Below are 56,889 nucleotides of genomic sequence, written 5' to 3'. Positions count from 1 at the left end.
GAGGCCGGAGGTGCGGCCGGTGCCCCGTTCGATCACGGCAACACCACCGGTCCTTCGGTGTCGGGACCGGTCGGGTCGGTCAGCATCGACGTGGGGCCGCCGGGCAGCATGTTCAAAGGGTTGGCGAGGGCTCGTTGCACGTCCACCACTCGGGCGGCGGTGAAGGCGTCGCTGTCGGCGTAGTGGGTGGCGACCTGGTCGGCGGCGGCGGCCAGGTGGCCGGTGGCGCCTCGGACGGCGTACACCATGTCGGCGGTGGCCTGCTGCGTCTCGTGGTGCGCGTGCAGGAAGGTGACCAGCTCGATGAAGGCGTCGCAGGGGTTGGGCACCTTCGCTGACATGTCTTCGGCGATGTACGACAGGTGCGGCGCGTAGTTGCTCTCAACCTCAGCGGCGAGCCGGTCGGCGAACTCTCTGAGCTGGCTGATGTCGGCTTCGATGCCGCCGTAACCGCGTAGCCAGGGTGCTGGCCGGTCCTCTTCGGGGATCATGGATCCTCCCTACCCGTAGCGGCACCGTTTCCCTGAGTGAGGTTAACGGCTCAACGCCACCCTGACAGCCCCCGTACGTGGTGGGTGTCGGGTCAGCGGGGCAGGCCGGCGGCGCGCCAGCCGCGGGAGTTGCCCGGTCGACTGCTGCGCGCCCATGCGGACGCGGTCACCGGCGCGGGGGTGGCGGCCGGTCGGGTTCGGACGATGATCGCCCCCACCAGAGCGGCCAACTCCTCGGCGGTGGGCACGCCGCGGACGACCCGGAACAGCGGCTCTTCGGCAGACATGCCGCCAGGGTACGCGGCCGAAAGTTACGGGGACCGCACAGTGGCGTGCCGGCGGTGTGAGCGTCAGCGGGTCCGGGTACCGTCTCACCGATGTCGAACGCGCTTCCCCAACTCGTCGCTGACCGATACCGGCTCCTGTCGCCGCTCGGCCAGGGCGGCATGGGCCGAGTGTGGAAGGCGCGCGACGAGGTGCTGCACCGGGACGTCGCCATCAAGGAGTTGGTGCCGCCGCCCGGTCTCACCGACGAGGAGCGCCGCGAGATGCGCGAGCGTTCGTTGCGGGAGGCGCGGGCCATCGCCCGGCTCAACCACGCCAACGTCGTCCGCATCTTCGACGTGCTGCGCACCGACGGCGATCCGTGGATCGTCATGGAGTACGTGGCGTCGAGGTCGTTGCAGGACACTCTCGCCGAGGACGGCCCGGTGTCGGTGGCCCGCACTGTGGAGATCGGCCTGGGCGTGCTGGGTGCGCTCAGCGCCGCGCACAAGGCGGGTGTCATGCACCGCGACGTGAAGCCCGGCAACGTGCTGCTCGGCGACGACGGCCGGGTGGTGCTGACCGATTTCGGTCTCGCCACGATCCCCGGCGACCCCAACGTGACCCGCACCGGCATGGTGCTCGGCTCGCCGGCGTACATCTCGCCGGAGCGGGCCCGGGACGGCACCGCCGGTCCGGAGGCCGACCTGTGGTCGCTGGGCGCGACGCTCTACGCGGCTGTCGAGGGCAAGTCGCCGTACGCCCGACCGTCGGCGATCGGCACCCTGGCCGCGTTGGCCACCGAGCCGATTCCGCCACCGAAGAACGCCGGTCCGCTGAAGGCCGTCCTCAACGGGCTGCTGCGCAAGGACCCGAACGAGCGGATCACCGCCGAGGTGGCGGAGCGCTTGCTGCGTCGCGCCGGGGGCAAGCGGTCGCGCGGGATCTCACTGCTCGATGGCGTACGCCGGCCCGGGCCGAACGGTCCGCGCGAGCCGCGCCTGCCGGTGGTGCCGGCCCCGCGACCGGCCGAGAGTGTCGACCGGCCGGTGTCGCCGCCACCGGCCGCCGCCGCGACCACCTCAGCTGCCACCTCAGCTGCCACCTCTGCTGCCGCCGCGACCCCAGCCGCCGATGCCACGCCGACGGCCGTCGTTTCCTCCGGTGCGGCCGCCGACCCGACCGCCCTGGTGTCGGGCGAGTCGACCGCGGCGGCGCCGGCCGAGCCGACCGCCACGATCGACCGTCCGTCCGCTGCCGACCCGACCGCGAAGGTCACGGCAGCGCCCGACACGAGCGGCGCGCCCGACACGAGCGGCGCGCCCGACACGAGCGGCGACGGTACGACGAACGTCGACGACGAGCCGACTGTTGTCGACGGCCCGCCAGTGGCTCCGGAGCAGCGCAAGCCGACCACGCCGACGTCGCTGATGCCGCCGCTGAGCCCGGCCGGCCGAGCGCCGGTGCCGCCCTCGGACGGCACGAAGCCGGACAACACCAGACGCAACCTGCTGATCGGTGCCGTGGTCGCCCTGCTGCTGATCGGCCTCGTGGTGGTCGTGCCGATGCTCACCAAGGACGACCCCAAGACCCCGCAGGCCAACCCGACCGGTGCTGCCGCGACCTCGGGGGCCGCGCCGACCTCCGCTTCCGCGCCAGCGTCGCCCACTACCGGTGCCCCCAGCCCGTCGACCTCGGCCACCCCCTCGGCCGACCCGAACGCGCTGCCGGCGGGCTGGAAGCTGCACAAGGACCCCGAAGGCTTCTCCCTGCCGATTCCCGATGGTTGGGTGCGCCGCGACGCTGGTCGGAACACTGTCGTCTTCGACGAGTCCAACGGGCCGGGGGAGCTGCTCGTCCAGTGGACCCCCACGCCGAAGAAGGACGCATACGCCGACTGGAAGAGCATCGAGGGCGGCCGCAAGAACGAAGTCACCAACTATCAGTACCTAGACATCGTGCGCTGCAACTTCTGGAAGACCTGTGCGGACTGGGAGTGGCTGGAGACCCGGGACGGGCAGCGGATCCACGTCCGCAACCGGGGGTTCGTGACGGCCAGCAACCGGGGCTACGCGCTGCGGTGGGAGATCGCGGAGAAGGACTGGCAGGCCAACCTGCCGAACTTCGACCGGATCGCCAAGGGTTTCGTGCCCGACCGCCAGGACTGAAACTGATTCGCATGACCTTGCGTCGTCGTGGGTAATTGACCTTTGACGACGGAAGGAGGCACGACATGGGTTACCGACGGAGGGACGCTCGGCCCCGGCTGGCACTGTGGATGCTCGTGGCGCTCGGCGACGCGATCCTGTTGCTGGTCAGCGCGGGGGTTTCGGTGCTCGTCGCACTGCTCGGCGTCGTGATCGTTGCCGGTTTTGGCGTTGCCGCCTGGCGGATGCCCCGCCGGGGTGCCCTGGCTCGTGAGGACGCTGTGGTGCCGGCCCTGAGCCGGCGGCGGGCCTGACCCGTGACCGGTGGTGTGGCGGCAGCCGGACCGATTGTCGACCGTGTGGTGACAGTCGATCCCGCTGCCGCCAACGGCCCGGTCAGGTGTTGTTGGCCAACGCGATCAGGCGGCTCCGGTCACCGTTCCAGTAGTTGCGGTCCACGTTGCCGCTGATCCCGGAGACCGCGCCGGTGCTCGTGTACTGCCAGAAGCTCCACACCGGCGCGCCGGCCGGCAGGGCGCCGGGGGTGCTCGACCAGCGGGCCAGCCAGAGCGGGTGGTTCGCCCACGGGCCGGTCCAGCTGCCGGTGCACTGGTTCCACCAGCTCGTGGTGGTGTAGATGACCGCGTACCGGCCGGTGCGGGAGCGGTAGGTGTTCAGGAAGTCCTGCACCCAGTTGCGCATCCCGGTCGTGCTGAGCCCGTAGCAGTAGCCGCCGGCGTACGGGTTGCCCTCGATGTCCAGCGCGGCCGGCAGGGTGCGGCTGTCGGCGGACCAGGCCCCGCCGTTGGAGGCCAGGTAGTTGGCCTGGGTGGAGCCGGCGGAGATGTTCGGGCGGGCGAAGTGGTACGCCCCGCGGATCACCCCGGCGTTGTACGCGTTGACGTAGTTGGCGTTGAAGTTCGGGTCCTTGTAGCTGGTGCCCTCGGTCGCCTTGATGAAGGCGAACTGGATGCCCGCGTTGCGGACACTGGTCCAGTTGATGCTGCCCTGGTAGCGGGACACGTCGACACCGGGTGTGGTGGCTGCGGCCGCCGGTCCGGCGGTCGCTACCAGGGCCGCCGCCGCGGTGGCGAGGACGGTGAGGCTGGCCGCGAGCGCGCGGCGCAGCGTTGATGAGGTACGGGCCATGAGTTCCTCCAAGGACGTCGCTCTATCGACACCCATCTTTGGAGATAAGTGCCCTAGATCACAAGTGCGACTGAAGAAAGCTTCATCGACGGCCATTGGTCGTCCCGGCCTCGATGCTGTTTGCCAGCTGGCGCGACACCCGCTGGTGCCGTCGGCTCGGTGCAGGGCTGACCAGCAGGCTGCCGACGAGCAGTTCGATCCGGTCGGACGTCTCGCCCAGGGCGAAGTAGTCGGCCTCGGTCCACAGGCCGACGTGCGACTCCAGGGGGCTGCGCTCACCTGCGTCCGCCTCCCGCTTCACTCGCCACCCGATACTTTCACCGGATAGGAGCCGGTGCCTCGGGAGCGACACGGAACGCCGCCGGTAGGCTCGCGCCCCATGATGTCGATCGACGGTCTGGGCGACCTGTGGGACACGCTGTTCGGCGCGCAGCCGGACCCGCCAGCGCTACTGGTGCTGATCACCGGGGCCGTAGCACTGGTGGTGGTCTCCACTCGGCTGCCGTGGCGGATCGCCCGTAACGCCATCACCATCGCGCACGAGGGCGGGCACGCCCTGGTCGCCCTGCTCACCGGCCGCAAGTTGCGCGGCATCCGGTTGCATTCGGACACGTCCGGGCTGACGCTCTCCGCCGGCCGTCCCACCGGGCCGGGCATGATCCTCACCCTGCTCGCCGGATACGTCGCGCCGCCGCTGGTCGGGCTGGCCGGCGCCTGGCTTCTCGGCGGCAACCGGATCACCCTGCTGCTCTGGGTGGCCGTGGCGCTGCTGTTGGCCATGCTCGTCATGATCCGCAACGTCTTCGGCGTGGTGTCGCTGCTGGTCACCGGCGCGCTGGTGTTCGCCGTCTCGTGGTACGCGACGCCGCAGGTCCAGGCCGCTTTCGCGTACACCGGGGTGTGGTTTCTGCTGCTCGGTGGGGTGCGGCCGGTGGTCGAGCTGCAACGGCTGCGTTCGCGGGGCCGGATGCCCGCCTCGGACGCCGACCAACTCGCCGGCCTCACCCCGTTCCCGGCGTTCTTCTGGGTGAGTGTCTTCGCCCTGGTCAACCTGGCGGCCCTGATCGCCGGCGCGCTCCTGCTCGCCGGCCCGTTCCTCCCCAACCCCTGACAGTCCCGCCCGCCGCCCGGGTCGATCATGGAGTTGCGGTGGGCCACAAAAACCGCGATCAGTCCTCATTCGGGCACCACAACTCCATGATCGACGGCGTGGGGCGTGGGGCGTGGGGCGTGGGCGGGGCAGGGTGGGGAGGGGAGGATTTGGGCATGCGATACGTGATCATCGGGGCGGGTGCGGTCGGCGGGACCATCGGCGTACGGCTGGCCCAGGCCGACCGGGACGTGACAGTGGTGGCCCGGGGCGCCCACCTGGACGCGATCCGCGCGCGGGGTCTGAGATTGCGGCAGCCCGACGGTGAGGTCACCGCCCGGCTCGCCGCGGTGGACCGGCCCAGTGACCAGCCGCTGCCGGCGGACACAGTGCTGATCCTCACCGTGAAGTCGCAGGACACGGCCGGCGCGTTGGCTGCCTGGGTGGACGCGCCGGTGGTCGGCGGCGGCACGGCGGGCGAACGTCTGCCGCTGGTGACCGCACAGAACGGGGTGGCCAACGAGCGGGCCGCGCTGCGCCTCTTCGCCGACGTGCACCCGGTCTGCGTCTGGCTGCCGGCCACCCACCTGGACCCGGGCGTGGTGGTCGCCAACGGGTACCCGCATCCCGGGATGCTCCACATCGGGCGGTACCCGGGGGGCGTCGACGACACCGACCGGGGGATCGCCACGGACCTGACCGCCGCCGGGTTCGTCGCCCCGGTCCGCGCCGACGTGCTGCGCTGGAAGTACGGCAAGCTGCTCAGCAACCTCGGTAACGGCCTCCAGGCGTTGCTCGGCCGGGACATCCCGGACACGCTGGTCGAGCGGGTACGCGCCGAGGGCGTCGCCGCGCTCGCCGCCGCCGGCATCGCGCACACCTCGCCGGAGGAGGAGAAGGCCGAACGCGGCGATCTGGTCGGGCAGCGCCCTGTCGACGGCGAGGCCCGTTCCGGTGGCTCCACCTGGCAGAGTCTGGCCCGGGGCACCGGCTCGACCGAGGTCGACCACCTCAACGGGGAGATCGCGCTGCTCGGCCGGTTGCACGGCGTACCGACGCCGGTCAACGTCGCCGTGCAGCGGGCCGTACGCCGGGCGGTCCGGGAGCGGATCGGGGCCGGCGCGTTCCCACTCAGCGAGCTGGAAAAGTCGATCGCCTGACCGGGCAACCAACGGCCCTTGCCGGTGCGTGTTCCCAGCGACCGACACGGGGAGGTAGCGGGTGCCGGACGTCGACGGGTTCGACGAGTTCTACCGGGGGAGTCGGCAACGACTCCTCGGGTTCGTCTACGCCCTAACCGGCGATCGGGGTGAGGCGCAGGACGCCGTGCAGGAGGCGTACGTCCGGGCGTGGCAGCGCTGGTCGACAATCAGCGCGTACGACGACCCGGAGGCGTGGGTGCGGGTGGTGGCCAGCCGGATCGCCGTGAGCCGGTGGCGCAGCCTGCGTAGCCGCGCCCGCGCCTACCTGCGACACGGGGCCACCGAGACCGTTCCCGGGCCGGGCACCGACACGGTCGCCGTGGTCGCCGCCCTGCGTCGACTGCCTGAGGAGCAACGCGTCGCCATCGCCCTGTACTACCTGGTTGGCATGCCGGTCGCCGAGGTCGCGCGGGAGACCGCGGCCCCGGTGGGCACCGTCAAGGCCCGTCTCTCCCGGGGGCGTACCGCGCTCGCCGGCCTGCTCGCCGTCTCTGATCTGGAGGAGGCTACCGATGCGTGACGACCCGACGTTCGTCGAACAGATCCAGCGGGACCTGCAGGACGTGCGGTGGCTCGGCCCGGAGGAGATCCGCTCCCGGGCCCGCCGCCGCGGCCAGCGCAAGATCGTGGTGGCCACCGTCGTGCTGGCCCTCGCCGGGGTTTCCGCGGTGGCGGTCGCCGCCCCGAGGAAGTCTGCGCCGCCGGTTCATCCGGCCGCCGCGCCCTCCGCCGCGCCGACCCGGCACGAGATCGCCACCGAGGCCCTGTTGCAACCGGCTGACCTGCCGCAGCAGGTCGACGTGCAGCTCAGCCAGTCGGGCCTGGGCGAGCCGGTCCTGCTGGACCGCATGCTCGGTGCCTGCCGGACCAGTCAGGGGCGATCGGACGGCTTGCAGTATTCGATCCTGTCCCGCTCGCAGACCCTGGTGCCGAAGCGCGCCGCGGCAGTCCTCACCCAGTCCGATGGTCTGGTCACGCAGGATCTCTACCGGCTGACTCCGGACGCCTCCATTCAGCTTCTCGCCACCATGGACGACCTGGTCGCACCGTGTGCCGAATGGACCAGCGTCGGCGAATACAAGGCGCAGGGCGCAACAGGCACCGCGTCGGCGACGCACCGCTGGGCGGTGACCCAGCGGGACTTCGCCGGTGACGGGGCTGCGCTGCTGCGGCACACCGGTTCGCAGCCCGTCGACCGGAAGACGGGCAAGCCCATCGCCGCGCCACCTCGGCCGACCATTACCGCGGTGGTCCGGGTGGGCGACCTGATCACCGTGCTTAGCCTCCGACAGACGGGCACCGAGCTGGACCTGCGCCGATTGGCGGAGGTCGCCGCCCGCCGGATGTGCGTCGCCGCCAACCCAGCCTGCTGACCACTGTCGATCCGCGCAACCTCGGGGTTGTTGCCCGCCGCCCGGAGGCAGCTTCTCGTGAAGTTGCGCGGATCGACCAGCCTCAGAGCGGGATGTTGCCGTGCTTCTTGGGCGGCAGGGTTTCCCGCTTGGTCCGCAGGACGCGCAGCGCCCGGACGATCTGGGTGCGCGTCTCGTGCGGAGCGATCACCGAATCGATGTACCCGCGCTCGGCGGCCACGTACGGGTTGGCAAGGGTGTCCTCGTACTCGGCGATCTTCTCGGCCCGGACCGCCGCCGGGTCCTCGGCCCCGGCCAGCTCGGAGCGGTAGAGGATGTTCACAGCGCCCTGCGCGCCCATCACGGCGATCTGCGCTGTCGGCCAGGCGAAGTTCAGGTCCGCGCCGAGGTGCTTGGAGCCCATCACGTCGTACGCCCCGCCGTACGCCTTGCGGGTGATCACGGTGACCTTGGGGACGGTCGCCTCGGCGTACGCGTAGATGAGCTTCGCGCCCCGGCGGATGATGCCGTCCCACTCCTGACCCGTGCCGGGCAGGAAGCCGGGCACGTCCACGAAGGTCAGCACCGGGATGTTGAACGCGTCGCAGGTGCGGACGAACCGGGCGGCCTTCTCCGAGGCGGCGATGTCCAGGGTGCCGGCGAAGTGCATCGGCTGGTTGGCCACCACACCGACAGGTCGCCCCTCGACCCGGCCGTAGCCGACCACGATGTTCTGCGCGTAGAGCGGCTGGACCTCCAGGAACTCCCCGTCGTCGACGACGTGCTCGATGACGGTGTGGATGTCGTACGGCTGGTTGGCCGAGTCCGGGATCAGGGTGTCCAGCTCCCGGTCCTCGTCGGTGACCTCAAGCGAAGCGGGGGCCTCGACGACGACCGGCTCGTCGAGGTTGTTCGACGGCAGGTACGACAGCAGTGCCTTGACGTAGTCGACAGCGTCCTCCTCGTCACTGGCGAGGTAGTGCGCGTTGCCGCTGCGGGAGTTGTGCGTACGGGCGCCGCCCAGCTCCTCCATGCCGACGTCCTCGCCCGTCACCGTCTTGATCACGTCGGGGCCGGTGATGAACATGTGCGAGGTCTGGTCGACCATCACTGTGAAGTCGGTGACCGCCGGGGAGTAGACGGCGCCGCCGGCACAGGGCCCCATCACCAGCGAGATCTGCGGGATGACGCCGGACGCCCGTACGTTGCGGAAGAAGATCTCGCCGTAGAGGCCGAGCGAGACGACACCCTCCTGGATGCGCGCGCCGCCGGAGTCGTTGATGCCGACCACCGGGCAGCCGATCTTCATGGCCAGGTCCATCACCTTGACGATCTTCTCGCCGAAGACCTCGCCGAGCGAGCCACCGAAGACCGTGAAGTCCTGCGCGAAGACGCACACCTGCCGGCCGTCCACCGTGCCGTAGCCGGTGACCACACCGTCGCCGTACGGGCGGTTCCGCTCCAGCCCGAAGGCAGTGGACCGGTGCCGGGCCAGCTCGTCGAGTTCGACGAAGGAGCCCTCGTCGAGCAGCATCTCGATCCGCTCCCGGGCGGTCTTCTTGCCGCGCGCGTGCTGCTTCTCCACGGCGCGGGCCGACCCGGCGTGCACCGCCTCGTCGACCCGGCGCTCCAGGTCCGCCAGCTTGCCCGCGGTGCTGTGCATGTTGGTCCCGGTCTCGGTAGTCACCCAGGGAATATAACGATGGTTCAGGTGGGTGCCGCTGTGCAGTACGCCTCAGTGTCGACCGGAGCACCGCCGTAGGCTGGCGGAATGTCGGGCTCCCCGTACACGAATCTGGACCGTCCGCCGCTGTCGGCGGCCCGGCTGCGCCGCGCGTTGACCGCACCGAACGGGCCGTGGGCCCGGCTGGAGCTGCGTGCCGAGACCGGCTCCACGAACGCCGACGTGGCCGAGGCCGCCCGGTCCGATGAGCCCGAGGGCCTGGTCGTGGTCGCCGAGCGGCAGACCGAGGGGCGCGGCCGGCGCGGTCGGGTCTGGCAGTCGCCGGCGCGGGCCGGCATCGCGACGAGCGTCCTGCTGCGGCCCGGCGAGGCAGTGCCGGATCGCGGCTGGCTGCCGGCGGCACCCACCGGGTACGGGTGGCTGCCGTTGCTGGCCGGCGTCGCGCTGGTCGAGGCGGTGGCCCGGCTGGCCGAGCTGGAAGCCACCCTCAAGTGGCCGAACGACCTGCTGATCGACGACGCGAAGTGCGCGGGCGTGCTGGCCGAGGCGGTGCCCGGACGGGCGCCGGACCAACCGCCGGCGATCGTGCTGGGCATCGGGCTCAACGTGACGTTGCGCGCCGACGAGCTGCCGGTGAATCCGACCGGGCTGCCGGCCACCTCGCTCCAGCTGGCCGGCGCGGTGGCCACCGATCGGGATCCGCTGCTGCGGGCGCTGCTGCGGGCGGTCGCCGACTGGTACGACCGTTGGCGTTCGGCGGGCGGCGACGCGGTGGCCAGCGGCCTGCGCGACGCCTACCTGGCGGCCTGCGCGACGATCGGCCGCGAGGTACGCGTTCTGCTCCCCAACGGCGATTCCCTGACCGGCACCGCCACCGGAGTGGACCCGGACGGCCAACTGATGGTCACCACGTCAACCGGCGCCCGAACCCTGGCCGCCGGCGACGTCCTCCACCTCCGCTAACCCGCCCCGCCCCACCCCGCCCCCGGCGATCTTGCGGTTTCTGTCGAGGTGGATCGGGGTGAAAGCCGCGTAACGGCGACCGAAAGTGCAAGATCGCGGGCAGGTGGGGACGGGCCCGCGCGGCGGATGTTGTGGTGGGGCCTGGGGGGTTTACCGTCTGCGCGTCTAGAAAATCGCGTTGGAGGTTCCCGTGGCGTTTCCTGAAGACGTGCTCACCGAGGACGAGCATGTCGTGCTGCACCTGCATCCGCACTGGAAGGCGTTGATCCGGCCGATCGCGGTGCTGGTGCTGGCCATCGCCGCGGTGGTGGTCGGCGTGCTCCTGTTGCCCGAGAGTGGCGGCGGTTCGATAGCGCTGGCCGTGATCGGGGCGATCGCCCTGGTCGCGGTGCTCTGGCTCGGCCTGTGGCCGTTCCTGGTCTGGCGCACCACCCACTACCTGTTCACGAACGAGCGAGTCCTGCTTCAGCAGGGTGTGTTCTCCCGGGACCGGCGGGACCTCCCGCTCGCCCGGGTCAACGACCACTCGATGAACCAGCGTTTCGTCGAGCGCCTGCTCGGCTGCGGGACGCTCACCATCGAGTCGGCAGGTGAGCGCGGCCAGTCGGTGCTCGCCGACGTGCCGGACGTCGGAAAGGTGCAGACCACCCTGTACGAGCTGGTGGAGGCACAGCACGACAAGCACTCGCTCGGCGATGGCGAGATGCGCGACATGCTCGCCGACATGCAGGACGGCAAGCCGCTGCGCGACACCACTACCTGAACCGGACGGTCGTGACCCGCCCCTGCCGTACGGTCGGGGCGGGTCAGTCGGGTCGTTGGGCCTGGGGTGAGCCGCCGCTCTCCGTCGGGTCGCCGTCGGAGGTCCCGACGGTGGACGGATCCGCTGCGGGAGGGCCGCTGTCGGGCTGGTCAACCCCGCGCTGGTCAATCCCGGGCCGGTCCGCATCTGGCTGGTCAGGGGCGGCTTCGGCGGCTTCGGTTTCGGCGGGGTCGGCCTCGACCGGTCGCACGGCGAACCAGCCGCGGAAGCGGGTCCGCAGCACCTCCTGCTCGGGCCGGTCGTCCGGGCCGAGGCGCAGCATGGTGCCGGTGAGGCTGACGGTGCCGAGCCCGGGCCGGGCGGTCGACGGTCGGGCGCCCATCACGTCGACCCGGACCGCGAGCCGGTCGCCGGCCCGCACCGGGGCGAGCCAACGCAGCTCCTCCAGGCCGGGGGACGCGTCTGCGGCGGCCCGGGACAGCAGGTGGTCGACGTACGCGCGCATGAACAGGCTGACGGTGTAGAAGCCGCTGGCGATCAGACCACCGTGCCGGCTCGCGGCGGCCAGGTCCGGGTCGACGTGGTACCACTGCGGGTCGAAACGGCGGGCGAAGGCGACCATCTCGTCGGCGTCCACGGTGACCACGCCGAGGTCGACGGTGAGCCCCGGGACGAGATCCTCGAAGAACAGCTCGGCCGGCCGCCCCGTGCCGGAGCGGGCGTCGGGGGTCGTCACCGGCGGGGCGCGCGGCGGGTGCTGACGTGCAGCTCCGCGGCGAGTTCCGCGTCCAGGTCGACGGCGGGGCTGACGCTCAGCCGCGGGGGCCGGCCCTGAGCCGGTGCGCCGGCCGGGGGGTCGAGGCGTTGCGCGGACTCCGCCTCCTCCAGCTCGGACACCGATTCCGCCAACTCGGCGACCGGGTCCATCTCCGCCATGGTGTCCCACTCGTCGCGCGGAATGTCGTGCCAGGTGGAGTCGGGCTTCGCTGCCTCGTCCTCGGCCGGTGCGACGGGTTGGAAGACGAAGGTGCGGTAGGACCAGAACCGGAACAACGTGGCCAGCAAGACGCCGACGGTCTTGGCCAGATTCAGCGCCAGCAGACCGTGTACGCCGAGTCCGTACTTGGCCGCCGCCACGGCCCCCAGTTCAATGAGCAGGCCAGCGCCGTTGAACAGGAAGAAAAGGAGATATTCCCTGCGAAGCGCCGATTTCGGGCGATCGCGGTACGTCCAGTGCCGATTCATGAGGTACGACGTGATGGTGGCGACGATCGTCGCGATCACTGTCGCCTTCAACTGACCATTGACGAAAACGGTCAGTGCAAGGGCATTGAACACCGCGTAATTGATGACGGTGTTGATGCCGCCGACGATGCCGAACTTGAGCGCCTCGTGGATGAACTTCTGCCAGCGCTCAGGCAGCAGGCGGACAAGACGCATGCGAAACACCTTAGGGCAGTCGGTGCGGCCGGCGATCACCGGCCGAACGAGGTGGGCGGCAGGTCACGCCCCGTGGTCTCGATCGGGATTCACCTGCGGAAGGGTCGGGGTTCCCGCTTCGACGAAGACGAACCGCCGGTACGACCAGAATCGAAACAGCGTGGCGAACCCCGTGCCGACGATGTAGCTGGCGAGATTGTCCGCCAGGCGCGTCTGGAACACCGCCGGCCAGATGGCTCCGAGCCCGTAGCGGCTGAGCGCGAGGCAGGCCACCGTGATGCCGAGACCGACAGCGTTGAAGAAGAAGAAGAGCGCGTACTCGCGAGCCGCGTTGTTGCGCTGGCGGTGCCGCCAGGTCCAGAACCGGTTGCCAACGAAGGCGACGGAGGCCGCGATCACTGTGGAGATCGTCTTCGCCGTCAGCTCTTCGACGCCGTGCTTGCTCGTCAGGTAGTTGAAGAGCGCGAAGTCGACGAGGAAGGCGAAACCACCAACAGTGGCGAACTTGCCCATCTCGCGGATGAGGTGACCGAAGCGGTCGAGGAGTAAGCCGACGAGACCCCGTCGGGTCTGCCGGGGACCCGGTTGTTCCCCGGTCATCGTGGCGGCCACGGAGGGAGCCTACCGGCTGCCGGCCAGTCAGAGGGGCAGCAACGGCAAGCGGGCGTGGCCTCCCGGAGGGGCCCAGCGCCGCGTACGTGACCACTGCACAGAGCGTAGCCAATTGGGAGGACTGAGCCGCCGCGGAACGGGAATCACCGCATCGGTCGGCGGGGCAGGTCCACGGCCCGACCGCAACAAGCGTCCGCCGGGGTGCACAACAAGATTTGCGTGAAACTGCGCGGGAAAGCGGGTATCAGCTCGTGATGCCGCAGCGAGGCCGTAGCTTGTGCAGTTCTTCACAACCTGTCCCACTGACTCGGAAGGCTGCCCGGTTTACGCTGAGGCCAATCCCAGGTTTCCACGAAGGCGACGCATCGCGCCGCTGAGTCTCGTGCATCCCATAGATCGGTCAGCGTCGACCACAAGGAGATGTGTCATGGTTGCTCCGGCTGTTGTGCGGGGTATCGATCAGGCCCCGACGTCCCATCCGAAACTGCTCGCCTGGGTCCGTGAGGTCGCGGAACTGACCACCCCCGACCGTGTCGTCTGGGTGGACGGGTCCGACGAGGAGTGGCGCCGCCTCACCGATGAGCTGGTAGAGGCCGGCACCCTGATCCGGCTCAACCCGGAGAAGAAGCCCAACTCGTTCTACGCGCGCACCGACCCGACGGACGTCGCCCGGGTCGAGGAGCGCACCTACATCTGTTCCGTCGACGAGGCGGACGCCGGCCCCACCAACAACTGGATGGCGCCGGCCGAGATGAAGCGGACGATGACGGACCTGTACCGGGGTTCCATGCGCGGTCGCACCATGTACGTCATCCCGTTCGTCATGGGGCCGGTCGAGGCCGAGTCCCCGATGTTCGGTGTCGAGATCACCGACAGCCCGTACGTGGTCGCCTCGATGCGCATCATGACGCGGATGGGCACCCGGGTCCTCGAGGCCATGGGCGACGACGCGGACTTCGTGCACGCGCTGCACTCGATCGGCGCCCCGCTCGCCCCCGGTCAGCAGGATGTCGCCTGGCCGTGCAACGACACCAAGTACATCTCGCACTTCCCGGAGAGCCGGGAGATCTGGTCGTACGGCTCGGGTTACGGCGGCAACTCGCTGCTCGGCAAGAAGTGCTACTCGCTGCGGATCGCCAGCGTGATGGGCCGGGACGAGGGCTGGCTCGCCGAGCACATGCTGATCCTCAAGATCACTTCGCCGGAGGGCAAGACCTACCACATCGCCGGCGCATTCCCGTCTGCCTGCGGCAAGACCAACCTGGCAATGGTCGAGCCGACCATCCCGGGTTGGAAGGTCGAGACCATCGGCGACGACATCGCCTGGATGCGGTTCGGCCCGGACGGCCGCCTCTACGCGGTCAACCCCGAGTACGGCCTGTTCGGCGTCGCGCCCGGCACCGACTGGAAGACCAACGCCAACGCCATGCGCACCCTGGACCGGGGCAACTCCGTCTTCACCAACGTCGGCCTGACCGACGACGGCGACGTCTGGTGGGAGGGCATGGGCGAGCCGCCGGCACACCTGATCGACTGGAAGGGCAACGACTGGACGCCGGAGAGCGACAGCCTGTCCTCCCACGCGAACAGCCGGTTCTGCACCCCGATCACCCAGTGCCCGATCCTCGCCGACGAGTACTTCGACCCGAACGGCGTGCCGATCGACGCGATCCTCTTCGGCGGACGCCGCAAGGACACCGTCCCGCTGGTGACCGAGGCCCGCGACTGGGTGCACGGCGTCTACATGGGCGCGACGCTCTCCTCGGAGACCACCGCCGCCGCGTCCGGCGCCGTCGGCGTGGTCCGGCGGGACCCGATGGCGATGCTGCCGTTCATCGGCTACCACGCCGGGGACTACTTCCGGCACTGGATCGAGATGGGCAAGGGCGCCGACGGCGACGAGGCGAAGCTGCCGAAGATCTACTACGTCAACTGGTTCCGCAAGGACCCGGACGGCTCGTTCCTCTGGCCGGGCTTCGGGGAGAACTCCCGGGTGCTCAAGTGGGTCGTCGAGCGGATCGAGGGCACTGCCGCCGCTGTCGAGACGCCGGTCGGCATGGTCCCCGCGCCGGACGCCCTGGACGTCGAGGGCCTGGACATGACCCCTGAGGATGTTCGGATCGCGTTGAAGGTCGACCCGGACGAGTGGCGTAACGAGCTGCCGATGATCACCGAGTGGTTCGAGAAGTTCGGTGACAAGCTGCCCGGCGTGCTCTGGGCCGAGTTGGACGCGCTGCGCGCCCGCCTGGACGCCACACAGCCACAGCGGTAGGTGTGAACGAGACAGTTCGCGGGCACCATCGGATTTCATGAGGACGGCCGCCGAGACCCAGGTCCGGCGGCCGTCCGCCGTCCGGGTGCTCACCACCCTGCTGGCGACGACTGCGGCGGCCACCGTCGTGGTCGAGCTGCTCAACTGGTGGTACGCCCCGGAGCAGGGATTCGGGCTGGCCGTACGGACCGGCTGGGCCATGCTGCGCTCGTTCGGCTTCCTGCTGCTGATCGGGCACGTGCGACGGGGTCGTACGGTGGCCCGCCCGTTCGGGCTGATCCTCGCGGTCACCACGATCTTCGCGGTCGGCCGGCTCATCGTGCCCCGGCAGGGGGTGCCGCCGCTGCCCGGCCTGCTCGGCTTCGCCATTCTCGCGGCGCTCTGTGTCGCGGTGGTCTGGTTGCTCTACCGCTCGTCGGCGTTGGCCGGGCACCTGGTCCGGCACCGTCCACGCCTCGTCATCGATCGGGACGGCATCTCCTGGCGGGAGACCCCTCCCCGCCGACCACAGGCCAGTGCCTGGTTGTTGACCAGCAGGGTGGCGGCCTTCACCTACAGCCCGCTGATGCTGGTGCCGGCACTGGTGGCCGGGGGCTCCATCCTGGATGGTCGACTGACCGCGGTGCCGGCCGTGCTGTTCTGGTTCGGCGCGGGCATCACGGCCAGCTACGCGGTGCTGTTCTGCACCGCGTTCCTGATGCGGGGCAAGGACTGGGCACGGGGTCTGCTGGTCGTCGTCACGGTGGCCGTACTCGCGGTTGATCTGCCGTTGTGCTGGTGGCTGCTGGGCGTGGACGGCCTGATCCGCGACGGCGCCCCTCTGCTGGCCGCCGCCGCACTGACCCTCTACGGCCTACACCGAGCCACCCGCACCCCAGCCTGACCCCCAACCCCACCCCACCCCGCCCCCGCACCCCGCGCCCCGCCCCCCGCGCCGTCGATCTTGCACTTTGTGTGGCGACAAAAGGTGTATTCCTCGCAGAACGTCGACACAAACTGCAAGATCGCGTGGCGGTGGGCGGCGGCAACGCCGGGCACGGCGAGCGGTACCCGAGGGGTGGGTGGGGGAGGATGGGGATGGCGGCGGTCACCACGGTCGGCGCCGGTGCGGCGTGGGTGGTTGTCGTCGGCGCGGGACCATGTCGCGCCACGTCGGGCTGACGGGAGGCGCGCGGTGGGCGACGAGTTCGACGTGGTGGTGGTGGGGGCGGGGCCGGCCGGGGCGGCAGCCGCGCTGACGGCGCGCCGGGCCGGTGCCAGCGTGCTGCTGCTGGACCGGGCCGATTTTCCCCGGGACAAGGCGTGTGGAGACGGAATCGCCGCGCACTCGGTGGACGTGCTCGCCGAGCTGGGGGTGACCGAGGCGGTGGCGGGTTACGCGCCGCTGCCGGCGTTACGCATGATCTCGCCCGGTGGGAGTGCGGTGGCTCGGGCGTTGCCCCGACCCGCGTACACGGTGCCCCGGGAGGTTTTCGACGCGCGGCTGGTGGCGGCCGCGGTGGCCGCCGGCGCGCAGCTTCGCCGGCACACGGTGCGCCAGGTCGAGCCGCGCGCGGACCGGGTGGTGCTCGACGGGCAGGTGTCCGGCCGGGTGGTGATCGGCGCGGACGGCGCCGGCTCGGTGGTACGTCGGGCGCTCGGCCATCCGCAGAACCCCGACCGGCACCTCGCGCTGGCCATCCGGGGGTACGCCCCGGCTCTGCCCGGCCCGTCCGAGCAGCTCATCGTCACGTCGAAGGCGCGTTGGCCGGCGTACGCCTGGTCGTTTCCGATCGGTGACGGACGGGCGAACGTCGGGTACGGGGAGGTCCTGCGCGGTGAGCCGCTGAGCCGCGGGTACCTGCTGGACCGGCTTGCCGCGCTGCTGCCCGGCACCGATCTGGCGACAGTGACCGCGTTGCGCGCGCATCACCTGCCGCTCTCCACTCACCGGCCGTCGCCGGGGCGTGGGCGCACCCTGCTAGCCGGGGACGCCCTGTCACTGATCAATCCGTTCACCGGGGAGGGGATCTTCTACGCGTTGCTCTCCGGCGCGCTCGCCGGGTCGGCGGCGGCCCGGTCGCCCGAGGGCGCTGCTGGCCGCTACGCCGACGGGTTGCGCCGCCGCCTCGGCACCCACCTGCGGCACAGTTCGGTGGCGGCCTGGTTGGCCCGGCGACGCCGGGTGGTGGACGCGGCGGTCCGGGCCGCCCGTCGGGACGACAGGGTGTTCTACGACGTGGTCGAGTTGGGACTGGGTGACGGACGCCTCACCGCTCGTACGCTCGCACTGATCGGCGCCGGTCTGGGCGGCGGGGATGGGGCTCCGAGGCAGTGAACTGGCCGAAGGGTCGCTACGCTGCTAGGTGATGACGCTGCGGAACCTTATCTACTCCGTGTACGAGCGCCGGCTCACGGCGAAGCTCGCGGGTAAGCCGGTGCCCCGGCACGTCGGGGTGATGTGCGACGGCAACCGCCGATGGGCCAGGGAGATGGGCTTCGTCGACCCGAACGACGGGCACCGGGTCGGCGCGGCGAAGATCAAGCATGTCCTCGGCTGGTGTGACCAGGCCGGCGTCGGGCACGTGACCCTCTACCTGCTGGCCACCGACAACCTGCGCCGTCCGGCCGCCGAGCTGGACCCGCTCCTCAAGATCATTGAGGACCTGGTGGTGGAGCTCTCCGAGGAGGGCAACCCCTGGCGACTGCGCATCGTCGGAGCGCTCGACCTGCTGCCGGCGCAGACCGCTGCGGCACTCAAGGGCGCCGAGGAACGCACCCGCGAGCGCACCGGCGGCGCGGAGGTCAACATCGCGGTGGGCTACGGCGGCCGCCGGGAGATCACCGACGCGGTCCGTTCGCTGCTGCTGGAGCACGCCGCCACCGGGGGCACGATCGAGGAGTTGGCCGAGGTGCTGGACGTCGAGCACATCGCGGAGCACCTCTACACGCGGGGCCAGCCCGACCCGGACCTGGTCATCCGCACCAGCGGCGAGCAGCGGTTGTCCGGTTTCATGCTGTGGCAGTCCGCGCACTCGGAGTTCTACTTCTGCGAGCTCAACTGGCCGGATTTCCGGCACATCGACTTCCTGCGAGCCCTGCGCTCGTACGCCACCAGACAACGCCGCTACGGCGCCTGACCCGGGCGGCGGCGCCGTCGGAGTCAGGTCAGGTGGGTCAGCGCCTGGGTGAGGAAGTCACCCAGGGCGGCTGGCGACTCGATGGTCAGGTCGGCGGCGTTTGCCACCTCGTGGCCGGTCTCCGGGTTGGCCACCGCCACGCAGACGCCGAGGAAGTCCGGGTCGGCGGCGGCGCGAGCGCGCAGCGCCGCGAAGGCCTTGATGTCGGAGACATCGTCGCCGAAGTACCACGCGCCGGTGGCACCCTTGATCGCCTCGCCGATCACCATGCCCTTGTCCCGGTCGACAGGTGGCTTGAGCTCCAGCACCATCCGCCCGGCCTGCGAGCGCAACCCCAGACGGTCGGCCTGCGCCTGCCCCCACTGCTGCACCGTCGCGCCGAGTTGCGGGGCGGTACGCCAGTGCAGCGCTACCGAGAGCCGCTTGTACTCCACGAGCGTGCCGGGCGGCAGTTCCGCCCGAGCCAGGTCGGCCAGCTCCGCCATCGTCGGCACCCAGGGCAGCGCGGCCGGCTCGGTGACTGTCTCGCCGCCGGAGTGGCTGTGCTCCAGCCCGTAGAGGCCGTAGAGGTCCACGCCGGCGAGCCCGCCGAGCTGATCCCGAAGGAACTCGACGGGTCGGGCGGAGACGATCGCGACCCGCTGCACGACCGGGGCGAGCGCCTCGATCGCTGCCAACGCCTTGGGCGCCGGGCGTACCGCTGTCGGATCGTCGTCGACGGGCGCGAGCGTGCCGTCGAAGTCGAAGAAGAGCACGGTCCCGGCCGCCCGGCTGGCGGTTGTCTGCCAGGCCTGGTCGGCGTTCAACGGGGTCCTCGGCTGCTGATTGCCCAGATTCAACGGCGGCACGCGCGTCAGCGTACCCCGGCGATCCAGGCTCATTCCTGGCCGAGCGAACCCATTGAGCGGTACGCGATCAGCGTTCGGCGGCTCCTCGTCCGCGCCGGCCGAACGGCACCACCGCCGCCTCCTGACCGTGGCTCAACAGGTAGCCCTCCACGAACCCGGTGTTGCGATCGCCGGTGTGGTTGTCGATCTCGTTGAGCCGTGCCACCAGGAACTCGGTGAGCGCGGTGATTCGGTTGTTCAGACGCTCGTGCAGCTCGGCGACGACGGCCAGGACGACCGCGGTGCCGGCGGTGATGAGCGCAAAGAGGTTGACGAGCAGCGGCAGCTGCCCGCCGTCGACCGCGAGGGTCACCGTGTTGCCGGTCGCCCACAGTGTCACCGACACCGTTGCGACCACGACTGCCAACCACTTCAGGGTCATGGACAGACCCCTCCTTCTGTCCCGCAGGGCTGGGTTCGGCCTTGTCCCGTCCCCCCGCCGATGACGAGCCCAAGCAGTACGAATAGGGACGCTAGCGTGCCCGTTCCAACCCCGGAGGTAAACGAATGAACCTGACCAGGCGTTCTTTCGCTATCTGAGGAACTAGCCTGCCTGATTGCCCCTTTTTCGGACATCGACCGGCAACGTTGGGCGGTATGCGAGGTATCTGATGGTTTCCCGGATGTGGAACTTCTCCGCGTCCGACACCTGCGGATCGACCAGACGGCGCAGCAGGGCCTCCACGTCGGGGTCCATCGGAGGGGCGGCCTGGCCGGGGCGGGGGCCGGAGGCGGCGCGGTCCCAGCCGAGTGCGGCGAAGGCCGCGGCCGGGTTCAACCCCAGGCCCTCGCAGAAGGCGACCACCCGCTCGGCCTCCGGGTCGCTGGCCCAGTCGCCCCGGACCCAGCGGTTGATGGTCTGCCGGGAGACGCCGGTGCGTCGGGACACCTCGGTGCCGCTCCAGGCTCGGGTCGCCCGTGCCTCGTCCAGGGCCCGCCGGACGAAGGTGGCGAAGGCGATCTTCCGCGCATTGGCCGTCTCGGTCACTCCGTGACGGTACGGCCAGCCAGTTGCGGGTGCGCGCCCCGGCTCGCCACTGTCACGCAGACGTGACGAAGGGTTCGGATTTCCGGTAAACGAGTCAGTGCCACTGTTGAGGGGTGTCACGCGGGCAGAATAGATGAACGTAGTGGCAAACGTAAGCGGACGAAAAGCTGATACTGTCACGCCCATGGGACAATCTACGGTGTGTCACGTGCATGAGACGATTGGTGCTCACATGCGTCACGCCCCCGGTGCCAGGGGGTCGTGGTGACCGAGCTCGCCACCCGCGCCCAGGCCTTCGGGCTGATCGCCGAGGGGGTCGCCGCAGGGCTGACCGCCCCCTGGCGCCTCTACCTGGCCCGAGGCTGCCGCTACCTGTCGCTGAGCGTCGGTGATCGTGCCGAGTGGAACGCCTGGCGTACCCATCTCGGCTGCCCGGAGCTGAGCGTCCGGGTCTACGACGCCGGGGGCGAGATCCGCCGGTCCTCGGTGGCCGAAGTCGTGCTGGACGGCTGCCGGATCAGCGTCGAGCTGGTCGAGGAGGTCAGCACCGACGACCTGGACCGGCTGCTCGTCGCCGACCCCACCACGATCGAGCCGGAGGAGCGATGACCTGGCGTCCCGGCTGGGCCGGAGCTGCCCGATGAGCCCGTTCCTCGCGGTGTTCCTCGTCCTGGTGCTCGGTGCCACCAGTTACGCGGCCGGCCGGCTGCACGGGCAGCTCAGCTACCGCATCGGCTACCGCTTCGGGTACCGGCAGGGCTACTTCGACGGTGACCGGGGCGCCTGGAACCGGCGTCGTCGGGACGCCCAGGCTGCGATCGCCTCGGCCCTGTCGGTGTCGCCAGCGGGCGTGGTCCGGTCCGCCGGCGCTGTCGAACGCCCCGGCACCACGTACACCGGCTCGTCGTTCAGCGCGCCGGCCGCCCCGATCACCGGGCGGCACCCGACCGGCACGCTCGTTCGACGTACCGGGTGAGGTCGGCCGGCGGGGCTGCCCCGCCGACCGACGCCACGAGCGCGGTGCGTCGTCCGCGGCGGACACGCACCGTCGGGGTCACGTCAGACCGGTGACGGTGGCCCCACCGGCCGGGGTGCGCGCAGGGGGCATGCATCCCGGCCGGTTCCGCCGCGTTCACGACAGCGCGTTTCGGCTGGTGCGGGCGTCGACGGAGCGCTGTTCACGAGCGCGTCTTGGGAGATCCACGTTCGGCCCCTAGCCGGGAAGGTCCGGCGGGGCTAGCGTCTAGGCATGGCACGGGGTTCTCCCGAGCCAGCCGGTCCGCCCGGATCTGCGACCTCGCGCATGGGGTTCCGCATCCGACCCCGTGTCCCCGGGCACCGGAGGAGGCGGAACACGGGTGGCGGGTGCCCATCCGTCGGAGCAGGCCTGTGACGACTCGCCGTACCATCGCCGGTGCCGACCAGACCCCGGCCGCGACTGCCACGCCCCGCCGAGCCACCAGGAGCCGCCGTTCGGCGGCCGCCGCGCCGGCCGACCCCAAGGAGCCACGACCAGCCGGCCAGGCCTTTGTCCTGGACACGTCGGTTCTGCTCTCCGATCCGGCGGCGTTCCACCGGTTCGCGGAGCACGAGGTGGTGCTACCTCTGGTGGTCATCACCGAGTTGGAAGGCAAGCGACACCATCCGGAGCTGGGCTGGTTCGCCCGGCAGTCGCTGCGGATGCTCGACGACCTGCGGGTGCGGCACGGCCGACTCGACCGCCCGGTGCCCGCCAACGACGTCGGCGGCACCCTGCGGGTGGAGCTCAACCACACCGACGACGGTGTCCTGCCGCCCGGTTTCCGCACCGAGAGCAATGACGCCCGGATCCTCTCCGTCGCGCTCAACCTCGCCGCCGAGGGCCGGGAGGTGACACTGGTCAGCAAGGACATGCCGTTGCGGGTCAAGGCGGCTTCGGTGGGTCTGCGTGCCGACGAGTACCGCCACGGCCAGGCCAGCGACCCGACCTGGACCGGCATGTCCGAGATGGAGTTGAGCGAGGAGCAGATCGGCCAGCTGTACGCCGGCGAGACGCTCGACCTCGACGAGGCGGCCGGGCTGCCCTGCCACACCGGTCTGGTGCTGCACTCGGGGCGTGGCTCCGCGCTCGGTCGGGTGCTGCCGGACAAGTCGGTGCGTCTGGTCCGGGGCGACCGGGAGGCGTTCGGGCTGCACGGCCGCTCGGCCGAGCAGCGGATCGCTCTCGACCTGCTGTTGGATGAGTCGATCGGGATCGTCTCGCTGGGTGGCCGGGCCGGCACCGGCAAGTCGGCGCTGGCGCTCTGCGCCGGGCTGGAGGCGGTGATGGAGCGTCGCCGACACAAGAAGGTGATCGTGTTCCGCCCGCTGTACGCCGTCGGTGGCCAGGAGTTGGGCTACCTGCCGGGTTCGGAGTCGGAGAAGATGTCGCCGTGGGCCCAGGCGGTCTTCGACACGCTCGGCGCGGTGGTGCACGAGAACGTGCTGGAGGAGGTCACCTCGCGGGGCATCCTGGAGGTGCTGCCGCTGACCCACATCCGTGGGCGCAGCCTGCACGACGCATACGTGATCGTGGACGAGGCCCAGTCGCTGGAGCGCGGGGTGCTGCTGACCGTGCTGTCCCGGATCGGGCAGGGCTCCCGGGTGGTGCTCACCCACGACGTGGCCCAGCGGGACAATCTGCGGGTCGGCCGGCACGACGGGGTGACGGCTGTCATCGAAGCGCTCAAGGGGCATCCGCTCTTCGCGCACGTGACCCTCAGCCGTTCGGAGCGTTCGCCGATCGCCGCAATGGTCACGGACCTCCTGGAGGACATCCCGATCTAATGGGTGTTATGCGGGCTTTTGTCCGCATTTTTGGTGTGGCACAGATCACAAACGGTCTGGTTGGTTTCCCATCAGCCTCACTGTGCGCAATCGTGTCCCACGAGCGTCCATGCACCACCGGAATCGTTGGCGATCGTTCGTCACGAGACGGACGACATCGGCGAAGGTCGGTGCGTCGGCGCGGCCGGCAACCGGTCGGGGCGCTCGTGGCACGGCTGAGGGCCCACCTGTGGTCTGCGCCGCGCCACGTCCTTGCTCCCGACGAAGGGACCACTTCGTGAGTCGGCTGTGGAGCCGGTTGGGCGCCCGTACGGCTGCTGTAGCCCTGCTCTCCGTGGGCGTTGCCGGTGGCTTCTACCTGGGCGAAGACCGCGAAACCCAGCAACAGGGTCTGACCGAGCAGGTCAGTCTCGAGGTCGACCGGGCCGACCTCGCGTACCAGCGCGAGCGGCAGGCCGCCCACCAGGTGCAGTTCTCCAAGCAGCGGGCCGCCGAGTACCAGGCCAAGCTGCGGGCGGCGCAGGCCGCCAAGGAAGCCGCCGAACGTGCTCGCCGTGCCGAGGCCGCCGCAGCGTCCCGTAAGCGCGAGCGCGCAGCCGCCAACGCCGAGGCCAAGCCGTACAACGGGCCGATCCCGGCGTCCTGCGCCGAGTACAGCGGCAACCGCAAGACCGGCTGCGCCCTGATGATCGACGCCGGTTTCGGCATCGCCGAATTCCCCTGCCTGGAGAAGCTCTGGACCAAGGAGAGCGGCTGGAACCACAAGGCCCGCAACTCCTCGTCCGGCGCGTACGGCATCCCCCAGGCGTACCCGGGCAGCAAGATGAGCTCCGTCGCGTCCGACTGGCAGACCAACCCGGCCACGCAGATCAAGTGGGGGTTGGGCTACGTCAAGGGCAAGTACAAGACGCCCTGCGGCGCCTGGACCTACTTCCAGAACAACAACCACTACTGACGGCCCGCGAAGGCGGGGCAGGTGGCTCTCCACTCGCCCCGCCTTCGCGCGTACTCCGGACGGGACGTGAGTGGCGGTCGGCCGCTTTTGCTGATAGCAGTTGTGGAGTGACCCTGCACCCGTCAAGCGGCGACCCCTACCAGTTCGGCACCGAGGCGTTCTACGCCGCGCTCGGCCGGGCGTTCGTCGCCATGTGCGCGGTGGTCCCGTTCCTCTTTCTCATCGAGGCCGTCGACCAGGGGCTCGCGTTCGGCCTGGACGCCACCGCCGGCATCATCCCGCAGCGCATCGACGGGCTGGACGGGGTCTTCTTCTCCCCGTTCCTGCACCACGGCTTCGATCACCTCTACAGCAACAGCATCCCGCTGATCCTGCTGGGCACCTTCGTCCTCGCCGCCGGCGCCCGCCGGTTCCTCTGGTCGACCCTGGTCATCATCCTGGTCAGCGGGCTCGGCGTGTGGTTCACCGGTTCACCCAACTCGGTGGTGGTCGGCGCCAGCGGTGTCATCTTCGGTTACCTGGGCATCCTGCTCACCCGGGGCATCGTCGAGCGCAGCTGGTGGAACTTCGCGGTCTTCCTCCTGGTCGGTCTGCTCTACGGCTGGCAGCTGGTCGGCATCCTCCCCACCGACGAGCGGATCTCCTGGCAGGGGCACCTCTTCGGCCTGCTCGGTGGGGTGGTGGCGGCGATCCTGTTCCGTCGGCGGCGACCCGCAGTGGGCGGCTCGGACTACTCCGGCTCCACGCTCAGCCTGCCCTGAGGCGGCTCTCCGGCGTGGCTCTGGGACGAGCTTGCCCGGCCGTCGGCACCCGCTTACGGTCGAGATCAGCACGCGTTGATCCGTGAGCGGAAAGCGACGGTACGCCATGCGCGAGGTCGATGTCGCCGTGATCGGGGCCGGTCCGGCCGGCCTCTTCGCCGCGTACTACGCCGGGTTCCGGGGGCTGTCGGTGGCGGTGATCGACGCGTTGCCCGAGCCGGGCGGCCAGGTCACCGCCATGTACCCGGAGAAGCTGATCCTCGACGTCGCAGGCTTTCCCGCAGTCAAGGGCCGCGACCTGGTGGCCAACCTGTTGGCCCAGGCAGCCCCGTTCGATCCGCGGTACCTGCTCGGCACCCAGGTGGAGAAGCTCGCGTACGCCGACGGTCGCCCGGTGCTCGGCCTGGCCGGTGGCGAGCAGCTTGAGTGCGGCGCGATCGTGGTCACCGGCGGGCTCGGCAGCTTCAGCCCTCGGCCGTTGCCGTGCGCCGACGGCGCCCCCGGCTCGGGGATCGTCCACTTCGTGACCGAGCCGACCGAGCTGACCGATCGGGACGTGCTGATCGTCGGTGGCGGCGACTCCGCCTTCGACTGGGCGCTGACGCTACAACCGCTGGCCCGGTCGGTCACCCTGGTGCACCGCCGGGAGAAGTTCCGGGCCCACGCCTCGACGGTCGCCCGGGTGCTTTCCCTGCCGGTGCGGGTGGTGGTCAACGCCGAGGTCACCAGGCTGCTCGGGGACGTCGCGGTGACCGGTGCCGAGGTGACGGTGCGCGGCGGCGCGACCGAGACGCTGCCGGTGGACATCGTGGTGGCCGCGCTCGGCTTCACCGCCGACCAGGGCCCGCTCGCCGAGTGGGGGCTACGCCTGGACCGGCGGCGCATCCTGGTCGACAGCGCGATGGCCACCAACCTGCCCCGCGTCTACGCGGCGGGTGACATCACCGAGTACCCGGGCAAGGTCCGGCTGATCGCCACCGGCTTCGGTGAGGCGGCGACGGCGGTCAACAGCGCGGCCATGGCCATCGACCCGAGCGCACGCCCCTTCCCCGGGCACACCTCCGACGCCGGCTGACAGTCGTCCCGGCCGGGTCCGCGGTGCGAGAGCCGACGTCGTCGTACTCAGCGGCGGGCGGGTGGCGCCAGCGCGGCGATCAGCACCGCCACCATTGTCAACGCCGCCCCGAGCAGGGTGTTCACACCCGGGTGCGAGGCCGCCGTGGGGAGGATCAGGTCCAGCAGGACGGCGCCCACGATCTGCCCGGCGATGGTGGCCAGGCCGAGTAGCAGCACACCGGTGAAGCGGACGATCGCGGCGGCGATCGCGATGAACACGATGCCGATCGGGCCGCCCAGGTAGAGCCACGGCTCACTCGGCAGGTGACCGCCGGGCCAGCCGCGTACGGCGATGTCGATCGCGAACGCGACGAGCAGGGTGACAGTGCCGACGGCGAAGTTGACAAGCGTGGCGGTCAACGCGCTGTCGGCCGCCGCTCGGACCCGGCCGTTGACGGCCTGCTGCCAGGCGATACCCACCCCGGCGAGCAGCGGCAGCAGGGCCAGCGCCAGCGCGCCCGGGTCGCCGAGACGGTCGCCGACCGCCAGGCCGACCGCCAGCACGGTGAGCACCGCGCCGGCCAGCCGCTGCCGGGTGACCGGCTGCCGGCCGGTCGGGCCGATCCCGGCCCGGTCCACGGCGAGGCTGCTGCCGGTCTGGCCGGCGACCACAGCCACCGTGAAGACCGCCACGCCCAACGTGCCGATGGTGAGGCCCTGGGTGGCCACCAGGAAGGCCCCGCACATCCCGCCGAGGCACTGCCAAGGTCGCAGCGTGCCGGTCCGCAGGGCCCGCCGCGTCGCGGTCAGCCCCCGCCGGCCACCGGGGGTGGCGGGCACCAGCACCAGCAGTACCAGCAGGCCGACGCCGAACGAGACGACAGCGGCGGCGAAGCCGTCGTCGAGGCGTACCCCCAACTCGCCGTTGATGCGCGACTGCACCGCCACCGCGACCCCGGAGGCCGACGCCAGCGCGACGCCGGTGATCCGGCGGGCGGCCGACAGGGTCTGCGGGGTCGCCGTGTCGGTGGCTGTCACTCCTGCTCGGCCAGCGGACGACCATCAAAGTCGACAGCGGAGTAGAGGGCCAGTTTCTCCAGCCGGTGGTACGAGTCGATCACCCGGATGGTGCCGCTCTTCGAGCGCATCACTATCGACTGGGTGTACGCGCCACCCGCCCGGTAACGCACCCCGCGCAGCAGGTCGCCCGAGGTGACCCCGGTCGCCACGAAGAAGCAGTTGTCGCCGGTGACCAGATCGTCGGTGCCCAGCACCCGGTCCAGGTCGTGCCCGGCGGCGATCGCCTTCTCCCGCTCCTGATCGTCGCGCGGCCACAGCTTGGCCTGCATCGCACCGCCCATGCACTTCAGCGCGCACGCGGAGATGATGCCCTCCGGGGTGCCGCCGATGCCCATCAGGACGTCGACGTCCGACTCGCCCCGGGCCGCCGCGATGGAGCCCGCGATGTCGCCGTCGGAGATGAACCGGATCCCCGCCCCGGTCCGGCGGATCTGCGCGACCAGGTCGTCGTGCCGGCTCCGGTCCAGCACGCAGACTGTCACCTCGGAGACGTCGGTGCCCTTGACCTTGGCGATCCGGCGCAGGTTCTCCGCGACACCGGCGTTGATGTCGATCACGTCGGCGTACGCCGGCCCGACGGCGAGCTTCTCCATGTAGAACACGGCGCTGGGGTCGAACATCGCGCCACGCTCGGAGACGGCGAGCACCGCCACCGCGTTCGGCATGCCCTTGCTCATCAGGGTGGTGCCGTCCACCGGGTCGACGGCGACGTCCACCTCCGGGCCCGTGCCGTCGCCGACGTGTTCGCCGTTGAAAAGCATCGGGGCGTTGTCCTTCTCGCCCTCGCCGATCACCACCACGCCGCGCATCTGGATCGAGTTGATCAGCTTGCGCATCGCGTCGACAGCGGCCCCGTCGCCGCCCTCCTTGTCGCCCCGACCGACCCACCGACCGGCGGCCATCGCCGCGGCCTCGGTGACCCGGACCAGGTCGAGGGCAAGGTTTCGGTCGAGATCCTGTGGGATCCGCGTCCTGGTGTTCGTCATGACGGCTACTCCTCCTCGCGACGGTGCGGGGACGACCGGCGGCGGGGAGGCCCCCACTGCCGGCTTTGTCGCTGATCCTCACACGATGGCCGACCGGGCATCGGCGCGGGGCGGTGATGGCCCGGATACCGCCGGTCGGGCGGCTGCGAAGATGGACGGGTGGAACCCGCACAGCCAGCCGACCGCGTACCCGCCGACCGCACGCCGCCCGACGGTCAGCCGCCGCCCGACGGTCAGCCGCCGCCCGACGGTCAGCCGCCGGCCGACGTCCCCGCCGGGCGCGGTGGTGAGCCCGCCGCGACCGACCCGACCCCACCGCCGCCGGCGGTGTCCGGCAAGTCCGAGCGGTCGCCGAAGGACATGGCGATCTCGCTGCTGGTGCTGCTCGTCCCGATCGCGCTGCTGCTGGCGTTCTACCGGGGATTCCTCGGCGGCGACCAGGCCACCACCGTCGATCCGGCGCCCGCCATCGAGCAGGCACGTTCGGCGAACGTCTTTCCGGTGAGTCAGCCGCAGGGGCTCGGTGCCGACTGGAAGACGGTCACCGCCCGCTACCAGACCGTCGAGGGCGGTGCGAACCTGCGACTCGGCTACCTCACGCCGGAGGGGCGGGGCGTCCAACTGCTGCAGAGCAGCGTCCCGGCGGACCGTCTGCTCCCCGCCGAGCTGACCAGTCAGGCCCAGCCGCAGGGCCCCACCGAGCTGGCCGGGCGCGCCTGGCAGCTCTACACGGCCCGGGGGAACCAGCAGGCGCTGGTCCTGCTGGAGCCGACCCGCACGGTGATCGTCGTCGGCGACGCCCGGGACAACGAACTCCGCGAACTGGCCGGCTCGCTGCGCTGACCGGACCCGGTGGGATGGCCCGCTGGCGCCGAATCTGGGCAACAGGCCCGAAGGGTGATTGTCCGACGCGTCGACAGGGAACAAGGAGGGAGTGACCCGGGCGCGCTGCTCGGTCCGGGTCGCGCGACGCAGCCGACGGTGCTGCTGCGTCGCCCGGAGTTTCCGGCGCCGTCCAGGTCGTCGGGTGACCCCCTTGGGAGACACGTATGACTGTTCGACGACTCGGCGCCGGCCTGGTAGCCGCCGCTCTGATCACGCCCGCACTGGCTGCCTGCGCCAGCGGAACAGGCACGACCGGATCGACGCCGTCCCCGACGGTGAGTGCGTCCGGCACGGCGAGCGCGTCCGGTGCCCCGGTGGCGGGCGACGCCAAGCAGGCCCTGCTCGACTCCACCAAGGAGATCAGCAACGGGAACTTCCGGTTCAGCCTGGCCGGTGCCGGCTCGACGGCGGAAGGGCTGGTGCACCAGCCGAGCCAGAGCGCGGCGATGAAGATCGCGATCGGTGGCCCCTCGTCCGACCTGGCGATGAAGCTCGACGTGGTCCACTTCAAGCCGGACAGCTGGGTCAAGCTGGAGCTGACCGGCCCCACCGCCGACAGCCTGCCCGCGATCAAGCAGCTCAACCTCGGCAAGTACCAGCACCTGGACCAGAACCGGATCAAGGGCAACCGCAACCTCGGCTTCGATTTCGAGAAGGTCGACCCGGCCGGTAGCGCGGTGCTCACCCAGGGCATCACCGAGGTCCGCAGCACCGGCACCGGCGCGTACGCCGGCACCATCGACGTCACAAAGGCCGCCGAGGCGGGCTCGTTGAACGCCGCCACGATCGCCGCGCTGGGCACCCAGGCGAAGACCGTCCCGTTCACCGCGAAGGTGGACCCGCAGGGTCGGCTCAGCGAGTTGGTGCTGCAGTTGCCGGCCGCCGGACAGACCGCCGCCCAGGAGATCAAGATGACCTACTCCGACTACGGTGCGGCCACCGCCGCGCAGAAGCCGCCGGCGGACCAGGTCGTCGAGGCGCCGGCCGAGCTGTACAGCTTGTTCAACTGACGTACCGCTGTGGGGCGGCTCCGGCCGCCCCACCGGCGGTCGGTCAGGAAGCGGGCTCCTGCCGGGCGGCGTCGATCCGCGCCCGCGCACCATCCAGCCAGCGTTGACAGATCACCGCCAGCGCCTCGCCGCGCTCCCAGAGCGCCAGCGACTCCTCCAGGGACGTGCCGCCGGCCTCCAGCCGCTCCACCACCGAGGCCAGCTCGGCGCGGGCCTGCTCGTAACTGAGCCGCTCGTCCGGCCCGGCCTTCGTGTCATCAGTCATCGCGTTCATCTCAGCACATCACTCCCCACCGCGCCGCGTCGCCACTCAGCCATCGACGGTGGCGGCCAGCTCGCCGTCGGCCAGTCGTACCCGCAGGGGGTCGCCCTTGCCGACCTCCGCCGCCGCGCGGACCACGTGGCCGTCCGCGCGCTGCACGATCGCGTACCCCCGGTCGAGGGTGGCAGCGGGGGAGAGGGCGCGCAGCCGCGCCAGGGTGTGCCGCAGGTCATCCTCCGCGGCCCCGAGCCGGTGCTCCAGGCAGCGGCCCGCCCGCTGACGCAACGCGGTCAGCTCGGTCGCCCGATGCTCCACCATCACCTGCGGCCGGGCCAGCACCGGCCGGGAACGCAGCCCGTCGAGCCGGTGCGTCTCCCTGTCGACCAGGTTGCGCACCGCCCGTTCGAGGCGGTGCCGGGCCTGGCCGATGAGACGTACCTCCTCGGTGAGGTCGGGGACGACCCGCTTCGCCGCGTCGGTCGGGGTGGAGGCGCGGACGTCGGCGACGTAATCGATCAAGGGCGCGTCCGTCTCGTGACCGATCGCGCTGACCACCGGCGTACGACAGCCGAACACCGCCCGGCAGAGCGCCTCGTCGGAGAAGGGCAGCAGATCCTCGATGCCGCCGCCACCCCGGGCGATGATGATCACCTCGATGCTCGGGTCGGCGTCCAGCACCTTGAGCGCGTCGACGATCTGCGGCACCGCGGACGGGCCCTGCACGGCCACGTTGACGGTCCGGAACTCCACCGCCGGCCAGCGCCGTCGGGCATTTGTCAGCACGTCCCGCTCCGCCGCCGAGGCGCGGCCGGTGATGAGCCCGATCCGGCCGGGCAGGAACGGCAGTCGACGCTTGCGGGCGCGGTCGAAGAGCCCTTCGGCCGCGAGAAGCTTCTTGAGCTTCTCCAGTCGGGCCAGCAGCTCCCCGAGCCCCACCTGACGGATTTCGTCGGCCCGCAGGCTCAGCGTGCCCCGGGCGGCGTAGAACTCGGGCTTGGCGTGCAGCACCACACGTGCGCCCTCGCGTAGCTCCGGCGCGCCGGAGTCCAGGACGTCCCGGTTGGTGGTGACGGTCAGGCTCAGGTCGGCCGATGGGTCACGCAGGGTGAGGAAGACGGTGCTGGCCCCGGGGCGGCGGCTGATCTGCGCCACCTGCCCGTCCACCCATACCCAGCCCAGCTTGGCGATCCAGGCCCCCACCTTCTGGCTGACCACCCGTACCGGCCAGGGCTCCTCAGCGCTGCTGGCCCCGCCGCCGCCCACCCGCCCCCCACCGTCAGTCACCCGCCCACCCTACGACCCACCCCATCTGGGCCGTCGATCATGAAGTTATTGCCCTCCGTGCCGGCGTGTCGGGGCAACAACTTCATGATCAACGCGGAACGGGGGTGGAGTTGCGGCCCGGTGGCGGGGGGAGGAGTGGCACGTACGATGGGGTGGTGACTGAGGCTCAGGCGACTCACCGGACCGGCAAGCGCGTGCTCCTGGCCAAGCCCCGCGGCTACTGCGCTGGTGTCGACCGCGCGGTGCAGACCGTGGAGGAGGCGCTGAAGCTCTACGGCGCCCCGATCTACGTGCGCAAGCAGATCGTGCACAACAAGCACGTGGTGCAGACCCTGGAGGCCCAGGGCGCCATCTTCGTGGAGGAGAACGAGGAGGTGCCGGAGGGCGCCACCGTCATCTTCTCCGCGCACGGTGTGGCGCCGGAGGTCTACGAGCAGGCCAAGGCGCGTTCGCTGAAGGCGATCGACGCGACCTGTCCGCTGGTCACCAAGGTGCACCACGAGGCGCGGCGTTTCGCGGCCGAGGACTACGACATTCTGCTCATCGGCCACGAGGGGCACGAAGAGGTCATCGGCACCGCCGGGGAGGCCCCCGCGCACATCCAGCTGGTGGACGGCCCGGACGACGCCGACAAGATCACCGTACGTGATCCGGAGAAGGTGGTCTGGCTCTCCCAGACCACGCTCTCGGTCGACGAGACGCTGGAGACGGTGGCCCGCCTCAAGCAGCGGCTGCCGCTGTTGCAGTCCCCGCCCAGCGACGACATCTGCTACGCCACCTCCAACCGCCAGCACGTGGTCAAGGAGATCGCCGCCGACTGTGACGTGGTGATCGTGGTCGGCTCGACGAACTCCTCCAACTCGGTCCGCCTGGTCGAGGTCGCCCTGGACGCCGGCGCCCGCGCCGGTCACCTTGTCGACTTCGCGCACGAGATCGACGACGCCTGGCTGGAAGGGGCCACCACGGTCGGCCTGACCTCGGGCGCGAGCGTCCCGGACGACCTGGTCCAGGAGGTGCTGGTCCACCTCGCCGCCCGCGGCTTCGCCGACGTCGAGGAGATCACCACCGCCAACGAGCGGCTCACGTTCTCGCTTCCGCAGGAGCTGAGGCGGGACATGAAGGCCGCAGCGGCGCGCGGCTGAAGCGCGGGAACGAACTCGGGTCGGCGTACGTCAGATTCGGCATGAGGACTCTTCGGCTCGCCGTCCCCGCGCTGGCCGTCTGCGTGGCGCTGAGCGCCTGCGGCGGCCAGGGCGTCGGGGGCGGCACACCCAGCCCGACCCCGACGGGAGCGCAGCCGGTGACCAGCCAGCCCACGCCCGACCCGACGCCCTCGCCGGAGACCGGCACCCGGTCCGTGCCGCCCGGGTTGAAAACTCCGAAACCGGGCGGCCCGAGCACGCCGCCGGGCGTCGGAGCCACCACACTGAGCGGCACCGTGCAGGGCGGTGTGGAGCCCGGCTGCGTACTGCTCGACGGTTACCTGCTGCTCGGCGGCCCGCGTGAGGTGCTGACGCCGGGTGCCCGGGTCGAGGTCACCGGTCGGGTGGAGCCCGGCATGATGACCACCTGTCAGCAGGGCACCCCGTTCGTCGTGACGGCCGCCCACCGGTCCTGACCTTGCACCAGTGACATGCGGGAGCCCGCCCCCGAACGTGGGGACGGGCTCCTGCCGGTGTTACGAGCGGATCAGTTCACGGCACCGATGGACACGTTGCCGCGCCCCACGATCGCACCCTCGCTGGTGACGATCGCCAGTTCACCGGAGAGCTGACGTCCGTCGGCCGGAACGGCCACCGCGGTCACCGTGCCGGTGATGGTGGCGGACTCGCCGTGCATCAGCGGCACCGCGACGGCCGAAGCGGTGATCGTGCCCAGCGACGCGGACGCGAACGCGTCGTAGTAGTCGTAGGCGGTGCTGGTCCCCGGCCCGTCAACCCCGTACGGCTCCACCACGACTCGGTAGGTGCCGGCGGCCGGGTTGGTCAGCGTGACCGCCTCCTCCGAGTCGCCGTCCGCGGCCCGGCCGACCTCGGTGGTACCCCGATAGACGAACAGGTCCAGGTCGGCGCCCGCGCTGGCGGGGTTGCCGATCCGGGCGGTGAACGTCGACGTACCCGCCGGGATCTCGACGGTCCACTCCTGGTTGGGACCGCCCTCGGTGATGGTCGGACGCTCGGTCCGCACACCGGTCAGCGCGCCGCTGCGGCCGCTGACCGAGACCGGACCGAAGGCGTTGGTGACCTTCCAGCTCACCGGGGTCGGCTCGCCGGCCTCGACACTGGGCAGCTCGACCAGCGCCGGCTCGACAGTCAGGCCCTGCACCCGCGCCTGGAGCTTGAACGGGTTGTTCAGCGTCGGGGACGTCCGCCGCGACTCCACCTCGATCTCCCAGACCCCGGGAAGCGGGTTCTGGTAGTCACGCTCCTGCGGCTTGCAGACGTTCACGTCGGAGAAGTTGGTGTAGCAGACGGTGCTGGTGGTGGCCTCCACCGGCACACCCAGCGGGTTGATCGCGATGAACCGGGTCTGTGAACCGGTGGCGATTCCGGAGAGGTTCACCTGGAGTGCCTTGGCGCCCTCGGGCACCGTCACGAAGTACGACGTGAAGCCGTTGCGGTCGACCGAGCCCTCGTTGGCGTACGAGAAGTTGGGCTTCTTCACGTCGTTCGACGCCACCACCACTGTGGACACCTCGAAGTCGACCACGTTGGTGGTCGGGTCGTCGATCCGCACGATCGCGCCGTGCGCGCCCTCGGTGGCCGGCTTGGCGGTGACGCTGATGGTGACGGGCTTGTTGAGCGGCAGCGCGACGCTCTTCGGCGCCTTGAAGGTGCCGTCGTTGCCCTGGAGCGTGATGGTGTGCCTGATGGTGCCGGCCGGGCCGCTGGTGCGGGTGAGCTTGACCGGGTACGTCTTGCTCTGGCCGACCTTGTGGCCGCCCTCGGACGAGGTGCAGCGGTTGTAGACGCCGGTGCCCCGACCCGGGTTCGGCACGAACTTCACACCGTTCCAGATGGTCAACTGCTCCGCCAGGGGGCTGCAGACCGGCGCGTCGGAGACGTACGACCGGGTTTCGACGCCCTGGCGCAGCAGCTGCCACGCGCCCGGAACGTTGACCATGCCGTAGCCCTGCGCGTACGTCGGCACGTCCGCGATCGGCTTGGCGGAGCTGAACAGCGCCCGCCGCAGTGCCGCCGGGCTGACGCCCCGGTCGGTGGCCTTGGCGGCCGACAGCAGCAACGCGCCGGCACCGGCGGTCTGCGGTGACGCCATCGAGGTGCCGTTCAGCATCGCGTAGCCCGGGGGCAGCGCGTATCCGGCCTCGGGGACCGGGGCTCCGAGCTGCCAGGTCGGTGCGGTGGAGATGGCCGATCCGGGGGCGGCGATGTTCGGCTTGAAGCCGCCGTCCTCGCGCGGGCCACGGGAGGAGAAGTTGAACAGGGCGTTCTTCTTCTTGACGACCGAGCCGTAGTTGGCCAGCCAGGTGTCCTTGCTGATGTTGGCGGCAACGCTGATCACGTTGCTGGCCACCGACGGGTCGCCGACGGTGTTGAGACCCGGGCCGGAGTTGCCGGCCGAGATGACCAACTGCACGCCGTACGTCTCGATCAGTTCGTTGTAGAGGTTCGTCCGCGCGTTGTTGCCGTCGTTCAGGCCCGGAAGACCACCGATCGACATGTTGACGATGTCGACGCCGCGGTTGGCCACCAGGTCGATCATGCCGACGGTGAGGGCCGCCGCGCTGCAGCCGCCACCCCAGGAGCAGGCGCGGGCGGAAACCAGCTTCGCGCCGGGCGCGGCGCCGTCGAAGGCTCCGTTGCCGAGCATGTCGTTGGCGGCGGTGATGCCGGCGACGTGGGTGCCGTGGGTGCTCTCGACGATGCCGATGTTGACGTAGTCGTAGGTGCCAGGCAGCCCGATCGGCGTGGTGTCCACGTTCTTGCGGAACTCGACCACGAACGGCTGCCGCTCGGCGACCGGGGTCGCCGGGTTGTCGGTACCGAAGTAGCCGATGTCGTACTTCTCCTTGTACGGCCGCATGACCGGGTCGTCGGTGAAGTTGAGGTTCTGGTTGGCGTCCACCCGGATGTTGTTGGTGGCCGGGTCGAAGAGCACACCCCAGGTGTCGGTCGTGTCGCCGTCGCGGTTGACGTCACCCCGAGCGTCGCTCGCGGTGGTGACCGACTCGCTGAACAGGTTGAACCGGTACGTGCCGGCCGGCGCCGTCCAGGTGCCGCCGGCGATGGTGAACGACGGGCCGGCGACCTCGGCCTGCATCCGCCGCCACGAGCCGTCCTCGAGCGGATCGGTAGCGGTGACCCAGTCGACGATCTTGCGCTCGCCGGTGGTGGTCTGCTGCAACGCCGGGTGGGCCAGGTCCACACCGGAGTCCATGATGCCGATCGTGACGCCCCTGCCGTCCCACTCGGGGTGGGCCGCGGTGAACGCCACAGCGCCGGTCTCGTTCGTCGGCATGTAGGGGTTGTCAGCCGGGGTGGTCTCTCCCGGCGCCCCGACGGTGGCCGGCCGCGCGCCGGCGGTGCCGGTGGCGGTGCGCTCCGGGGCCGGGTCCGGCAGTTGGATGACCTCGTCCAGGTCGACGGCCGAGACGCCGGGCAGCCGCGCCGCCTTGAGGACCCGGTCGGTCGGGACCTTGGCCAGCACGAAGCCGACCCGGTCCTGCCGCTGGCTGACAGTGCCGCCGAGCTTGGTGAGGCTGTCGGCGACGTCCCCCGCCTCACCCTTCTCGGTGGCGACGATCAACGTGACGGTCGGGGCCTTCTTGGCGCGGGCCTCGCTGAGCAGTTTGGCGTCGTGGGCGCCCAGCGTCTCGGCGGCGGTGGCCGGGGAAGCGTCCGGTGTGGCGGCGGGAGCGGCGGCCGCTGTGGCGGCACCACCCATTGTCGTCATGGCGCTCGCCGCCAGGACCGACGCGAAGAGCGCGGCTGAGGTGCGCCGGCTCAGGTTTCGGAGTCTGCTCACGTTCTCTTTACCTCCAGAGAACAGGGCCCATCAGAGAAGGGCGCTGTGGTGAGCAGAATCTTTCGTGCTACCGCCGAGCACTGTCACTACTGGTCAGTCCCTTGTGACCAGTTCGTGACATGCGGGTATACGCACTGTCACATGGATGGAGAGCGGGTGGAGACCTCGTCGGCTGCCGGATCGGCCAGCTCGGGGGCCTGCGGCTGCCGGGGTGTCAACTCGACCTGCGCCGGCGTGGCCAACTCGTCGTCAGAGACACCCAACTCGGCGAGCTTGCGGGCGCTGACCAGCACCCGGGCCTCCAGCGAGCCGACCGCCCGGTTGTAGGCGGTCACCGCACCGGCCAGCGAGGACCCGAGCTTGCCCACGTGGTCGCCGAGGGTGGAGAGCCGGCCGTACAACTCCCGGGCGAGGGTGTGCACGGCGAGCGCGTTGCGGGCCAGTGCCTCCTGCCGCCAGGAATAGGCCACAGTGCGGAGCAGGGCGACCAGCGTGGCCGGCGTGGCCAGCACCACGTTGCGGGTGAAGGCGTGCTCCAGCAGCGTCGGGTCTCGCTGGAGCGCGACGTCGAGGAACGGGTCGGCCGGGACGAACAGCACCACGAACTCGGGCGAGTTGTCGAACGCCGACCAGTAGGACTTGGCGGCCAGGGCGTCGACGTGCCCCCGCAGATGCCGCGCGTGCGCGTCGAGGTGGGTGTCCCGGCCGCGCTCGTCGCGGGCCTCCATGGCTGTCAGGTACGCGTCGAACGGGGCCTTGGCGTCCACCACCACCGAGCGACCACCGTGCAGGCGAACCACCAGATCCGGTCGGACGACCTGCTGGTCGGTGGCGGCGGTGACCTGCTCGGAGAAGTCGCAGTGCTCCAGCATGCCGGCAGCCTCGACGATCCGGCGCAACTGGTGCTCGCCCCAGCGGCCCCGCACCTGCGGTGCGCGCAGCGCCGCCACCAACTGCTTGGTCTCGGTGCGCAGCTCACCGGAGACCGCGTTCATCGAGCGGACCTGCTCACGCAGCTCGGCGTACGCGTCGACGCGGTCGTGCTCCAGCTCGGCCACCCGCTGCTCGTAACGGCGCAGGGTGTCGTGCAGCGGCGCGACCGCCCGAGCCACCGCCTCCTGGGACTGTGCGGTGGCCTCGTAGCTCAACGCCCGCATGGACTGCTCCAGTCGACCCTCGCCCTCCCGGGTGGCGGCCAGTGTGGCATCCAGGCGGGCGATGTCGGCGGCCGACCGGGACCGGGCCGCGAGCCAGCCCACCGCCCCGCCCGCGCCGAGGCACACGATCACCAGGAGCAGCGTCGAGACGTCCATCACCGGAGCTTGCCAGACGGATACGACGTGCGACCCGGGGGTACGTTCGATGACATGGAACTTGTGCTCTGCCTCGCCGTTGTGCTGGTCGGCGCGTTGGGCGCCGCCGCGCTCGTCCGCGCTCAGGCCGGTGCCCGTCGGCGCACCGAGCTCGGCGACGCCCGCGCGGAGGCGCAGCGGTGGTACGAGCGCCTCGGTGGCCAGTTGATGAACCTGCACGGCGACGACCCGGCGGTTCGCCAGGCGCTGGCCGACGCCGGTGAGCGGTACAACGCGGCGGGCTCCCAGCTGGAGCAGGCGTCCACGCCGCACCAGTTCGGGCTGGCCCGGGAGACCGCGTTGGAGGGTCTGGCGTACATCCGGGCGGCGCGCACGGCGCTGGGCATCGATCCGGGCCCCGAGCTGCCCACCCTGGCCGCGGCCCGCGGCGTGGGACAGCTCACCAGGGAACGTGAGGTCGATGTGCAGGGGCAGACCTTCCGGGCCGGGCCGCAACCCGGCCGGGAAACGCCCTACTACTACCCCGGTGGGCGTTATCAGGGCCGACCGGTGCCCGCCGGTTGGTATTCGACGCCCTGGTGGAAGACGGCACTGGGTGCCGGCGCCGGTGTGCTCGGCGGCATCCTGATCGCCGACGCGCTCTTCTCGCCCGCCTTCGCCGACCCCGGGTACGGCTACGACGCCGGCTACCAGGAGGGCTTCGGTGACGGTGTCGACCAAGGCGGCGACGGTGGCGACCAGGGCGGCGACTTCGGCGGCGGCGACCAGGGTGGGGACTTCGGCGGCGGCGACTACGCCGGTGGTGACTTCGGTGGCGGCGACTTCGGTGGCGGCGGCTTCGGCGGTGGCGATTTCGGCGGTGGCGATTTCGGCGGCGGCGACTTCTGACAGTCGTTCAGAGCTACGGAAACGGGCCCCGGTCGCAGCGACCGGGGCCCGTTTTCCGTACCTGTCGATCAGCCGGTGTTGCGCATCCCGGCCGCGATGCCGTTCACAGTGGTGAGCAGCGCGCGTTCCAGGGCGGTGCCGTCGCTCGGCGCCCGTCGGCCGCCCGGTGCGGTGGCGATCGCCCGCCCGGCGGCGCCCGACTCCCGGTACTGCCGCAGCAGCGCTACCTGGAGATGGTGCAGCGGCTCCAGGTAGGTGTCGCGGACGGCCAGGGTGCGCTGGAGCACCGGCGAGTTCTCCAGCAGGGCCGGTGAGGCGGTCACCGCCAGCACCTCCCGCTTGGTCAGCTCGTACTCCTGCTCGATCTGCTCGAAGATCGGGTGCAGCTTCTTCGGCACCAGCGTCTCGACGTACCTGCGGGCGATGCTCAGGTCGGTCTTGGTCAACATCATCTCGACGTTCGACAGGAACGTGCGGAAGAAGTGCCAGTTGCGGTGCATCTCGGCCAGCACGTCCGCCAGACCGGCCTCGCGGGCGGCGGCCAGCCCGGAGCCGACGCCGAACCAGCCCGGCACGATCTGCCGGGTCTGCGTCCAGCCGAACACCCACGGGATGGCCCGCAGCCCGGACAGCCCGGCGCCGGTGTTCGGGCGCTTCGCCGGCCGGGAGCCGATGTTCAGCGCGCCGAGCAGCTCGGTGGGGGTGGACGCCCAGAAGTACGCGGGCAGGTCCGGGTCCTCGACCAGCGACCGGTAGGACCGGAACGCCGACTCGGAGACCACGTCCATCGTCGCGTCCCAGCGCTCCAACATCTCGGCCGGCTGCCGGGGCGCGGTGTGCAGCAGGGTCGCCTGGAGCACCGCGGCGAGGGTGAGCTCCAGGTTCTCCCGGGCCAGCGAGGGCAGTGTGTACTTGTCGGAGATCACCTCGCCCTGCTCGGTCACCTTGATCGCGCCGTCCATGGTGCCGTACGGCTGCGCCAGGATCGCCTCGTGCGTCGGCCCGCCGCCGCGCCCGACCGTGCCGCCCCGGCCGTGGAAGAGCCGCAGGTGCACACCGTGCCGGGCGGCCACGTCGCGCAGCGCGCGCTGCGCCCGGTGGATCGACCACTGGCTGGTGGTGATCCCGGCCTCCTTGTTCGAGTCGGAGTAGCCGAGCATGACCTCCTGCACGTCACCCCGGGCCGTCACCAGCGCCCGGTACGCGGGCAGCGACAGCAGCTCGTCGAGGAGTTCGCCGCCGGAGTTCAGCTCGGCCGGGGTCTCCAGGAGCGGGACGAACCCGATCCGGGCCCGCCCGCTGTGCACGTCCACCAGGCCGGCCTCGCGGGCCAGCACCACGGCGGCCAGCACGTCGTCGACACCCAGGGTCATCGAGATGATGTACGACTCGATCACCTCGGCACCGAACCGGTCCTGTGCCTCCCGGATGGTGCTGAACACGTCGAACGTCTTGCGGGCCGACTCGGACAGCGACGTGTCCACAGTCGACAGCGGGCGCCGACCGGTCAGCTCGTCGGCGAGCAGCTTGGTGCGTTCCAGCCGGGTCAGCGCCGGGTAGTCGGAGACCTCGCCGACCGCCTCGTAGAGCTGCGCGAGCACCGCGTGGTGCGCCTCGGCGTGCTCCCGGACGTCCATGGTGGCCAGGTGCAGGCCGAACGCGGAGACCGTACGGATGGTGGAGGCCAGCCGGCCGACCGCTGTGAGCTGCCCGGAGTTGCGGGCCAGCGAGGCGCGCAGCAGGTCCAGGTCGGCGATCAGTTCGGCGGAGCCCTGGTAGTCACGGCCCGGTACGTGCGCGGTGCCCTGGCGCAACCTCAGCCGGGTGTTGGCGAGCTTCGCCTTCACGCAGCGTGCCTTGAGCCGGTACGGCTCCTCCGCGTTGACCCGGCGGAAGCGCTGCGCCACCTCGGGCAGCGCGTCCAGGTCGGCGGCGAGGCTGGCGGAGAGGTCCAGGGAGACCCCGCGGAGTCGGCGGGACACCGAGACCTCGTTGATCAGGTGGTCCATCGCCTTCTCGGTGGCCGCGATGCCGTGCTCGTGCTGGATGGTCAGCACCTCACGGGTGACCGCCGGGGTGACGAACGGGTTGCCGTCGCGGTCGCCGCCGATCCAGGTGCCGAAGCTCAGCGGCCGGGCCGTCGGTGAGGTCTCCACACCGAGGGTGCGCAACGTGTCGGCCAGGTCGTCGAGCACCTGCGGGGCAGCCTCGGCGTACAGGTCGCGCAGGTAGTAGATGGCGTTGCGGGCCTCGTCGGTCGGGTCCGGCCGGTCGAGCCGCAGCTCGTCGGTCTGCCACATCAGGTCCAGCAACTCGGCCAGCCGGCGGTTGGCCGGGCCCTCGTCGCTGGCGCCGTAGAGGATCGCGTTGGCGGTCTCGGTGTCCAGCTCGTCGGCGATCGCCCGCAACTTGGACAGGATCGAGCGACGAGCCGCCTCGGTCGGGTGCGCGGTGAAGACCGGTCGCACCGCCAGCCGGCGAGCCGCGTTGGCGATCTCCTCGGCCGGCACCCCGCGCTCGGCGATCATCTTGGCGGCCTGGTCCAGCCAGCCGCCCTGCACCGCGCGGCGGCGGCGCAGATCCCGCGCCCGGTGCACCTGCTCGGTGATGTTGGCCAGGTGGAAGTAGGTGGAGAAGGCGCGAGCCAGCTTGGTGCCGGTGGTCACGTCGAGCCCGCCGAGGCGCTGGGCGGCCGCCGGGGCGTCGGAGCGGACCTGGGCGCGGATCTCCTCGACGAGGTCGAGCAGCGGGCGACCCTCCTGGCGGGCCAGGGTCTGGCCGAGGAGGGTGCCGAGTCGGCGAATGTCGGCGCGCAGTGCGGCGTCCGGGCCGTCGTGGTCGTGCTGGTCGGTCACGATGCGCTCCCTTACGTGGATACGAAGGACAGCGCTGTCCGACTTACTGGATGGTATCCGCGCGCAGGGGATGTCTGGAGGGCCCCCTGGTGATCCACTGCCCTCAGGAGGGTGTTTTCCGGGGTGATCTCAACCACCGTCGCGGTCCGGCGAGGGGCCCGAGCGGGTCGTTGCGGGGCCGGAGGGGGCGGCCCGGCGACCCCGGACCAGGCTCGCGCTGACCAGTCCGAGCCCTCCGAGCACCGCCCAGATCCCGAGGGCGGAAGCCGGCCAGCCGGCCGACCGCCAGTCGAAGTACACAGCGGCCTTGGTCAGGTCGTTGGCGAGCCCGGGGATGTTCCAGCGGTGCATGCCGCGCAGCACCCCGGGCAGGAACTCGGGCGCGTAGATGCCACCGGAGCCCGGGTTGCCGAGCACCACCAACAGCAGGATGACCAGCGCGGTGCCCGCGACGCCGAGCCAGCCCTGAATGGCGCTGGCGAACATGGCTGCGGCGAAGACGGCCAGCGCCCCGATGGCGGCGATCGTCGGTACGTCGTGGTGCCAGATGTCCAGCACGGGTCCGACCACCACCGCGCCGGCGATGCCGAGCAGCACGCTGTAGACCGCCAGGGCGGCGACGCGCAGTCCGGCCCGTCGCGCCGTACGGGGGGTGGTGCCGGCGGATATCCCGAGCACCGTCGAGGCGAGGTAGCCGCCGAGCACGTACCCGACATTCAGGTAGAAGGGCACCACCCCGCGCGTGTCGGCCGGGGTGACCGGAACCTCGTCGACGATCCGGAGCGGGGTCCCGGTGCGGGTGGTGGCGGTGCCCAGGACCTCCTTTATCGCGCTGGTGGCGGAGGGGCCGGAGGCGCTCGCCACGGTGAGGAGCAGGCCGTTGTCTTCTCCGGTGCTGAGTACTGCGTACACCGCGCGGCTGAGCAGCCCGTCCTCGGCGGCGGTCGGGTCGTCGTACCCGATGGGTTTGAGGATGGTGGTCTGGCCGCGCACGGCGTCGAGCGTCGCCTGGGCGCGTTGGTCGCCGGAGACGACGCCGATCGGCAGGTCGCGGGGTGTGGGCTGGTGCAACGCGCCGACGTAGGCAGCGATGAACGCCGTGGCCAGTACGAGGGTGCCGAGGAGCAGTCCGATGCTGCGCGGCGCCCAGTCGCGAGCCGTGCCGCGCGATTCTTCGTCCACGTTGTTAGCCTATGGCCCGATTTGCAGACCCCAGGGTGGAACCAGCTCGCCGCCCCCGAGGCGCGGCAGAGACCAGCGGTGCGGCAGGCGTCAGGGGTCGACGACGGCGAAGGCGCGGACCGAAAGGTGCCCGTGCCGGCCCCCATCGGCGGGGCAGCGGTCCGCGCCCTCCGATCGGCCAAGATCGTGCTCGATCCAGGAAAGAGTGCGGTCTGCCGGCTTCGAGACCACTACATCCTGGATCGAGGACGACCTTGCTCGGTGTGTCCGCCGCGCGAGGCGGCAGCGGGACGGATCGCCCCGCCCGGTCACCTGTCGGCGCGCTCCGGCGCGGTCGACAGTGCGGCACCGACAAGATCCGCACAACATCGAGAACTGCCGCCTCCCGCGCCCCGGACGCGGCAATCTCCGGGAAGTTGCGCGGATCTTGGAACGAGGGGTGGCCTGCGGGGACACGGCGCGCGGCGCGGACCTGGGCGGAAGGGGGTGGCTGTCGGTCGACGGGGCTAGGCTTGTTGTCGCGCCCCCCCGTCCGGCTGGACGAGGGGCCGCCGTCGTGTGCGTCGACTCCCCGAAAGGTTTCCCTTGCTCACCGGTCTGTTCACCGCCGCCCTGGCCGACCCCGGGCTGACCCGGGCGCGTGACCTGGCGCGCTCCGGTGCCGCCCAGGTCGACGGCCTCGACATCACCGCCCCGGCGGCCCTGCGCCCGTTCGCCGTCGCGGCGGTCGCCGCCGACAACGAGGGCGCCGGGCGACCGGTGCTGGCGGTGACCGCCACCACCCGGGAGGCTGACGACCTCGCCGCCGCGCTGGGCGGGTTGCTGCCGGCCGAGCAGGTGGTGGTCTTCCCCTCCTGGGAGACGCTGCCGCACGAGCGGCTGTCCCCCCGCTCCGACACCGTCGGCCGGCGGCTGGCAGTGCTGCGCCGGCTGGCGCACCCGGAGGCGACCGACGCGCACGGCGGCACCGGGCCACTGCGAGTGGTGGTGGCCCCGGTCCGTTCCCTGCTCCAGCCGCAGCTCAAGGGGCTCGGCGATCTGGAGCCGGTGCAGCTCGCCGCCGGCGAGGAGGCCGACCTGGAAGAGGTCGCCCGCCGGCTGATCGACATGGCCTACGCCAGGGTCGACCTGGTCACCAAGCGCGGCGAGTTCGCGGTGCGTGGCGGCATCCTGGACGTCTTCCCGCCCACCGACGAGCACCCGTCGCGTGTCGAGTTCTGGGGCGACGAGGTGGAGGAGATCCGCACCTTCGCCGTCGCCGACCAGCGGACCATCGAGCAGGTTCCGCTGCTCTGGGCACCGCCCTGCCGCGAGCTGCTGCTCACCCCGGCGGTCCGCGACCGGGCCGCCGCGCTCGCCGAGCAGCACCCCGAGCTGGCCGAGATCCTCGACAAGCTGGCCGAGGGCATCCCGGTGGAGGGGATGGAGTCGCTGGCCCCGGTGCTGGTCGGCCCCGACTCGCTGGAGCTGCTGCTGGACGCCATGCCGGCCGGCACCCACGTCCTGCTCTGCGACCCGGAGCGGATCCGCACGCGGGCGCACGACCTGGTACGTACGTCGGAGGAGTTCTTGCAGGCCAGCTGGGCCGCCGCCGCGGTCGGCGGCCAGGCCCCGGTGGACGTTGGCGCCGCCGCCTTCCGCACCCTCGGCGAGGTACGCGCCGCCGCGGGCAGGCTCGGCCAGCCGTGGTGGACGCTGTCCCCGTTCGGCCTTGTCGAGGGGGAGACCGCCGAGACTCGGCAGCCGTGGGAGGACGCGCCCGAGCAGGCCGCCGTCACTCCGGACGACGCCATCGCGGTGACCCTGTCCGCCCAACCGGCGCCGCTCTACCACGGCGAGACCTCGCGGGTGGTCGAGGACCTCAAGCGTTGGGCCGGCGAGGGTTGGTCGATCGCGCTGGTCTTCGAGGGGCACGGCCCCGCCCAGCGGGCGGTGGAGGTGCTGCGCGACGCCGGCCTGGGCGCCCGGTTGGTCGAGGAGGTGCCGACCGCGCCCGTCCCCGGCGAGCTGGTGGTCACCTGCGGTGCGCTGAGCAGCGGGTTCGTCGACGAGGCGTCCCGTTTCGTGCTGCTCACCGGCAACGACGTGACGGGCGGTCGGGGCACCTCGACGCGGGACATGCGCAAGATGCCGAGCCGCCGGCGCAACACCATCGACCCGCTGGAGCTCAAGGCCGGCGACTTCGTGGTGCACGAGCAGCACGGCATCGGCCGCTACGTGGAGCTGGTGCAGCGCACCGTCAACGGCGCCAGCCGGGAATACCTCGTCATCGAGTACGCGGCCAGCAAGCGGGGCCAGCCCGGCGACCGGTTGTTCGTCCCGACCGACCAGCTCGACCAGCTCTCCCGCTACGTGGGCGGCGAGCAGCCCACCCTGCACAAGATGGGTGGCTCGGACTGGCAGAAGTCCAAGGCCCGGGCCCGTAAGGCGGTCCGGGAGATCGCCGCGCAGCTCATCCAGCTCTACGCCGCCCGCAAGGCGTCCAAGGGGCACTCGTTCGGCCCGGACACCCCGTGGCAGCGGGAGCTGGAGGACGCCTTCCCCTGGCAGGAGACGCCGGACCAGCTCGCCGCTATCGACGAGGTCAAGCGGGACATGGAGCAGACCGTCCCGATGGACCGGCTGATCTGCGGTGACGTCGGCTACGGCAAGACCGAGATCGCGGTCCGGGCGGCGTTCAAGGCGGTACAGGACGGCAAGCAGGTGGCGGTGCTGGTGCCGACCACCCTGCTGGTTCAGCAGCACTACAACACGTTCGCCGAGCGGATGAGCCAGTTCCCGGTCCAGATCCGGCAGCTGTCCCGGTTCCAGACGGCGAAGGAGACCGAGCGGACGCTGGAGATGGTCGCCGACGGCACCGTCGACATCGTCATCGGTACGCACCGGCTGTTGCAGACGGCGACCCGCTTCAAGCAGCTGGGTCTGGTGATCGTCGACGAGGAGCAGCGCTTCGGTGTCGAGCACAAGGAACACCTGAAGACGCTGCGCGCGTCGGTCGACGTGCTCAGCATGTCGGCCACCCCGATCCCGCGCACCCTGGAGATGGCGATCACCGGCATCCGGGAGATGTCCACCATCGCCACCCCACCGGAGGAGCGGCACCCGGTGCTCACCTTCGTCGGCGCGCAGGACGACCGTCAGGTGGCCGCGTCCATCCACCGTGAGCTGCTCCGCGACGGGCAGGTCTTCTACCTGCACAACCGGGTCGAGTCGATCGACCGGGCGGCACGGCGGCTGCGGGAGCTGGTGCCCGAGGCGCGGGTCGCTGTGGCGCACGGCCAGATGGGCGAGGACGCCCTGGAGAAGGTCATGGTCGGCTTCTGGGAGAAGGAGTTCGACGTCCTGGTCTGCACCACGATCGTCGAGTCGGGCATCGACATCCCGAACGCCAACACGCTGATCGTGGAGCGGGCCGACCTGCTCGGCCTGGCCCAGTTGCACCAGATCCGGGGCCGGGTCGGCCGGGGCCGGGAGCGGGCGTACGCCTACTTCCTCTACCCGCCGGAGAAGCCGCTCACCGAGCACGCCCACGAGCGGTTGGCGACCATCGCCCAGCACACCGAGTTGGGTGCCGGCATGTACGTGGCGATGAAGGACCTGGAGATCCGGGGCGCCGGCAACCTGCTCGGTGGCGAGCAGTCCGGGCACATCGAGGGCGTCGGTTTCGACCTGTACGTGCGGATGGTCGGCGAGGCGGTCTCCGCGTTCAAGGGTGAGCGGCCGGAGGAGGAGACCGACGTCAAGATCGACCTGCCGGTCGACGCGCACCTGCCGCACGACTATGTGAGCGTGGAGCGGCTGCGCCTGGAGATGTACCGCAAGCTCGCCGAGGCGCGCGACGAGGAGCGGCTGGGCGAGGTGATCGCCGAGATGACCGACCGGTACGGCGAGCCGCCCGCCCCGGTGCAGAACCTGGTGGAGGTGGCCCGGTTCCGTCTGCTGGCCCGCCGCTACGGCCTGAGCGACGTGTCGATGCAAGGCAAGCACGTACGGTTCGGTCCGCTGCCGCTACCGGACTCGAAGCAGTTGCGGCTCAAGCGCTACCACCCGGATGCCGTCTACAAGCAGGCCACCGACCAGGTCAGCGTGCCCCGACCGACCACCCGTCGGATCGGCGGCGAGCCGCTGCGTGACCAGGCGCTGCTTCAGTGGTGCGCGCAACTGCTCTCCGATGTGCTCGGTGCTCCCGCCCCACTCGCCGTCGCCGCGAGCGCCTGAGCCGGCGGTGTGGCCGCGAGCGCCTGAGCCGGCGGTGTGCTCTCGACCAGGGACGGCGCGTCGACGCCGTCCCTGGTACGGGTATGCCCGAAGGTGGGGGGTGTCACAACCCCGGGTGACGGCGTGAGAGAGTGACGGCTATGCGTGCTCGCCGTCTTGCCGCCGTCGCCACTGTGGCGCTCGGCCTCGTCGCCCTCTCCGGTTGCCGTGCTGAGCCTGGTATCGCCGCTTACGTCGGTGACCAGCGCATCACCGACGTTCAGGTCACCACCGCGATGCAGGACCTGCGGACGAAGAACCCGGGCCCGGAGTCATCCGCCAGTGGGCAGCCCGCGGCGCCGCAACCGACAGTGCCCAAGGTGGCCGACGTGGTGCGGACCATGGTGCTGACGAAGGTGTGCGAGAAGCTCTCCGCCGAGAAGAACTACCAGCCGCGCGGCCAGGTGGCGGCCGACCAGGCCGCCCAGCAGCTCGGTCTCGACCCGGAGACCGGGCACGTGCGGGAGGTGGCGAAGCTCTTCACCTGCCTGTCCGGGTTGCCGGCCGAGCCGGTCGAGCCGAGCAAGGAGGAGATCGCCGACGTGATCGCCGCCGGGCGTGCGGCCGGCAAGATCCCCGCTGAGGTGACCGATGCGGAGGCCGCCCAGCAGCTCGACGGCGAGCAGCTACGCGGCGCGCTGGCGACCAAGAGGATCCTGGCCGAGGCGGTCGGTCGTTACGACGTCACGGTCAGCCCTCGATACCGTCCGCTTGAGTTCCCGCTGCTCAGCTTCGCCGGTGACGCACCCGCGGTGAGCGTGCCATTGGGTGAGCCGGGCTCCGACGCGGTCACCGACATCTCCACCCCGGAGGGGCCGACCGGGACGCCGGAGGCCGAGGGCACGGCCAGCTGAGCATGACCGCACGGATCGTCCTCCTGGTCACCTCACCCCGGTTGCCCGCCGGCCTGTTGACGGCCGCCGCCTGGGACGTCGTACGCCAGCACCCGGTGTTGACCGGCGCGGACAGCGAGTTGACCACGGCCGTGCGCCAGGCGGGCGCCGAGGTCACAGTGGTGGACGGCCCGGCGACGCAGCCGTTGCTGGACGCGGTGGCGACGCACGGCACTGTGGTGTGGCTGGCCGGTCCGGCGGGTGACGAGACGCTGGCCCGGGAGTTGGGTCTGCGGTTGGCCCGGCAGCCGGGGTTGGCCGAGATGGAGTTGATGTACGGCTCGTGGGATCCGCCGGGTGCCAGGCTGCTCGACGCCGTGGCCGTGCTGGATCGACTGGCCTCTCCAGGTGGCGACCCGTGGAAGCGGGCGCAGACGCACCGCAGCCTCGCCGGTTATCTGCTGGAGGAGAGCTACGAGGCGTACGACGCGATCTGCGCCGACGACACCGACGCGCTGCGCGAGGAGTTGGGCGACGTGTTGTTGCAGGTGGTGCTGCACGCGCGGCTCGCCGAGGAGTTGCCCGAGGACGAGCGGTGGACGATCGACGACGTGGCCGGTGGTCTGGTCGACAAGATGATCAGGCGTAATCCGCACGTCTTCGCCGGTGCTGAGGTGGGCACCCTGGAGGAGATCACCGAGAACTGGGAGCGGATCAAGCGCGCGGAGAAGGCACGGCACTCGGCGTTGGACGGCGTGGCACTGAGTCAGCCCGCGCTGGCCCTGGCAACGCAGATCCTGGACCGGGCCGCCCGCACTGGCGTCAACGTCCCACTCCCGTCGGCCGACGACCAGACCGACGCCGAGGCAAGGCTGGGCGCCGATCTCCTGGCAAGGGTGGCCGCCGCCCGCGAGGCGGGCACAGACCCAGAAGCGGCTCTCCGCCGCACCACCCTCGCCCACGCCGAAACCATCCGCCAAGCCGAACCCCCACCCCCACCCGCCAGCCCACGGTGATCATGAAGTTATTGCTCCGACACGCCGAGGCGGATGGCAATAACTTCATGATCGACGGGGTGGGTGAAACCGGCGGCGGAGCGTGCGGCGGTCGGTAGGGTGGGGCGGTGGAAGCGTTTGGGGTGCTGGCTGAGCGGGTTGTCGAGGCTTTACTGGAGTCGCGGCCGGGGGTTGCCACCGCCGCCGGCGACCACCGCTTCGACGACCGCCTGCCGGACCTGTCCGCCGACGGGTTGACCGCCGATCGGGCGATGCTCTCCGACGCGGCCAACGCACTGTCCGAACTGGACCCGGACTCGCTCGACGTCGACGAGCAGGTCGACCACGCGCTGCTCACCTCATTCGTGGACCGGGAGCTGTTCGAGCTGACCGAGATCCGGTCGCACGAGTGGGATCCGCTGCGGCACAACCCCGGCCCGCTGCTGCACCCGCTGCTGGCCCGCCCGTACGCCCCCGCGGACGTGCGGCTGACCCAACTGGCCGGGCGGCTCGCCGCCGTACCGGACGCCCTCGCCACCGCCCGCGCGACGCTGCGGGACATGCCGCGCATCCACGCGGAGACGGCGGTCGGGCAGTTCACCGGCACTGCCGCGCTGATCCGCGACGAGCTGCCGGCGTTGCTCGCCCAGGCGCCGGGCCACCTGGGCCGGGTCGAACCGGCGGCCACCGCCGCGATCGCCGCGCTGGACGAGTTCGTCGCCTGGCTGCGCGTCGGCCTGGCCGCCGACGCCGGCCCCGGCCGTGACCCGCGACTGGGCCGGCGCCGCTGGGAGGCCCGGCTCTGGCACACCCTCGACACCGAGTTGGGCGCCGCCGAGATCCAGCGTCGCGCCTGGGCCAACCTGGACCGGGTCACCGCGGAGATCCGCAAGGCGGCCGTCGAGCTGGTCGGCGGCCCGGCCGACGACACATCAGTACGTCGGGCGTTGGACCTGCTCGCCGCCGAGCACCCGAACGACGCGACGGTCGTCGAGCTGGCCGGTGTGACACTGGACGAGGCGACCGACTTCGTCCGCGCACACGACCTGGTCACCCTTGTCGACGACCGGTGTGTGATCCAGGAGATGCCGGAGTTCGCCCGGGGGGTCGCTGTGGCGTACTGCGACGCGCCCGGCCCGCTGGAGACCGCCGCCGTGCCGACCTTCTACTGCATCGCGCCCACCCCCTCGGACTGGCCGGCGCAGCGGGTGGAGTCGTTCTACCGCGAATACAACGACCACATGATCCGCAACCTCACCGTGCACGAGGCGATGCCCGGGCACTTCCTCCAGCTCGCCCACGCCCGCCGCTACGTGGGTGGTACACGGGTCCGCGCGCTGGCCGAGTCCGGCCCGTTCATCGAGGGCTGGGCGGTCTACGCGGAGGAGGTGATGACGGGCCTCGGCTTCGGCGGTCTGCCGGTGCGGTTGCAGCAGCTCAAGATGCAACTACGGATGACAATCAACGCGCTGCTCGACCAGTTGGTGCACGCCGAGAACCTGCCCGAGGCCGAGGCGATGGCGTTGATGACCGGGCGCGGCTTCCAGGAGGAGGGCGAGGCGGCCGGCAAGTGGCGGCGCGCCCAGCTCACCTCCACCCAGCTCTCCACCTACTTCGTCGGGTACAGCGAGGTCGCCGACATCGCCGCCGCCCGCCCGGACGGGGTGTCGGTCCGCGACTGGCACGACGCGATGCTCGCCCACGACTGCCCGCCCCCGCGCCACCTGCGCACCCTGCTCGGTCTCTGAGAACGCCGGGCCGCGCGGGTCTCACCGCCGCCCGGCGGTCACCGTCGCGTCGATGAGCCAGCGCGAGATGGAGTACGCGGGCGGCAGTTGCGCCTGTTGGGCGCTCCGCGAGTCTGTCGGTCACGAGCCGCCGGGGCGGCGGTCGACGACGTCGGCCCCGGCGGGCGGGTCGAACGCGCCCTCGTCGACTGTCGCGGAGTAGTTGCTCAGTGCCAGCTCCATCGGCTTCCCGTCGACCGGCCCGGTGAAGCTGCCGAGCACGCCCTCGGTGGTCACGCAGGCGGTGAAGTCGCCGGACGACGAGCTCTGCACAGCGACGCAGGCGGCGTGGTGCCCGGCGACTGTGGTGTCGCTCTGCCTGATGACTGCCTGTGGGTCGAGCGCGGCTGCGGTGAGCAGCCCGACCACCACCGGCGGGGTGACGAGGCCCTGCTGGTTGGCCTCGCCGAACAGCGTCACCGTGGGCTTGCTGCCCGGGGTGGGCGGGGTGATCAGCGTGCACTGCGGGCGGGCGGCGGTCGTCGCGCACCGGGTGATGGCCTCCGGGGTGACGGTGAGTTGCCCGCCCGGATAGGTGTACGTGGATCGCGCCGGGTCCTGCGCCTGCACGATCGCGGCGCGCTGGCCGCCGGGCAACTGGTAGTCGGCCGAGTAGGTCAACTCCAGGGCCCGATCGAGCCGGGCGGCGAGGTCGTTGACGAGGTCCGAGCGGCCCATGGCGACTCCGGCGTCCTCGAATGTCTGACAGCCGGTGACCGTGAGCGACGCGATGACCGACACGGCGAGCATGCGGAGGGTGGTCGAGGCGGCGGGCATGGCGACCAGCCTGGTGGATCTGGTCCGCGCAGCGCAAACCCGTTGCCGGTTGACGCCCGGAAATCCGGGAATGTCCGTCAACGCGGGGTGACCCGGGTGCGCGGGCGACGCCGTGCCCGTTCGCGCCGCCCGATACGCTGCGTTCAACACCTGCCTCAGCCGCACCGTCGCGGCCCACCCACGGACCGGATCACAACAACGAGGAGCGACTTAGTGGCAACCATCGAGGGAATCGTCGCCCGGGAGATTCTCGACTCGCGGGGCAACCCGACGGTCGAGGTCGAGGTCGGTCTGGACGACGGCACGGTAGCCCGCGCCGCCGTGCCGTCCGGTGCCTCCACCGGCGCCTTCGAGGCGATCGAGCTGCGCGACGGTGACGCCGACCGCTACCAGGGCAAGGGCGTGGAGAAGGCGGTCTCCAACGTCGAAGACAAGATCGTCGACCAGATCATCGGGTACGAGGCCAGCGAGCAGCGGCTGATCGACCAGAAGATGCTCGACATCGACGGCACGGAGAGCAAGTCGGAGCTGGGCGCGAACGCCATCCTCGGGGTCTCCCTGGCGGTGGCGAAGGCCGCTGCCGGCAGCGCCGAGCTGAGCCTCTTCCGCTACCTGGGCGGCCCGAACGCGCACCTCCTGCCCGTGCCGATGATGAACATCCTCAACGGTGGCGCGCACGCCGACTCGAACGTCGACATCCAGGAATTCATGATCGCGCCGATCGGCGCGCCCACCTTCCGTGAGGCGCTGCGCTCGGGCGCGGAGGTCTACCACGCGCTGAAGTCGGTGCTGAAGAAGAAGGGCCTCTCCACCGGGCTCGGCGACGAGGGTGGCTTCGCGCCGAACCTGCCGACGAACGCGGCGGCCCTGGATTTGATCGCCGAGGCGGTCGAGAAGGCCGGTTACCGGCTCGGCACCGACATCGTGTTCGCGCTCGACGTGGCGGCCACCGAGTTCTTCGACAACGGCGCCTACACGTTCGAGGGTGCCGCGAAGTCCGCCGAGGAGATGAGCACCTACTACACGAAGCTGGCCGACGAGTACCCGATCGTCTCGATCGAGGACCCGCTGGCCGAGGACGACTGGAGCGGCTGGCAGACGCTGACCGCCTCGATCGGCGACCGGGTGCAGATCGTCGGTGACGACCTGTTCGTGACCAACCCGCAGCGCATCGCCCGCGGCATCGCGGAGAAGGCGGCGAACGCGGTCCTCGTCAAGGTCAACCAGATCGGCTCGCTGACCGAGACCCTGGACGCGGTGGACCTGGCCCACCGGGCCGGCTTCAAGTGCATGATGAGCCACCGTTCCGGCGAGACCGAGGACACCACGATCGCCGACCTGGCGGTGGCCACCGGCTGCGGCCAGATCAAGACCGGCGCCCCGGCCCGCTCGGACCGTGTCGCCAAGTACAACCAGCTGCTCCGGATCGAGGAGGAGCTGGCCGACGCGGCGCGCTACGCCGGCGCTGGCGCGTTCCCGCGCTACCGTTCGGCCTGAGCCACGAAAGCCTCGGGGGAGGGGTGTGACGATGCAGCAGCGCCGCACACCGGGTGGTCAGCGTCCCGCCCGCCGGTCGGGTCAGTCCGGTCGGCCGGGCGGTGGGCGCGCCACGCGGGGGTCGGTCCGGGAGGCCGGCGTACGCGCCGAGCCGCGTGCCGCCGGTCGCGCGCCGGGTGCTACCCGTGGCGCCGAAGGCGTTCGCTCCGCGAATCGTCCGGCCGCCGCGCGGCGTACCGCTGCCGCTGGTGCGGTGAAGCGGCTCGCCGCACCCCACCCCCGTCGCTTCACCGGCCGGGCCACAGTGCTGTTCGCTGTCCTGATCGCGCTCGCTCTGGCCTACACCTATCCGGTCCGGGTCTACCTGGACCAGCAGGCCGACATCGAGCGGATGGAGGCGGCCCAGGCGGTGCAGGAGCGGGAGATCGCCAAGCTCGCCGCCGAGGCCGCCAACTGGAAGGACCCCGAGTACATCAAGACGCAGGCTCGGGAACGGTTCTTCATGGGCCGGCCCGGCGAGAAGATGATGGTGGTGCTGCACGACCCGGAGGGCGCCGCCCGCGACGCCGGGAAGTCGGCCGGTTCGGCCCCGCCAGCCGGGCCGGTGACCTGGTACGACACGCTCTGGTCCAGCGTGCGGGCGGCGGACAGCCAGCAGCCGGGCCAGTGATCCACCGACCAGCACACCAGGAGAGATGGGCACCGTGACTGTCGTACCACCGTCGGAGCCGGCGGCGGATTCCGTTTCCCTGCCGCAGCGCGAACCGGCCACCGAGGCCGACCTGGCCGCTGTGGCAGCGCAGCTCGGCCGGACGCCCCGGGGCACCCGCGCGGTGGCCCACCGGTGCCCGTGTGGCCTTCCCGACGTGGTGGAGACGACCCCCCGCCTCGCCGACGGCACCCCGTTCCCGACGCTCTACTACCTGACCTGCCCCCGGGCCACCGCCGCGTGCAGCCGACTGGAGTCGGCGGGGCTGATGAAGGAGATGGCGGACCGGCTGGCGACGGATCCGGAGTTGGCCGCCCACTACCGTGCCGCGCACGAGGACTACCTCACCCGCCGGGAGGCGATCGGCGAGGTGCCGGAGATCGCCGGCATCTCGGCCGGTGGGATGCCGGGCCGGGTGAAGTGCCTGCACGTGCACCTGGGCCACGCGTTGGGCGCAGGCCCCGGGGTGAACCCGCTCGGCGACGAGACGTTGGGCCTGGTCGAGCCCTGGTGGTCGGCGGGGCCGTGCGTGGACGTGCCGGCGGCCGAATGAGCACGCAGGCCGGGTCCGAGGCACCCGAGAGTCAGATCCTGGTACGGCGGGCCCGCACCGGGGACGTGCGGGGCATCCGACGACTCGTCGACACCTACACCGACGACCGGCGGCTGCTGAGCAAGGCCACCGTCACCCTCTTCGAGGACGTGCAGGAGTTCCGGGTCGCGGTCCGGGCCGAGGACGACGTCGTGGTGGGCTGTGGCGCGCTGCACGTCATGTGGGAGGACCTGGCCGAGATCCGCACTGTGGCGGTGGACCCGTCCTGCCGGGGCCGGCGCATCGGTCACCGGCTGGTCGCTGAGCTGATCGACGCGGCCCGGGAGTTGGGCGTGGCGCGGATCTTCGTGCTCACCTTCGAGACCCGGTTCTTCGGCTCGTTCGGTTTCCGGGAGATCGACGGCGCTCCGGTGCCGCAGCCGGTCTACGAGCAGCTGCTGCGCTCGTACGACGAGGGTGTCGCGGAATTCCTGGACCTGGAGCGGGTCAAGCCGAACACGCTGGGCAACACCCGGATGCTGCTGCGCCTCTAGGTCAGGCCCTGCGGGGGTGGGCGGCGAAGAACTCCCACATCAGGTCGGTGGCGGACAGCCCTGCGGAGGACGCGGCGAGTTGGCCCGACGTCGCTCCCGGCCAACTGTGACCCATGTCGGCGATCGTGTAGACGCTGACCTCGCTGCCGTCCGCGCAGCCCGCCACCGTGTGCGTCACGCCCGGCACCCCGGACGCCTTCGGGCTCGACCGGCAGCCGAGCCGCTGCTGCCAGGTCCGCACGCCGGCCTGGAAGGTCGAGGCGTAGCGGTCCTGGCCGCCGATGAAGGTGATCACGGAGACCGGGCTCTTCGGCACGTAACTGTCGGCGGTGGTCAGGTTTCCGCTGTAACCACCGCTGACCACCCCGATCGCGGCGTACCTGCCGGTGCTCTCCACCGCCGCCCGGAAGCTCATGTCGCCGCCGTTCGAGATGCCGGTGAGGAACACCCTGTTCGGGTCCGCGTGCCAGGTCTGCACCAGATGATCGGTGAGGGCGTTGAGGAAGCCGACGTCGTCCTCGCTGCCGCAGCAGATCAGCGCGTTGAAGCCGCCTCCCTGCCCGTCGGGGTAGGCGACCAGCACGTTGTCAGTGTCGGCTCTGGCCTCCAGGCCCGCCAACTCCCGCACCGAGGATCCGAGGCCGGGATAGAAGTGCAGCGCGACGACCAGCGCGGAGGCTCTGCCCGGGTCGTACCCCGGTGGGGCGTGCAGCAGGTAGGTGCGGTCGCGTCCGTTGTGGCGCACCGTGAGTTGGTGGTCACCGGCCGCCGGCCGTTCGCTCGACGCGGACGGTGAGGCTGGCGAGGCCGACGAGGGCTGCCCCCGCTCACCACAAGCTGCGGCAACGACCAGGAGACAGAGCCCCGTCAACACCGCCACTGTTCGCCGCACGCCGGCCACCCCCCGTCGACCTCGCGGTCCACACTGGAGAGCGTTCGGCAGCGAATCAACCCTTTCGGTCCTGGGCGAAGGCAGGCAGGCTGTTGCCATGCTTCGCCTCCAGCTCGGGTCCGCCGACCTGTGCCGGGTGCGGTTCGCCGATCGGCTGCATCCGGTCGGGATCGCGCTGCTGGCTGGTCAGTGGCTGCGCGATCCGACTGTCGCGGCGATGGCACCGACCCTGGCGAGGCGGGCGGCGGCGGCCGAGGGCACTGCTGCCGCCCAGACTGCCACGGCGATTCTGCGGCATCTGCTGCCCGACCGGGGACGTCTGCCCGACTTCGTCACCCCCTTCGACGGCCTGGAGTCGGTGGAGGCCGGGCTGGAGGCGATCCGGGCCACCCCGGCGCGGCGGGTCCGCGCCGAGGTCACCCTGGCGTACGCGGACACGCCGGTCAGCCCGCTGCGGCGACGGTTCGCGGCGGCCGACCCGGAGGTGCTGGACCTGTTCGGCGGGGCCGTGCGGACCTGGTGCGACGCGGTGCTCGAACCGCACTGGGCCGAGCTGGTGTCCGCGTACCGTCAGCAGGTGACGGCTGCCAGCCAGCGGCTGGCGCAGCACGGCCTGGCCAGTCTCTTCGCCGGCCTGCACCCGGGGATCCGGTGGCGGGAGCCGGTGCTGGAGGTGCGGACGTGGTGGGACGGCGATCTTCCCGGCACCGGCCACGGGATCATCCTGCTGCCCTCCCCGTTGGCCGGGCCGCGGCCCCGGGTGCTTGTCGAGCAGGGTTACCCGATCCTGCTCGTCTACCCGGTGGTCATGCCCGCGCGCGGGGCTCCCGCCGACGACGATGCCCTCGGTCGGTTGCTCGGCGTCACCCGGGCGCTGGTGCTGCGCCGACTGGCTGCCGACGGCGGGTTGACCACCACGGTGTTGTCCCGGGCGGTCGGGATCAGTCTCTCCTCGGCCTCGGAGCACGCCCGCGCGCTGCGCATGGCCGGTCTGGTGACCAGCGAGCGGGAGGGCGGGGCCGTCCGACATCACCTGACCGCGCTCGGGGTGGGGTTGTTGCGGGGGCCGTCGGGCGACCTGGGCGAGTCGTGGCCCACTGCCGACCAAGCCGCCGGACGGCTGCCTGGCCTGCCGTAAGGTTGCTGCCGTGACGACGCGTGTGGCGGCCATCGACTGCGGGACCAACTCGATCCGACTGCTGGTCGCCGACCTGCCCGACGCCTCGGCCGGGCCGCAGGCACCGCTGGTCGACCTGACCCGGCGGATGGAGATCGTCCGGTTGGGGCAGGGCGTGGACCGCACCGGCCGACTGGCGCCGGAGGCG

Annotated in this window: 54 protein-coding genes (1 of these 54 only partly in view); 33 read left to right on the top strand and 21 right to left on the bottom strand. The window is 71.1% G+C overall.

Going from position 1 to position 56,889, the window contains the following annotated elements:
• Positions 1-32: 32 nt before the first annotated feature.
• Both MED01_RS01575 and MED01_RS01570 read right to left on the bottom strand, forming a co-directional pair.
• A complete protein-coding gene (locus MED01_RS01575) occupies positions 33-491 on the bottom strand; it encodes a hypothetical protein (RefSeq protein ID WP_238666729.1) in 459 nt (152 codons plus the stop codon).
• Positions 492-583: 92 nt separating this feature from the next.
• The gene (locus tag MED01_RS01570; protein ID WP_238666728.1) at positions 584-778 is read right to left on the bottom strand and encodes an acyl-CoA carboxylase subunit epsilon; all 195 of its coding nucleotides are present in this window, start codon (positions 776-778) and stop codon (positions 584-586) included.
• Between the two features lie 90 nt (positions 779-868).
• On the opposite strand from MED01_RS01570, the gene MED01_RS01565 reads away from it, so the two are divergent.
• Together MED01_RS01565 and MED01_RS01560 are read left to right on the top strand one after the other, a co-directional pair.
• A complete protein-coding gene (locus MED01_RS01565) occupies positions 869-2,923 on the top strand; it encodes a serine/threonine-protein kinase (RefSeq protein WP_238666726.1) in 2,055 nt (684 codons plus the stop codon).
• A 65-nt stretch (positions 2,924-2,988) separates the two neighbouring features.
• Positions 2,989-3,216, top strand: a complete 228-nt coding sequence (locus MED01_RS01560) for a hypothetical protein (protein ID WP_238666724.1) — start codon at positions 2,989-2,991, stop codon at positions 3,214-3,216.
• Positions 3,217-3,298: 82 nt separating this feature from the next.
• Here MED01_RS01560 and MED01_RS01555 read toward each other — a convergent pair whose 3' ends face one another.
• Both MED01_RS01555 and MED01_RS01550 read right to left on the bottom strand, forming a co-directional pair.
• Complete coding sequence (locus tag MED01_RS01555; RefSeq protein ID WP_238666722.1) at positions 3,299-4,051, bottom strand: GH25 family lysozyme; 753 nt, start codon at positions 4,049-4,051, stop codon at positions 3,299-3,301.
• 82 nt (positions 4,052-4,133) lie between these two features.
• A complete protein-coding gene (locus MED01_RS01550) occupies positions 4,134-4,352 on the bottom strand; it encodes a hypothetical protein (protein WP_238666721.1) in 219 nt (72 codons plus the stop codon).
• Positions 4,353-4,430: 78 nt separating this feature from the next.
• Between MED01_RS01550 and MED01_RS01545 the strand changes: the two genes are divergently transcribed.
• The 4 genes from MED01_RS01545 (at position 4,431) to MED01_RS01530 (ending at position 7,716) form a co-directional block, all read left to right on the top strand.
• On the top strand, positions 4,431-5,162 hold the full coding sequence (locus tag MED01_RS01545) for a M50 family metallopeptidase (protein WP_238666720.1): 732 nt from the start codon (positions 4,431-4,433) through the stop codon (positions 5,160-5,162).
• 155 nt (positions 5,163-5,317) lie between these two features.
• A complete protein-coding gene (locus MED01_RS01540) occupies positions 5,318-6,301 on the top strand; it encodes a ketopantoate reductase family protein (RefSeq protein WP_238666719.1) in 984 nt (327 codons plus the stop codon).
• Positions 6,302-6,362: 61 nt separating this feature from the next.
• Positions 6,363-6,863: a SigE family RNA polymerase sigma factor gene (locus tag MED01_RS01535; protein WP_238666717.1), complete on the top strand. Its 501-nt coding sequence runs from the start codon at positions 6,363-6,365 to the stop codon at positions 6,861-6,863.
• Positions 6,856-7,716 (top strand): hypothetical protein, encoded by an 861-nt coding sequence (locus MED01_RS01530; RefSeq protein WP_238666716.1) that lies wholly within the window; start codon positions 6,856-6,858, stop codon positions 7,714-7,716. Before MED01_RS01535 ends, MED01_RS01530 begins: the two co-directional genes overlap by 8 nt.
• Before the next feature lie 82 nt (positions 7,717-7,798).
• Here the strand turns inward: MED01_RS01530 and MED01_RS01525 are convergent, their stop codons facing one another.
• Entirely contained in the window at positions 7,799-9,382 is a 1,584-nt protein-coding gene (locus MED01_RS01525; RefSeq protein WP_238666715.1) for an acyl-CoA carboxylase subunit beta, read from the bottom strand.
• Between the two features lie 84 nt (positions 9,383-9,466).
• Between MED01_RS01525 and MED01_RS01520 the strand changes: the two genes are divergently transcribed.
• A complete protein-coding gene (locus MED01_RS01520) occupies positions 9,467-10,342 on the top strand; it encodes a biotin--[acetyl-CoA-carboxylase] ligase (protein WP_238666714.1) in 876 nt (291 codons plus the stop codon).
• A gap of 190 nt (positions 10,343-10,532) precedes the next feature.
• Positions 10,533-11,105, top strand: a complete 573-nt coding sequence (locus MED01_RS01515; RefSeq protein WP_210784420.1) for a PH domain-containing protein — start codon at positions 10,533-10,535, stop codon at positions 11,103-11,105.
• A gap of 43 nt (positions 11,106-11,148) precedes the next feature.
• Here the strand turns inward: MED01_RS01515 and MED01_RS35565 are convergent, their stop codons facing one another.
• The 3 genes from MED01_RS35565 to MED01_RS01500 all read right to left on the bottom strand — a co-directional run bounded on the left by MED01_RS35565 (position 11,149) and on the right by MED01_RS01500 (position 13,145).
• Positions 11,149-11,841 (bottom strand): MaoC/PaaZ C-terminal domain-containing protein, encoded by a 693-nt coding sequence (locus MED01_RS35565; protein ID WP_308193387.1) that lies wholly within the window; start codon positions 11,839-11,841, stop codon positions 11,149-11,151.
• Positions 11,838-12,545 carry a GtrA family protein gene (locus MED01_RS01505; RefSeq protein ID WP_238666762.1) on the bottom strand — a complete coding sequence of 236 codons (708 nt, stop codon included), beginning with the start codon at positions 12,543-12,545 and terminating at the stop codon, positions 11,838-11,840. The genes MED01_RS35565 and MED01_RS01505 overlap by 4 nt, the downstream gene beginning before the upstream one ends.
• 63 nt (positions 12,546-12,608) lie before the next feature.
• Positions 12,609-13,145, bottom strand: coding sequence for a GtrA family protein (locus tag MED01_RS01500; protein WP_274525128.1), 537 nt, complete (start codon positions 13,143-13,145; stop codon positions 12,609-12,611).
• A 439-nt stretch (positions 13,146-13,584) separates the two neighbouring features.
• On the opposite strand from MED01_RS01500, the gene MED01_RS01495 reads away from it, so the two are divergent.
• The 4 genes from MED01_RS01495 (at position 13,585) to MED01_RS01480 (ending at position 18,548) form a co-directional block, all read left to right on the top strand.
• On the top strand, positions 13,585-15,429 hold the full coding sequence (locus MED01_RS01495) for a phosphoenolpyruvate carboxykinase (GTP) (protein ID WP_238666712.1): 1,845 nt from the start codon (positions 13,585-13,587) through the stop codon (positions 15,427-15,429).
• Positions 15,430-15,466: 37 nt separating this feature from the next.
• A complete protein-coding gene (locus MED01_RS01490) occupies positions 15,467-16,312 on the top strand; it encodes a hypothetical protein (RefSeq protein WP_238666711.1) in 846 nt (281 codons plus the stop codon).
• A gap of 291 nt (positions 16,313-16,603) precedes the next feature.
• Positions 16,604-17,746, top strand: a complete 1,143-nt coding sequence (locus MED01_RS01485) for a geranylgeranyl reductase family protein (protein ID WP_238666709.1) — start codon at positions 16,604-16,606, stop codon at positions 17,744-17,746.
• 31 nt (positions 17,747-17,777) lie between these two features.
• Positions 17,778-18,548 (top strand): isoprenyl transferase, encoded by a 771-nt coding sequence (locus MED01_RS01480; protein WP_091394347.1) that lies wholly within the window; start codon positions 17,778-17,780, stop codon positions 18,546-18,548.
• A gap of 23 nt (positions 18,549-18,571) precedes the next feature.
• Here the strand turns inward: MED01_RS01480 and otsB are convergent, their stop codons facing one another.
• The 3 genes from otsB to MED01_RS01465 form a co-directional block, all read right to left on the bottom strand.
• A complete protein-coding gene (gene otsB, locus MED01_RS01475) occupies positions 18,572-19,396 on the bottom strand; it encodes a trehalose-phosphatase (RefSeq protein ID WP_238666708.1) in 825 nt (274 codons plus the stop codon).
• A 67-nt stretch (positions 19,397-19,463) separates the two neighbouring features.
• A complete protein-coding gene (locus tag MED01_RS01470) occupies positions 19,464-19,817 on the bottom strand; it encodes a hypothetical protein (RefSeq protein ID WP_238666706.1) in 354 nt (117 codons plus the stop codon).
• A gap of 162 nt (positions 19,818-19,979) precedes the next feature.
• Positions 19,980-20,423: an XRE family transcriptional regulator gene (locus MED01_RS01465; protein WP_238666704.1), complete on the bottom strand. Its 444-nt coding sequence runs from the start codon at positions 20,421-20,423 to the stop codon at positions 19,980-19,982.
• Between the two features lie 264 nt (positions 20,424-20,687).
• Between MED01_RS01465 and MED01_RS01460 the strand changes: the two genes are divergently transcribed.
• The 6 genes from MED01_RS01460 (at position 20,688) to MED01_RS01435 (ending at position 26,019) form a co-directional block, all read left to right on the top strand.
• The gene (locus MED01_RS01460; RefSeq protein ID WP_030328857.1) at positions 20,688-21,032 is read left to right on the top strand and encodes a hypothetical protein; all 345 of its coding nucleotides are present in this window, start codon (positions 20,688-20,690) and stop codon (positions 21,030-21,032) included.
• Between the two features lie 31 nt (positions 21,033-21,063).
• Positions 21,064-21,399 carry a hypothetical protein gene (locus tag MED01_RS01455; RefSeq protein WP_091394339.1) on the top strand — a complete coding sequence of 112 codons (336 nt, stop codon included), beginning with the start codon at positions 21,064-21,066 and terminating at the stop codon, positions 21,397-21,399.
• Between the two features lie 413 nt (positions 21,400-21,812).
• Positions 21,813-23,228, top strand: a complete 1,416-nt coding sequence (phoH2, locus tag MED01_RS01450) for an RNA 5'-3' helicase PhoH2 (RefSeq protein WP_238666702.1) — start codon at positions 21,813-21,815, stop codon at positions 23,226-23,228.
• A 277-nt stretch (positions 23,229-23,505) separates the two neighbouring features.
• The gene (locus MED01_RS01445) at positions 23,506-24,183 is read left to right on the top strand and encodes an aggregation-promoting factor C-terminal-like domain-containing protein (RefSeq protein ID WP_238666701.1); all 678 of its coding nucleotides are present in this window, start codon (positions 23,506-23,508) and stop codon (positions 24,181-24,183) included.
• A 107-nt stretch (positions 24,184-24,290) separates the two neighbouring features.
• Entirely contained in the window at positions 24,291-24,944 is a 654-nt protein-coding gene (locus tag MED01_RS01440) for a rhomboid family intramembrane serine protease (protein WP_238666699.1), read from the top strand.
• A gap of 106 nt (positions 24,945-25,050) precedes the next feature.
• Positions 25,051-26,019, top strand: a complete 969-nt coding sequence (locus MED01_RS01435) for an NAD(P)/FAD-dependent oxidoreductase (RefSeq protein ID WP_238666760.1) — start codon at positions 25,051-25,053, stop codon at positions 26,017-26,019.
• Positions 26,020-26,066: 47 nt separating this feature from the next.
• Here the strand turns inward: MED01_RS01435 and MED01_RS01430 are convergent, their stop codons facing one another.
• Together MED01_RS01430 and glpX are read right to left on the bottom strand one after the other, a co-directional pair.
• Positions 26,067-27,038, bottom strand: coding sequence for a DMT family transporter (locus MED01_RS01430; protein ID WP_238666698.1), 972 nt, complete (start codon positions 27,036-27,038; stop codon positions 26,067-26,069).
• Positions 27,035-28,066, bottom strand: coding sequence for a class II fructose-bisphosphatase (gene glpX, locus MED01_RS01425; protein ID WP_238666696.1), 1,032 nt, complete (start codon positions 28,064-28,066; stop codon positions 27,035-27,037). The genes MED01_RS01430 and glpX overlap by 4 nt, the downstream gene beginning before the upstream one ends.
• A 159-nt stretch (positions 28,067-28,225) precedes the next feature.
• On the opposite strand from glpX, the gene MED01_RS01420 reads away from it, so the two are divergent.
• Positions 28,226-28,909: a DUF4245 domain-containing protein gene (locus tag MED01_RS01420; protein ID WP_238666695.1), complete on the top strand. Its 684-nt coding sequence runs from the start codon at positions 28,226-28,228 to the stop codon at positions 28,907-28,909.
• 206 nt (positions 28,910-29,115) lie between these two features.
• A complete protein-coding gene (locus MED01_RS01415) occupies positions 29,116-29,961 on the top strand; it encodes a hypothetical protein (protein WP_238666694.1) in 846 nt (281 codons plus the stop codon).
• Positions 29,962-30,004: 43 nt separating this feature from the next.
• Here the strand turns inward: MED01_RS01415 and MED01_RS01410 are convergent, their stop codons facing one another.
• Positions 30,005-30,226, bottom strand: a complete 222-nt coding sequence (locus MED01_RS01410) for an exodeoxyribonuclease VII small subunit (RefSeq protein ID WP_030328827.1) — start codon at positions 30,224-30,226, stop codon at positions 30,005-30,007.
• A 45-nt stretch (positions 30,227-30,271) separates the two neighbouring features.
• On the bottom strand, positions 30,272-31,507 hold the full coding sequence (xseA, locus tag MED01_RS01405) for an exodeoxyribonuclease VII large subunit (protein WP_238666693.1): 1,236 nt from the start codon (positions 31,505-31,507) through the stop codon (positions 30,272-30,274).
• Between the two features lie 155 nt (positions 31,508-31,662).
• On the opposite strand from xseA, the gene MED01_RS01400 reads away from it, so the two are divergent.
• Entirely contained in the window at positions 31,663-32,649 is a 987-nt protein-coding gene (locus MED01_RS01400) for a 4-hydroxy-3-methylbut-2-enyl diphosphate reductase (protein WP_238666692.1), read from the top strand.
• 41 nt (positions 32,650-32,690) lie between these two features.
• On the top strand, positions 32,691-33,125 hold the full coding sequence (locus MED01_RS01395; RefSeq protein ID WP_238666691.1) for a hypothetical protein: 435 nt from the start codon (positions 32,691-32,693) through the stop codon (positions 33,123-33,125).
• Between the two features lie 71 nt (positions 33,126-33,196).
• On the opposite strand, the gene MED01_RS01390 is transcribed toward MED01_RS01395, so the two are convergent.
• Together MED01_RS01390 and MED01_RS01385 are read right to left on the bottom strand one after the other, a co-directional pair.
• Positions 33,197-36,493 (bottom strand): S8 family serine peptidase, encoded by a 3,297-nt coding sequence (locus MED01_RS01390; RefSeq protein WP_238666690.1) that lies wholly within the window; start codon positions 36,491-36,493, stop codon positions 33,197-33,199.
• 137 nt (positions 36,494-36,630) lie between these two features.
• The gene (locus MED01_RS01385) at positions 36,631-37,806 is read right to left on the bottom strand and encodes a DNA recombination protein RmuC (protein WP_238666689.1); all 1,176 of its coding nucleotides are present in this window, start codon (positions 37,804-37,806) and stop codon (positions 36,631-36,633) included.
• A gap of 54 nt (positions 37,807-37,860) precedes the next feature.
• On the opposite strand from MED01_RS01385, the gene MED01_RS01380 reads away from it, so the two are divergent.
• On the top strand, positions 37,861-38,694 hold the full coding sequence (locus tag MED01_RS01380) for a hypothetical protein (protein ID WP_238666688.1): 834 nt from the start codon (positions 37,861-37,863) through the stop codon (positions 38,692-38,694).
• A 68-nt stretch (positions 38,695-38,762) separates the two neighbouring features.
• Here the strand turns inward: MED01_RS01380 and ppc are convergent, their stop codons facing one another.
• Positions 38,763-41,549, bottom strand: a complete 2,787-nt coding sequence (gene ppc, locus MED01_RS01375) for a phosphoenolpyruvate carboxylase (RefSeq protein ID WP_238666687.1) — start codon at positions 41,547-41,549, stop codon at positions 38,763-38,765.
• A gap of 129 nt (positions 41,550-41,678) precedes the next feature.
• A complete protein-coding gene (locus MED01_RS01370; protein WP_238666686.1) occupies positions 41,679-42,731 on the bottom strand; it encodes a YhgE/Pip domain-containing protein in 1,053 nt (350 codons plus the stop codon).
• Positions 42,732-43,316: 585 nt separating this feature from the next.
• On the opposite strand from MED01_RS01370, the gene mfd reads away from it, so the two are divergent.
• The 4 genes from mfd to MED01_RS01350 all read left to right on the top strand — a co-directional run bounded on the left by mfd (position 43,317) and on the right by MED01_RS01350 (position 50,564).
• A complete protein-coding gene (gene mfd, locus MED01_RS01365) occupies positions 43,317-46,949 on the top strand; it encodes a transcription-repair coupling factor (RefSeq protein ID WP_238666685.1) in 3,633 nt (1,210 codons plus the stop codon).
• Positions 46,950-47,089: 140 nt separating this feature from the next.
• The gene (locus MED01_RS01360; protein WP_238666684.1) at positions 47,090-47,842 is read left to right on the top strand and encodes a hypothetical protein; all 753 of its coding nucleotides are present in this window, start codon (positions 47,090-47,092) and stop codon (positions 47,840-47,842) included.
• Positions 47,843-47,844: 2 nt separating this feature from the next.
• On the top strand, positions 47,845-48,837 hold the full coding sequence (locus MED01_RS01355) for a nucleoside triphosphate pyrophosphohydrolase (RefSeq protein WP_238666683.1): 993 nt from the start codon (positions 47,845-47,847) through the stop codon (positions 48,835-48,837).
• A 107-nt stretch (positions 48,838-48,944) separates the two neighbouring features.
• The gene (locus MED01_RS01350) at positions 48,945-50,564 is read left to right on the top strand and encodes a DUF885 domain-containing protein (RefSeq protein WP_238666682.1); all 1,620 of its coding nucleotides are present in this window, start codon (positions 48,945-48,947) and stop codon (positions 50,562-50,564) included.
• Between the two features lie 120 nt (positions 50,565-50,684).
• On the opposite strand, the gene MED01_RS01345 is transcribed toward MED01_RS01350, so the two are convergent.
• On the bottom strand, positions 50,685-51,380 hold the full coding sequence (locus MED01_RS01345; RefSeq protein ID WP_238666681.1) for a hypothetical protein: 696 nt from the start codon (positions 51,378-51,380) through the stop codon (positions 50,685-50,687).
• 213 nt (positions 51,381-51,593) lie between these two features.
• On the opposite strand from MED01_RS01345, the gene eno reads away from it, so the two are divergent.
• From eno to MED01_RS01325, 4 genes are read left to right on the top strand one after another with little or no spacing between them, the layout of a single operon-like run.
• Positions 51,594-52,877, top strand: coding sequence for a phosphopyruvate hydratase (eno, locus tag MED01_RS01340; protein ID WP_238666680.1), 1,284 nt, complete (start codon positions 51,594-51,596; stop codon positions 52,875-52,877).
• Between the two features lie 31 nt (positions 52,878-52,908).
• Complete coding sequence (locus tag MED01_RS01335; RefSeq protein ID WP_238666679.1) at positions 52,909-53,547, top strand: FtsB family cell division protein; 639 nt, start codon at positions 52,909-52,911, stop codon at positions 53,545-53,547.
• Positions 53,548-53,581: 34 nt separating this feature from the next.
• Positions 53,582-54,139, top strand: a complete 558-nt coding sequence (locus MED01_RS01330) for a DUF501 domain-containing protein (RefSeq protein ID WP_238666678.1) — start codon at positions 53,582-53,584, stop codon at positions 54,137-54,139.
• Positions 54,136-54,672: an amino-acid N-acetyltransferase gene (locus MED01_RS01325; protein WP_238666677.1), complete on the top strand. Its 537-nt coding sequence runs from the start codon at positions 54,136-54,138 to the stop codon at positions 54,670-54,672. Before MED01_RS01330 ends, MED01_RS01325 begins: the two co-directional genes overlap by 4 nt.
• A 1-nt stretch (position 54,673) precedes the next feature.
• Here the strand turns inward: MED01_RS01325 and MED01_RS01320 are convergent, their stop codons facing one another.
• Entirely contained in the window at positions 54,674-55,417 is a 744-nt protein-coding gene (locus tag MED01_RS01320; RefSeq protein ID WP_238666676.1) for a CE1 family esterase, read from the bottom strand.
• Between the two features lie 244 nt (positions 55,418-55,661).
• Here MED01_RS01320 and MED01_RS01315 point away from each other — a divergent pair, with 244 nt between their 5' ends.
• Both MED01_RS01315 and MED01_RS01310 read left to right on the top strand, forming a co-directional pair.
• Positions 55,662-56,702 (top strand): ArsR/SmtB family transcription factor, encoded by a 1,041-nt coding sequence (locus MED01_RS01315; RefSeq protein WP_238666675.1) that lies wholly within the window; start codon positions 55,662-55,664, stop codon positions 56,700-56,702.
• 22 nt (positions 56,703-56,724) lie between these two features.
• On the top strand, positions 56,725-56,889 hold the 5' end (the start) of the coding sequence (locus tag MED01_RS01310) for a Ppx/GppA phosphatase family protein (RefSeq protein ID WP_238666758.1). 765 nt of this gene lie beyond the right edge of the window; the window shows 165 of its 930 coding nt (coding positions 1-165); the start codon lies at positions 56,725-56,727; its stop codon lies off the right edge, out of view.

The sequence above is a fragment of the Micromonospora alfalfae genome, from assembly GCF_022230925.1.
GTDB classification, from domain to species: domain Bacteria; phylum Actinomycetota; class Actinomycetes; order Mycobacteriales; family Micromonosporaceae; genus Micromonospora; species Micromonospora alfalfae.
Note: the sequence above shows the minus strand (reverse complement) of the source record. Positions and strands in the feature narration are given on the sequence as shown.

Bases quoted from the DNA above. Each gene is read 5' to 3' on its own strand.
- MED01_RS01575 (WP_238666729.1), bottom strand. From the start codon at position 491: ATGATCCCCGAAGAGGACCGGCCAGCACCCTGGCTACGCGGTTACGGC.
- MED01_RS01570 (WP_238666728.1), bottom strand. From the start codon at position 778: ATGTCTGCCGAAGAGCCGCTGTTCCGGGTCGTCCGCGGCGTGCCCACC.
- MED01_RS01565 (WP_238666726.1), top strand. From the start codon at position 869: ATGTCGAACGCGCTTCCCCAACTCGTCGCTGACCGATACCGGCTCCTG.
- MED01_RS01560 (WP_238666724.1), top strand. From the start codon at position 2,989: ATGGGTTACCGACGGAGGGACGCTCGGCCCCGGCTGGCACTGTGGATG.
- MED01_RS01555 (WP_238666722.1), bottom strand. From the start codon at position 4,051: ATGGCCCGTACCTCATCAACGCTGCGCCGCGCGCTCGCGGCCAGCCTC.
- MED01_RS01545 (WP_238666720.1), top strand. From the start codon at position 4,431: ATGATGTCGATCGACGGTCTGGGCGACCTGTGGGACACGCTGTTCGGC.
- MED01_RS01540 (WP_238666719.1), top strand. From the start codon at position 5,318: ATGCGATACGTGATCATCGGGGCGGGTGCGGTCGGCGGGACCATCGGC.
- MED01_RS01530 (WP_238666716.1), top strand. From the start codon at position 6,856: ATGCGTGACGACCCGACGTTCGTCGAACAGATCCAGCGGGACCTGCAG.
- MED01_RS01520 (WP_238666714.1), top strand. From the start codon at position 9,467: ATGTCGGGCTCCCCGTACACGAATCTGGACCGTCCGCCGCTGTCGGCG.
- MED01_RS01505 (WP_238666762.1), bottom strand. From the start codon at position 12,545: ATGCGTCTTGTCCGCCTGCTGCCTGAGCGCTGGCAGAAGTTCATCCAC.
- MED01_RS01500 (WP_274525128.1), bottom strand. From the start codon at position 13,145: ATGACCGGGGAACAACCGGGTCCCCGGCAGACCCGACGGGGTCTCGTC.
- MED01_RS01495 (WP_238666712.1), top strand. From the start codon at position 13,585: ATGGTTGCTCCGGCTGTTGTGCGGGGTATCGATCAGGCCCCGACGTCC.
- MED01_RS01490 (WP_238666711.1), top strand. From the start codon at position 15,467: ATGAGGACGGCCGCCGAGACCCAGGTCCGGCGGCCGTCCGCCGTCCGG.
- MED01_RS01480 (WP_091394347.1), top strand. From the start codon at position 17,778: ATGACGCTGCGGAACCTTATCTACTCCGTGTACGAGCGCCGGCTCACG.
- MED01_RS01470 (WP_238666706.1), bottom strand. From the start codon at position 19,817: ATGACCCTGAAGTGGTTGGCAGTCGTGGTCGCAACGGTGTCGGTGACA.
- MED01_RS01455 (WP_091394339.1), top strand. From the start codon at position 21,064: ATGAGCCCGTTCCTCGCGGTGTTCCTCGTCCTGGTGCTCGGTGCCACC.
- MED01_RS01435 (WP_238666760.1), top strand. From the start codon at position 25,051: ATGCGCGAGGTCGATGTCGCCGTGATCGGGGCCGGTCCGGCCGGCCTC.
- glpX (WP_238666696.1), bottom strand. From the start codon at position 28,066: ATGACGAACACCAGGACGCGGATCCCACAGGATCTCGACCGAAACCTT.
- MED01_RS01415 (WP_238666694.1), top strand. From the start codon at position 29,116: ATGACTGTTCGACGACTCGGCGCCGGCCTGGTAGCCGCCGCTCTGATC.
- MED01_RS01410 (WP_030328827.1), bottom strand. From the start codon at position 30,226: ATGACTGATGACACGAAGGCCGGGCCGGACGAGCGGCTCAGTTACGAG.
- MED01_RS01395 (WP_238666691.1), top strand. From the start codon at position 32,691: ATGAGGACTCTTCGGCTCGCCGTCCCCGCGCTGGCCGTCTGCGTGGCG.
- MED01_RS01385 (WP_238666689.1), bottom strand. From the start codon at position 37,806: ATGGACGTCTCGACGCTGCTCCTGGTGATCGTGTGCCTCGGCGCGGGC.
- MED01_RS01380 (WP_238666688.1), top strand. From the start codon at position 37,861: ATGGAACTTGTGCTCTGCCTCGCCGTTGTGCTGGTCGGCGCGTTGGGC.
- MED01_RS01360 (WP_238666684.1), top strand. From the start codon at position 47,090: ATGCGTGCTCGCCGTCTTGCCGCCGTCGCCACTGTGGCGCTCGGCCTC.
- MED01_RS01355 (WP_238666683.1), top strand. From the start codon at position 47,845: ATGACCGCACGGATCGTCCTCCTGGTCACCTCACCCCGGTTGCCCGCC.
- MED01_RS01345 (WP_238666681.1), bottom strand. From the start codon at position 51,380: ATGCCCGCCGCCTCGACCACCCTCCGCATGCTCGCCGTGTCGGTCATC.
- MED01_RS01335 (WP_238666679.1), top strand. From the start codon at position 52,909: ATGCAGCAGCGCCGCACACCGGGTGGTCAGCGTCCCGCCCGCCGGTCG.
- MED01_RS01325 (WP_238666677.1), top strand. From the start codon at position 54,136: ATGAGCACGCAGGCCGGGTCCGAGGCACCCGAGAGTCAGATCCTGGTA.
- MED01_RS01315 (WP_238666675.1), top strand. From the start codon at position 55,662: ATGCTTCGCCTCCAGCTCGGGTCCGCCGACCTGTGCCGGGTGCGGTTC.